The sequence below is a fragment of the Streptomyces marincola genome, assembly GCF_020410765.1.
Classification (GTDB): Bacteria; Actinomycetota; Actinomycetes; order Streptomycetales; family Streptomycetaceae; genus Streptomyces; species Streptomyces marincola.
Genome location: NZ_CP084541.1, coordinates 2302538 through 2360208, shown reverse-complemented (window position 1 = coordinate 2360208; position 57671 = coordinate 2302538). Strand labels below are relative to the sequence as shown.

Here is a 57671-nt window from a genome sequence, read left to right as displayed (position 1 = left end):
CTGCTGCTCCTGCTCTCCCCGCCCGGCTACGGCAAGACGACGCTGATGGAATACCTCGCCGCGCGCCTCGGCATGATCTTCGTCAAGGCCGACGGGCCCGCCCTCGGCCACGGCACCACCTCGCTCGACCCGGCCGCCGCGCCGGACGCCGCCGCCCGCAGGGAGATCGAGAAGATCAACCTCGCGCTCGAACTGGGCACCAACGTGCTGCTGCACCTCGACGACATCCAGCACGTGTCGCCCGAACTCCTCCAGCGGTTCATCCCGCTGTGCGACGCGCAGCGCCGCGTCGACGGCGTCCGCGCCTCCGACGGCGAGCCGGCCACGTTCGACCTGCGCGGCAAGCGGTTCGCGATCTCCATGGCGGGCAACCCGTTCACCGAGTCCGGCAGCCGGTTCCGCCTGCCCGACATGCTGGCCAACCGCGCGGACGTGTGGAACCTCGGCGACATCACCGCCGGGCGCGCCGACCTGTTCGCGCTCAGCCACATCGAGAACGCGCTCACCGCCAACCCGGTGCTCGCCCCGCTCGCCGGACGCGACCGCGCCGACACCGAACTGCTGGTGCGCATGGCCGACGGCGACACCGGGGCCGCCGCCCGGCTCGCGCACCCGTACCCGCCGGCCGAACTCGACGGCATCCTCGCGGTCCTGCGGCACCTGCGGTACGTCCAGCGCACCGTGCTGGCCGTGAACGCCGCCTACATCGCCTCCGCCGGGCAGGACGACGCGACCCGCACCGAGCCGCCGTTCCGCCTCCAGGGCTCCTACCGCGACACCAACGCGCTCGCCGCGCGCGTCGCGCCCGCCATGAACGAGGCCGAACTCGACGCCCTCATCGACGACCACTACACGGCCGAGGCCAGGACCCTGACCGGCGGCGCCGAGGCCGCGCTGCTGAAACTCGCGGAGATCAGGGGCCGCCTGACCCCCGAACGCGCGGACCGCTGGGCGGCGGTCAAACACGCCTGGCGCACGTCCGCGGGCGCGGGCGCGCGGTGAACCCGTCCGCTCTCCGGCGCCGCGCGGACCGCCCCGGCCCGGGCGCGGACCGCTGCCGGTACAGCACCGGCGCGGACGACCGGGCCTGGCTGGCCGGGGTCCTGGCGGCGGTGGGCGTGCCCTACCGCGTCGAGCGCCCCGCTGAACTGGCGCGCGCCACCCGGGACCTGGCCGCGCGGGACGGCGCGGCCTCGGCGCGGCGGCCGTGAGCGGCGGGCCGGGCGGGGGCGCGGCGGTAGAGGCCGGGGCACCTATGTGCCGACGGAAGCCGAAGGGCGGTGTCCGGCGCGCCGAAAACGCGCCACGGGCACCGCCCTTCCGGCCGGAACGGGTCAGCCGCGGATGGCGCTTTCCAGACCGGTGTCGGTCTCCTCCATCGCGTCCGCGGCCGTCTTCAGGAACTGGCCCATGCCCTGGAGACCTTCGAGCACCTTCTTGGCACCCTGCGTGAACTCGCGGTACGACTCGTCGAACGCGCGCGAGGAGCGCGAGGTCACGTAGCCGTCCGACACCAGGCCGTCGATGAAGCTCTGAAGCTCCTCAAGCTTGGCGTCCATGGTCTCGTACTCGGAGATGAGCCGGTCGCCGGCCGTCCGCATTTCGTCATATGTCACATTGATGTCAGACATACGGTTCCCCTCCTCGGTGGAGCGGAGGGCCGTTCCCCCCGCTGGACTGGCGATGGATGACGCGGCCCCGTGTTCGATGGCGGCACCACGATCACCTCAGCCTACGTCCGCCAAGCACACGGCAACACCCCCGGTCAAGAGGGCCTCCACGGCGCCCGGCGACACATAGGACGCCGGGTGGCGGCGGGCGGTTGCACCCCGCTTATGCACCAGTTGTCATGCAGGCGCAAGATGCGATTATGGTCATGTCCAGCGAGCACCTTGCTGTGGCACAACGGGAGGACAAGCGTGCGCCTGACCCTGACAGTCGTCGACCCGGTCGGGGGGCAACGAGCCGACACGGTCGTCGACGCCGCCCCGGAGACCCGCATCGGGGACCTCGCCCCGGAGTTGACCCGGCTGGTCGGCGGCAGGCTCAGTCCGCAGGCCGCCATGGCCGGCGCAGGCGGGATGCCGGGCGGCCCCGCCGACGGCGCGCACCTCTTCGTGAACGGCGACTACCTCGACCCGGCGCTGACCCTGGCGGAAGCGCCGCTGCGCGAGGGATCGGTCGTCAGCCTGCACAACCCCAGCGGCTGCTGGCCCGGTGAGCCGAGCGGCATCGTCGAGTTCCGCGTCGTCGGCGGCCCGGGCGCGGGCGCCGTCCACCGGCTCGGCAGCGGGCGCGTGGAGATCGGCACCGGCGAGCAGGTGCACATCCGCGTCGACGACCCCTCGCTCCCCGAGCACGCCATGACGCTGCGCGTCGCCGCGGACGGCACCTGCAAGGTCACCGTGTACAGCGAGACGCGGCCCACCCTCGACGGCCAGCCGTTCAGCCACACCGAGGGCGACCGCGCCGACTGGAAGCTCGGCAAGCAACTCGCCATCGGCGACACCCTGTTCGAGCTGACCCCCTACTTCCCGCCCGACGCGGCCCTGAAGGCGTCCGAGGACGGCGGCGGCCTCGACTACAACCGGCCGCCGCGCCTGCTGCCGCCGGAGCGGCAGACCGCGTTCACCCTCCCCAAGCCGCCGGGCGACCGCGAACGCCGCCCGCTGCCCTGGCTGATGGCGCTCCTGCCGCTCGTCGGCGCCGTCGCCCTCGCCTACTTCACCGGCCGCTGGCTGTTCCTCGCCATGGCGTTCATGAGCCCGGTGATGCTGCTGTCCAACTACTTCATGGACAAGAAGCGCGGCCGGATCTCCCACGCCAAGAAGGTCGAGGAGTACAACGAGCGCAAGGCCAGGATCGAGAAGGACGCCAGGGACGCCCTCATCGCGGAGCGGTTCGCCCGCCGGCACGCCGCGCCCGACCCGGCCACCGTCCTCACCCAGGCCACGGGACCGCGCACCCGCCTGTGGGAGCGCCGCCGCACCGACGAGGACCACCTGCTCATCCGCGTCGGCACCGCCGAACTCGACTCCGAGGTCGTCCTCACCGACCCCCAGCAGGACGAGCACAAGCGGCAGGTGTTCTGGAAGATCGCGGACGCCCCCGTGACGCTGCCGCTGCGCACCCTCGGCGTCATCGGCTTCGCGGGCCCCGGCGACACCGCGCGCGCACTCGGCCGCTGGGCCGTCAGCCAGATCGCCGTCCTCGAAAGCCCCGTCGACGTCCAGTTCTTCATCCTCACCGACGGCTCGGGGCAGTACAGCTGGGACTGGGCGCGCTGGCTGCCGCACGCGCGGCCCGGCGCGGAACACGAGGTCAACGCGCTGATCGGCAACGACGCCGAGACCGTCGGCGCCCGCGTCGCGGAGCTCACCGCGCTGCTCGACGCCCGCCAGAAGGCCGCCAAGGAAGCGGGATCGCGCGGCGGAACGTTCAAGGACCCCGACATCGTCGTGGTGTTCGACGGCTCCCGCCGCATGCGGTCCCTGCCCGGCGTCATCAGGCTGCTGACCGAGGGCCCCCGGGTCCAGATCCACGCGCTGTGCCTGGACGACGAGGAGCGCTTCCTGCCCGGCGAGTGCCAGGCCGTCGTCGTCGCCGAGCCCAACCCCGACCGCGTCAGCCAGGGCGGCACCCGCAACCCCGGCTACGCCACCGGCTTCCACACCTTCCTCGCCGTCCCGGGCGCGGGGGTGCCCGGCCAGCCCACCGGACCCGCGCCCGCGCAGGCGGCCGACCGGCTGCGCGTCGAGCAGACCGGCGCGTGGCGCATCCGGGGCGTGCGGCCCGACTGGGTGCGGCCCGAGTGGTGCGAACTGCTGGCCCGTTCCCTCGCCCCGGTGCGCGACATCAGCGGCGAGTCCGAGGACGCGGCCCTGCCCTCCGCCAGCCGCCTCCTCGACGTGATCGAGATGGAGCCGCCCACCGCGGGCGCCGTCGCCACCCGCTGGCGCCTGGGCGGCCAGTCCACCGAGGCCGTCATCGGCGAGTCCTACGACGGCGCGTTCGCCATCGACATCCGCCGCGACGGACCGCACGGCCTCATCGCCGGCACCACGGGCTCGGGCAAGTCCGAACTGCTCCAGACCATCGTCGCCTCGCTCGCGGTCGCCAACACCCCCGAGAACATGACGTTCGTCCTCGTCGACTACAAGGGCGGCTCGGCGTTCAAGGACTGCGTCCAGCTGCCGCACACCGTCGGCATGGTCACCGACCTCGACAACCACCTGGTGGAACGCGCCCTGGCCTCCCTCGGCGCCGAACTCACGCGCCGCGAGCACATACTCGCCGGCGTCGGCGCCAAGGACATCGAGGACTACCAGGACCTCATGCGCCGCTCGCCCGGGCGGCTCCAGCCGATGCCCCGACTCCTCATCGTCATCGACGAGTTCGCCTCGATGGTCCGCGAACTCCCCGACTTCGTGAAGGGCCTGGTCAACATCGCGCAGCGCGGCCGGTCCCTCGGCATCCACCTGCTGCTCGCCACCCAGCGCCCCAGCGGCGTCGTCTCGCCCGAGATCCGCGCCAACACCAACCTGCGCATCGCGCTGCGCGTCACCGACGCCAGCGAGTCCTCCGACGTCATCAACGCGCCCGACGCCGGCCTCATCGCCAAGTCCACGCCCGGCCGCGCGTACGTCCGCCTCGGCCACTCCTCCCTGGTGCCCTTCCAGTCCGGCCGCGTCGGCGGGCGCCGCCCCGGCGCCGTCGACCCGGCCGCCCGCATGCCGTGGACCGGCCGCCTCGACTGGAACGACCTCGGCCGCGCCCAGCTCAAGCGCCCGCCGGGCGCCGCGTCCCAGGAGGAGGAGATCACCGACCTCAAGGTCCTGGTCGACGCCGTCATCGAGGCCGACCGGCAGCTCGGCTTCGCCAAGCAGCACAGCCCGTGGCTGCCCGCCCTGCCCGAGCGGGTCCTGCTCCGCGACCTCGAACACCCCGTGCCCGCCGGGCCGCTGCCCGCCGCGCCGTTCGGCGTCGAGGACCTGCCCGAGCAGCAGGCCAGGCGCTCGGTGGCCATCGACTTCAAGACGTTCAGCCACATGATCGTCGGCGGCGCCGCGCGCAGCGGCCGTTCCCAGCTGCTGCGCACCATCGCGGGCTCCCTCGGCTGGATACACTCCGCGGCCGACGTCCACCTCTACGGCATCGACTGCGGCAACGGCGCCCTCAACGCCCTGGTGAAGCTGCCCAACTGCGGCGCGGTCGTCAGCAGGAACCAGACCGAGCGCGTGCGCCGCCTCATCCGGCGGCTGCGCCAGGAACTCGACCGCCGCCAGGAGATGCTGGGGCAGGACGCGCTCGCCGACATCGGCGAGCAGCGCGCCGCCGCCGCCCCCGAGGGGCGGCTGCCGCACATCGTCGTGCTCCTCGACCGGTGGGAGGGCTGGGTCTCCACGCTCGGCGAGATCGACCACGGCGCCCTCACCGACGAACTGTTCGTCGTGCTCCGCGAGGGCGCGAGCGTCGGCATCCACCTGATCATCACGGGCGACAGGTCCGTGCTCTCCGGCCGGATCGCGTCCCTCACGGAGGAGAAGTTCACGCTGCGGCTCTCCGACCGCGCCGACTACTCCAACGTCGGCATGGCGGCCCGCAAGGTGCCGGAGACGATCGTCGACGGCCGCATGTTCCGCAACCAGGTGCTCACCGAGGTGCAGGTGGCCGTCCTCACCGAGGAGCTGTCGGGGCAGGCCCAGGCCGCGGCCCTGACCACCATCGGGGACTGGGCCGCGCAGCGCGACGCCGGACTGCCGCGCGCCAGGCGGCCGTTCCGGGTCGACGTGCTGCCGAGCCGCCTCACGTTCACCGACGCCTGGGGCATGCGCGACCCCGAAACCTCCAACTCGCCGCTGTGGGGCCTGGTCGGCGTCGGCGGCGACGAACTCATGGCCTACGGGCCCGACCTGGCGCAGGGCACCCCCGCGTTCATCGTCGCGGGTCCCGCCAAGTCCGGCCGCTCCACGGTGCTGACGATGCTCGCCAGGTCCTTCCTCGCGCAGGGCGTGCGCGTGGCCATCGCGGCCCCGCGCCCCTCGCCGCTGCGCGACCTGGCGGGCCAGCAGGGCGTGGTCGCCGTGTTCACCTCCGACGACCTGTCCGAGGCGGAGGTGCGCGAGGCGATGAGCACGTCCTCGCCGCAGCAGCCCATCGTGTTCCTCGTCGACGACGGCGAGGACCTGCGCCGCTGCGACGGCGGCGACGAGCTGAAGAACGTCATCACCAAGGGCACGGAGCTGGGCCGCTACCTCGTGCTCGGCGGCGACGAGGGCGACATCTGCGGCGGCTTCTCCGGCTGGCAGGTCGACGCGAAGAAGGCGCGGCGCGGCGTGCTGCTGTCCCCGACCACGCACCGGCACGGCGAGCTGATCGGGGCCAAGCTGCCGCGCAGCGCCGCGAGCGAGCAGCCGACGCCGGGGCGGGCCATCCTGCACCTGGGCGACGGCACCCCGTTCACGGTCACCACCCCCGCCCCCTGACCCCGGCCCGGCGCCGACCCGGCGCCGACCTGACCACGGCCCGGCGCCGGCCGCCCGAGGACGCGACCCCGGGCGGCCGGCGCCGCGGTCGCGGGGGCCGGGCCCGGAGCGGAAATTCGGTGTACCGCCCCTCCCCCCGGGAAGCACAATGGCGGCCATGTCCTTGGCCACTCCCGCACTGCGCACCCCCCGCCTGCGACTGCGCCCCTTCGCCGAGACCGACACGGACACGCTCTTCGCGCTGCACAGCCGCGCCCATGTGATGCGCTACTGGGACTCACCGCCGTGGAGCGAACGGGCCCGCGCCGAGCGCTTCATCGCGACGTGCCGGAAGGTGGCGGACGAGGGCACCGGAGCCCGGGTGGTCATCGAACGCGCCTCCGACGGTGCCTTCGTCGGCTGGTGCGGTCTGACCTCATGGAATCCGGTCCACCGCAGCGCGTCGTTGGGCTACTGCCTCGACGATGCCATGTGGGGCCGCGGCTACGCGACGGAAGCCGCGCACGCCCTGCTGCGGTGGGCGTTCGACACCCTGGACCTGAACCGGGTCCAGGCCGAGGCCGATACGCGCAACGCGGCGTCCGCCCGGGTCCTGGAGAAGGTCGGATTCGTGCGGGAGGGGACGTTGCGCGAGGACTGCGTCGTGAACGGCGAGGTGTCCGACTCGTGGGTGTTCGGGTTGCTCAGGCGGGAGTGGCGGCCGTCGGCCGTGCCGGCCCCGGCCCGCTGAGAATCCCCGCCGTTCATCCCCCCGCCGGCCCGAAGCGCGCGACGGGCCGTGCGCGGCGGCCGCTCGCCACGCGACGACCCGGGCCGCAGGCCCGCCCCTACGCGCCGGTGGGTCCGGGACGATCGGGGCGGTCGCCGGCTGCGTCGGGCCGTGCCGCGTCCCCCGCCCGCGCGGGGCGTCCGGGCGGCGGGGCCGCGAGGGCGCGCAGCGTGTCGCGGGCGTGGGCCAGCTCCGCGAGCCTGGACTCGACCTGGCGCAGCAGACCGGCGACGAGGTCGGCGTCAGGCCCGCTGGGCGCCCGGTCGCTGTCCCGCACCGCGAGGATGTGCCTGATCTCGGCGAGCGTCAGGCCGGCGACCTGCGCGCCGCGTATGAACATCAGCCGGTCGGCGCTCTCCGGCGGGTAGTCGCGGTAGCCGGAAGGCGTGCGCGGCGGTTCCGGCAGCAGCCCGGCCTGCTCGTAGAACCTGACCGTCTTCGTGGTCACCCCGGCCGAGTGGGCGAGCGATCCAATGCGCATGCCTCCAGCATGTGCGCGCGCCCGGCCGGCGGAAAGGGCGCTTATTCGACGGCCGTGAGGAACTGGGTGGCGGCCAGTTCCGCGTACAGCGGGCTGCCGTCGAGGAGTTCCGCGTGCGTGCCGACGGCGAGCACCCGGCCCGCGTCCATCACCACGATGCGGTCGGCCGACGTCACGGTGGACAGCCGGTGCGCCACCACCAGCACCGTGGTCTCGCGCGCGACGGCGGTCACCGTGTCGCGCAGCGCCGCCTCGTTGACCGCGTCGAGCTGCGAGGTCGCCTCGTCGAGCAGCAGGAGCCGTGGGCGCCGCAGGAGCGCGCGGGCGATGGCCACGCGCTGCCGTTCGCCGCCGGACAGCTTGGTGCCGCGGTGGCCTACCAGGGTGTCGAGGCCGTCGGGCAGCCGGGCCACCAGCTCTTCGAGGCGCGTGGTGCGCAGCGCCGCCGCGACCGCGTCGGGGCCCGCGTCCGGCGCGCCGAACAGCAGGTTCTCGCCCAGCGTGCCGGAGAGCACCGGCGCGTCCTGCTCGACGTAGCCGATGGCGGCGCGCAGTTCCGCGACGTCCCAGTCGGCGATGTCGCGGCCGTCGAGCAGCACGCGGCCCGCAGTCGGGTCGTAGAAGCGCTCGATGAGGGAGAACACCGTGGTCTTCCCGGCGCCCGAGGGGCCGACGAACGCGGTCATGCCGCGCGGCGGGACGCTGAACGTCACGCCGTGGTGGATGTAGGGGAGTTCGGAGGTGTAGCGGAAGCGCACGTCATCGAACGCGACCGCCGCGGGGCGTGCGCCCGGCGCGGGAAGGGGCGCGGGCGCCCGTTCCGGCTCGCCCGGCATGGCGTGCACCTCCTGGATGCGGCTGATCGCGGCGGCGCCCACCTGGTACTGCGCGACGGCGCTGACGAGTTGCTGGATGGGCGACATCAGGTAGAAGACGTACAGCAGGAAGGCGACGAGAGCGCCGACGTCGATGGCGCCGGTGGCCACGCGGGCGCCGCCGACCGCGAGCACGGTGATGAACGCGACCTGGGTGGACAGGCCCGCGGTGTTCCCCGCGAGGGCCTGCCACTTGGCGGCGCGGACGCTCTGGCGCCAGGAGTCCTCCGCGGCGGCGTGCACCGCGTCGCGTTCCCGTTCCTCGGCGCCCGAGGCTTTCACGGTGCGCAAAGCGCCGAGCGCGCGCTCCAGGGCGGCTCCCATCCGGCCGACGGACTCCTGTGCGCGCTTGCTGGCCCGGTTGATCGCGGGCACGATGCCGCCGATGACGAGTGCGGCCAGCCCGATGACGCCGACGGTCACCGCGAGCAGCACCGTGTCCACCAGGCCCATCATCACCAGGGTGGCCACGAGGGTCAGGCCGCCGGTGCCGAAGCCGATCAGCGAGTTGGTGGTCATGGCGCGCAGCAGGGTGGTGTCCGAGGTGGCGCGCGCCAGCAGGTCGCCCGGCTCCACGGTGTCCACCGCGGAGATGCGCAGGCGCAGCAGCGTGGCGGTGAGGGAGCGGCGGGCGGTGAGCACCACGGACTCGGCCGTGCGCTGGAGGACGTAGGAGCCGAGGGCGCCGATCCCGGCGTTGGCGATGACGAGCAGGCTCATCAGGAGCAGGGCGCCCGAGATGGAGCGGTCGGCGGACAGGTCCGCGATCAGGTCCTGGGCGACGAGCGGCAGCGACAGCCCGGCGGCGCCGGTGGCGAGCGAGAGCACGGCGCCGGCCGCGAGCGCCTTGCGGTGCGGCCTGACATAGTCCAGCAGGACACGCCAGGCGGCGGGGGGCTGATCCGTGACAAGGGGGGTGAACACGCGTTCACCCTACCCACGCTTGGTCACACGTTCGGATTGCGGAGTGACGTTCCGTCCTGCTTGACTTCGGCCAGCCGTTGTCGCGGTGCTTGCAACTGACACGGGTCCACCGCCGGTTGATGGGTCCGGCCGGGCGCCGTGCGGGTGGGACGGCGCGCGTCGGTGCGATCCTTCCGGCGTGTGCGTGAGCAATTTGTGGGCTGTAGACCCCTTTTGGGTGGGTGCAATGGAAATACCGGCGGCGTTGGCCGTCTGTCTGGTGGTCGGCGCTGTGCCGGCCGGGTCGTTCGCCGCCATGTGGTTGCGGCTGCAACGACGCCACCGACGGCTGGACGTGGAGATGCGGCGCCGCAGTGCGGACGCCGAAGCCGAGGTCGCCGCCCTGCGCGACCGGCTGACCGAAGCCGCGCGCCGGGAACGGCTGTTCGCCGAGGAGGCCGAGCACCTGGTCGGGCACCGGCTGCCCGCCATGGCCAAGGCGCTGCGGCACGCGCACGTGCGGGTGCCGGGCGCCCGCCATCCCGAGTTGCTCGACGCCCCGGGCGGCAAGGCACTTGAGTCCGTGCTCGCCGGGGTGTCTTCGGCCGTTCTGGGGGAGCGCCGCCGGGTGGACGGCGCGGCGCAGGCCGCGATGCGCGGCGCGACGACCAAACTCCAGACCATGTGCTACCAGCTCCAGACGACCGTCGACGACATGCTGCACAAGTACGACGATCCCGACCTGGCCGAGCAACTGGCGGGGCTCGACTACCTGAACGAGCAGGTCCTGCGCCGCCTCCAGGTCACGCGCGTGGTGTGCGGGGCGGGTGCGGGACTCGTGCGCACGAGTTCGCCGCTGCGCGCGCTGGTGATGGGCGCGAGCTCCCGCATCCCCAGCTACGAGCGCGTCCAGATCCTCGACCACCTGCCCGAGCCGGTGGCGGTCGCGGACCGCGCCGCCGAGCCGGTGGCGATCGTCATCGCCGAACTCATGGCCAACGCCGTGCACCACTCGCACGGTTCGCTGCCGGTCGAGGTGTCGCTGCACCAGGCGCACAACGGTGCCGTCGTGGTCATCAACGACGCCGGGATCGGCATGAACGCCGACGAGTTCGGCCGGGCCAGGCGCCTGCTCTCGGGCCGGGAGGAGATCCACCTCGCGGAGCTCGGGGACCCGCCGCGCTCCGGCTTCGCGGCGATCGGCGAGATGTGCCGGCAGTACGGCATCGCCGTCTCGGTCGAACCCTCGCACTACGCCGGGGTCAAGGCCGTGGTGTTCATCCCGAGCGAGCTGATCACGCCGGTGACCGAGGACCTGCCGATCCCCGCCCCCGTGTCGCGCCCCGCGCCCACGGCGGTCCCGCCCACCGTGGCGCCCCACGCGCCGGCGGCCGACCCCGCCGCCGCGGCCGGCGTTCCGGCGCCCTCCGCCGCCGCGGCCCCGGCGCCTCCCGCCCCGGCACGTCCCGGCCCCGCGGCCCCGGCGGCTCCCGCCAAGGCGGCCGGCGACGCGCCGCCCGCCCTCCCGCAGCGCCGCAACCGCCGCGCGCACCCCGCGCCCGCGGCCACCGGCGCCACCGCGTCCGCCACCGGGGCCGTCGCGGTGGGCGGGGTCGCGGGCCGCGCGTTCCGCGACCCGGAGGAGGCCGCCGCGCGGATGGGCGCACTTCAGCGGGGCACCGCGCGGGGACGGGCCGAGGCGCCAGGACCCGTGCCCGAGCACGACACCGAAAGGGATAGCCGATGAACGCCCGAGTCCCCGCCACGAAGCAGAAAGTCGACCTCTCGTTCGTGCTGACGCCGATCCTCCAGGTTCCCGACGTCCAGCACGCCATGGTCATCACCGCGGACGGCTTCTACGAGGCGCACTCCGGCCTCGACACCGAGACGGCGGAGAAGCTGTCCGCCGTGCTGGCCTCCCTGCTCGCCTCGGGGCGCGGCACCAGCCAGACCTACTACGGCGGGGAGACGGTGCTGCGGCAGGTCATGGTCGAGACCTACGACGGGTATGTCTTCGTCATCCCCGCCGCCGAGGGCACGTACCTGGCCGTGTTCACCGGCCCCGGGGTCGCGATGGACAACGTCTCCTACGAAATGCAGAAGCAGGTCCAGACCCTGGGGAAGGCCATGGTCAGCCCGCCCCGGGGCGACGTCGGCCGCGCACCGTCGGGCGACGACGGCCGGTCGGCCTGACCGGCCCGGCGGGCCGGACCGCGCGGCAGGGCGAAGCCCGATCGCCGGGCCGCTCGTTGACCGATGCGTGTGCCTCCGCGCAAGGGAGAATCGATGAACCGGCGGCTGATTCCGCCCTACGTCTGGACTGGCGGCAGAACGCGCCCCAGCCGGAACGTCCTCGACCGGCTCACCGTGCTGCGGTGCGCCATCGAGGAGATCCCGGGCGACGTGACGCCCGCCGGACAGCGGGTGATGGAGATCCTCCAGCAGGGCGCGCTGCCGCTCGCCGAAGTGGCCGCCCATCTGTCCCTGCCCGTCAGCTTCGTCAAGGTCCTCGCCAGCGACCTCTTCGACCAGGGGCTCCTCATCGTGCGGGCGCCCCTCGCGCTCACGACGGGCGAACAGCCCGACAAGCACATCCTCGAAAGGGTGATCCGTGGACTTCGCGCACTCCAGTAGGGGCATCTACCTGCGCAACCCGGACCAGCAACTGGTCAAGGTGATCGTCAGTGGCCCGTTCGGCGTCGGCAAGACCACCATCATCCGCACCCTGTCGGAGATCCCGCCGCTGCGGACGGAGGAGGTGATGACCGCCACCGGCTCGCTTGTCGACCACCTGCACGGGGTCAGGGACAAGACCACCACGACCGTCGGCCTCGACTACGGCCGCATCTCCCTGGGCGACGACCTGGCGCTGTGCCTGTTCGGCACCCCGGGGCAGAAGCGGTTCCACGCCCTGTGGGAGGACCTGACGCGCGGCGCGCTCGGCGCGCTGGTCCTCGCGGACACCCGGCGGATAGGAGATTCCTTCGAGGTGATGGGCATGATCGAGGAGCAGGGCATCGAGTACGCGGTGGCGCTCAACGACTTCCCCGACTCGCCCCACTACCCCGAGGAGGACCTGCGGCAGGCGCTCGACCTGGCCCCGGACACCCCGCTCGTCACCTGCGACGCCCGCGACCGCGGCACGTCGCTGAACGCGCTGCTCGCGCTCGCCGAGCACGTGCTGAAACTCCCCGCCCTGGAGCAGTCGTGACCAACGACCCCATGCAGCCGGTACCGATCTACGGACCGGACTTCGCCGCGGACCCGCACGCCGTCTACGCGAAGCTCCGTTCCTACGGCGCCTGCGCCCCCGTCGAACTGGCCCCCGGGGTCCGGGCGACGCTGGTGACCGGCTACCGGGCCGCGCTCGAAGTGCTGCACGACACCGACACCTACTCCAAGGACCCGCGGGTGTGGCAGCACACCCTGCCGGCCGACAGCCAGTTGCTGCCCATCCTGATGTGGCGCGCCAACGCCCTGTTCAACGACGGCGAGGTGCACGCCCGTTACCGCCGCGCCACCACCGACAGCCTGGCCCTGATCGAGCCGCACGAGCTGCGCGACCTGGTGCACCGCTCCGCCGACGCGCTGATCAGCGGCTTCGCTGACCGCGGCGAGGTCGACCTGATCAGCGAGTACGTGCGGCACCTCCCCCTGCTGATCTTCGGCGGCGTCTTCGGCGTCCCCGAGGAGGCGAGCCCCCGCCTGGTGGCCGGGGCGAACGGCATGTTCGACGCCCACTCGCCCGAGGAGGCGCACCACGCGAACGACGAGTACATCAACCTGCTCGCCGAACTCGTCGCGGCCAAGCGGGAGAGGCCGGGACACGACTTCACCTCGTGGCTGATCGACCACCCGGTCGAGCTGAGCGAGGAGGAGGTGATCGGCCAGCTGGTGACGACCCTCGCCGCCGGCTACGACCCGCTGGTCAACCTGATGGGCAACGCCCTGGCCCGCATGCTGTCCGACCCGCGCTACTACCGGACGGTCTCAAGCGGCGCCCTGACCGTCACCGACGCCATCACCGACGTGCTGTGGAACGACCCGCCCGTGGCCAACTACTCCGCGCACTACCCGCGGCGCGACGTCGACCTGCACGGCACGTGGATCCCGGCCGGCACCCCCGTGCTCGTCTCCTACGCGGCGGCCAACACCGCGCCCTGCGACCTGCCGCCAGGACCGCGTTCCGACTCGGGCGCGCACCTCGCGTTCGCCGCCGGGCCGCACGCCTGCCCCGCGCAGCAGCCCGCCGTGCTCATCGCCACCACGGCGATCGACCGGCTCACGTCCTGGCTGTGCGACATCCGCCTCACCGTGCCCTTCGCCCAACTCACCTGGCGGCCCGGGCCGTTCCACCGCGCCCTCACCGAGCTGCCGGCCACCTTCACGCCGATCGCACCCGATCAGAAGGGGACAAGCCCGTGGACCGTGAGCCGATCGTCCTCGACCCCACCGGAGCGGACGTCCCCGGTGAGGCCGCGCGTCTCCGCGCGGAAGGCCCCGCCGTCCGTGTCCTACTCCCCGGCGGTGTCGGGGCCTGGGCCATCACCAGTCACGCCCTGATAAAACGGCTGCTGACCGACCCGCGCGTGTCCAAGGACGCCCGCAAGCACTGGCCGGAGTTCATCGCCGGCCGCATCCCCGAGACCTGGCCGCTGTACACGTGGGTGGCGGTCAGGAACATGTTCACCGCGCACGGCATGGACCACACCCGGCTGCGCAAGCTGGTCGCCCCGGCGTTCACCGCCCGCCGCACGCGCGCCCTCGCCCCCCGCATCGACGACATCACGCGCGACCTGCTCGACGGCATGGCCGCCCGGCCCGCGGACCAACCGGTCGACCTGCGGGCCGCGTTCGCCCAGCCCCTGCCGATACGGGTCATATGCGAGCTGTACGGGGTGCCCGCGCACCTCCAGCCCGGGATGCTGCGCACGATGGACAGCATCTTCCGCACCTCGGTACCGCCCGAGCGGGCCGCCGCCAACTACCGCCAGCTGTACGAGATACTCACCGAGTTGACCGCGTTCAAACGGGCCAGGCCGGACGACGACCTGGCCACCGCGCTGATCGAAGCCAGGGACGGCGACGACCGGCTCACCGAGCAGGAACTGCTCGACACCCTGCTGCTCGTGCTCTCCGCCGGGCACGAGACCACGGTCAACCTGCTGGCCAACGCCGTCATGGGACTGCTGGCCCACCCCGCGCAGCTCGCGCTGGTCCGCTCCGGCCGCGTCGGCTGGGACGCGGTGATCGAGGAGACGCTGCGCTGGGCCCCCTCGGTGGCCAGCCTCCCGCTGCGCTACGCGACCGAGCCGATAGCACTCGACTCCGGGGTGACCATAGACACCGGCGAGGCGATCCTCGCGGTGTTCGCCGCAGCGGGGACCGACCCCGAGCAACACGGCCCCGACGCCGCCGTGTTCGACGTGACCAGGCCGCCGCGCGACCACCTGGCGTTCGGCCACGGCGTCCACTACTGCCTGGGCGCCCCGCTGGCGCGCATGGAGGCGCGCGCCGCGCTGCCCGCGCTGTTCGAGCGCTTCCCCGCCATGGAGCCGGCCGACCCGGCGCCGCCGCCCATAGAGTCCTTCATCTCCCACGGGCCCGAGGTGCTGCCGGTGCGCCTGGGGCGCGCGCGGCCGCACGCGGCGGAACGGGCGCCCGGCGCCGCGTGAATGGAACGGCGCGCGCGGGGGCAGAATGCCGGAGCCACCGGAAGGGGGCTGAGCACGGGCCGGCGGACCGGCCCGCGCGTCCGGCGGGACTTCGACCTGCTTCGACCTGCCAAGGAGCCGACTCATGTCACCCCGCACCGCACCGCTGCGCGCCCCCGCGCGGCACCCTTTGCTCCGCACCGCGGCGCTGGCCGCGTTCCTCCTGCTCGCCCTGCTGATCCCGCGGCCGGCCCAGTCCGCCGAGCCGGTCCGGATCATGCCGCTCGGCGACTCGATCACCGGTTCCCCCGGCTGCTGGCGCGCCCTGCTGTGGCAGGACCTCCAGGCGGCCGGGCACACCGAGGTCGACTTCGTCGGCACCCAGGCGCCGCAGGGCTGCGGCTTCGCGTACGACGGCGAGCACGAGGGCCACGGCGGCATCCTGGCCACCAACATGGCCGCCCAGAACCAGCTGCCCCCCTGGCTGGCCCAGACCTCGCCCGACATCGTGCTCATGCACCTGGGCACCAACGACGTGTGGAGCAACCGCTCCACCGACGCCGTCCTGGCCGCCTACACCACCCTGGTCGGGCAGATGCGGGCCGAGAACCCGGACGTCACGGTGCTGGCGGCGCAGATCATTCCGATGGCGCCGACCTCGTGCTCCGCGTGCGCGCAACGCGTCGTCGACCTCAACGCGGCCATCCCGGGGTGGGCGGCCGGGCTGAGCACCGAGCGGTCGCCGGTCGTCGTGGTCGACCAGTGGACCGGGTTCTCCACGGCCACCGACACCGGCGACGGCGTTCACCCGAACGACTCGGGCACCAGGAAGATCGCCGACCGCTGGTTCCCCGCGGTCGCGGCCGCGCTGTCCTGAAGCCGGCGGGCGCCGCCGTCCTGAGCCGGCGGGCGCCGGCCAGGACGGCGACCGCGGCCCGTCAGGTCGGCGGCGGCGCGGGCGGTGGCGCGGGCTGGGGGCGCGGCTCGGGATGGTCGGGCCCCGGCGGCGCGGGCGGCACCGGGTCGGGCTCGGGCGGCGGCATCGGCTCGGGCGGCGGCCCCGGCGGCGGCGCGGGCGGCGGGCCCGGCACGGGACCGGGGAGCGGTCCCGGGGTGGGCCCGCCCGGATCGGGCGGCGGCGTGGGCGACGGCGGCACCGGGTCGGGGCCCGGCTGCGGTGTGCTCATGAGCGCTCTCCCCTACGGCGGCTCGGCGATGCGCTGAGATCCTTCCGGGTGCCCCGCCGCGCCGCGCCGAAACCCGCGCCCGCCCCGTTCCCGGTGCGCCCCGACGTCTCACGCGCCCCCGGGCAGCCCGCGGCGGCCGACCGAGTCGAGCAGCCGGCGCGCCGCCACCGCCGCCCCGTCGGCGCGGACCGCGCCGGCCACGGCGCCCGCCCGCGCCCGGACGCCGGGCGCCAGGGCCGCCGCGAGCGCGGCGGACAGGGAGCCGAGGGTCGGCCTCGGGCCGTTGTGCGCCGCGCCGATGCCGAGCTCGGCCACGCGGGCGGCCCAGTAGGGCTGATCCGCGATCTGGGGCACCACCACCTGCGGCGCGCCGGCCCGCGCCGCCGCCGTCGTGGTGCCCGCGCCGCCGTGGTGCACGACGGCGGCGACCCGGGGGAACAGCGCCTGCTGGTTGACCTCGCCGACGGCGAAGCAGTCGTCCGCGTCGTCGACCGGCGCCAACTCGGCCCAGCCGCGCGCGAGAACGACGCGGCGGCCCTGCGCGCGGACCGCTCCGACGGCCACCCGGGCGATGTCCTCGGGGACGTACGAGGCGATGCTGCCGAAGCCCACGTACACCGGTGGCGCCCCCGCGTCCAGGAACGCTTCGAGATCCGCGGGCAGCGGACGCTCGTCGGGCAGCAGCCAGGCCCCGGTCTGCACGAGGTCGAGGTCCGTCATGCCCCGCGAGGGGCACAGCGTCGCGTCCGCCGCGAGCCACGGCCGGGCGGTGAACACGTGGTCGCGTACGTTGTCCACCGGTGGCAGGCCGATCGCCGCCCGGTGGCTGTTGAGCGCGTCGCCGTACAGCGCGTTCACCCGCCGGGCGTCCGCCTCCCACAGCGCGTCGAGGTCGGTCACCTCCGGCGGGGACTGCGTGCCCGGCCTGGCCCCCGGCGGGAAGTGCCGCGACGGCATCCCGTAGAGCTGGAAGCACGCGTACACGTAGGGGATGCCCCGGTGTTCGGCGACGTCCCGCGCGCCGGCCGGCAGCAGGCCCGTGGCCAGCAGCGCGTCACATCCCTCGGCCGCCTCGCCGAGCGTGCCGAACCGCGCGGCGACCAGCTCGGCGGCGTAACGGAACGCGTCGTCCGCCGTGGGCGGCCTCGGCCCCGCGACCATCGGGCGCACCGGCGGGCCGAGCGGGACGAACGGCACGTCGGCCCGCGCGAGCAGCGCCGCGAACTCCTCGTCCGGCGGGACGCACACCCGTGCCTCCGCGCCGAGTTCCCGCAGGCGCACCGCCAGTGCCACCACCGGTTCGACGTCTCCGCGCGATCCCACCGACGTCAACAACACGCGCATGCGGCGTCCTCGTTCCTGTGAATGCCGGGCTGAGCCGCCGATTGTGCGCCACGGCCCGGGCCTTGTGGCAAGCCCCCCGGTGCGCTATACGTTGAGAGTGGCAAGGAGCGAGGTCTCCTTGCCTTTCGCATGCGGGAGTCGCGCACGGGCTCCGTTCCGGCGCCCGCCCGTGCCGCGGCGGCTCGCGCGCCGGGCACCCGCGCCCCGCCCCCTCGCGCCGGCCGGCTACCGGCGCGCCGGTGCGTCCCCCGGCATCCGCCACCACCAGGCCAGGGCCGGCAGCGGCAGCGGCCGGTCGTCCGGCGCGGACGGCCGGCCGCTGAGCCGGACCCGCCCCGGGGGCGGGGCCCCGCCGCGCCGGTAGCCGTCCGGGCGCACCGACCAGTCGAGGTGGCCCCGCACCCACGTGGACAGGCCCGCGAGGTAACGGCGCACCGGCTCGGGCGCGCCCGGCTCGACGCGGGCCCGCACGGTCTGGAACCGCTGCATGACGCGGTCCCGCCCGGCCACCGCGCGCAGCAGCGCCTGCGCCGGCGGGCAGCCGTACTCGCGCGCGGTCAGGTCCACCAGGTCCCGCCGGCCGCCGGGGCGGGACACGCCCCTGGCGCGGGCGACGATGTCGCCGTCCCACGCGACGAGCGTCGCGCACATCTCCGTCAGCGCCCTGATCTCCGGGCGCAGCGCCTGGGCGGTCGGCAGTTCGTACCCCTCGACGACATCGAGCAGCGCGACGCACGCGGGCGCCGCGCCGGAGTGCAGGTGGTGGACCGCCCAGTCGTTCAGCGAGGGGGCGGCGCCGGTGCGCCGGTGGGCTCCCTCCCAGACCAGGCCGGCCAGGTAGTGACCGGTCGCCGCGATCCAGCGGTCGAGCTGCACCGGCGTGGCCAACGCCTCGACGCGCAGCCGCAGTTCGCGCAGCGCCCGCGCCCACGGGTCGCCGCCGGGGTCGGCCCACGGGGCGTCGAGCACGCGCCGCAGGCGGCAGCTCGCGGTGGCGAGCCCGGGCCACGAGCGGTGCGCGGCCGTTCCCGCGGCGGCCAGGTCGTCGAAGGCGAACAGCCACATGCGGTAGTCGGCCACCAGCCGGACGCCCTCGCTCGACCCGCGCGGCAGCACCCGGGCCGCCAACTCGCCCGCGCGCGCCCCCGCGAGCCTGGCCCGGCCCGCCTCGTCGGCGAACAGCCCCCAGGCGGCGAGCCACGCGCGGCACTCGGCCTCGATCCGCTCGGCCTGGGGGTGCACCGCGGGGGCGATCGGGCAGTAGAGCACGGGCGGGTCGGTGACGGGCGCGTCGGTACCGGTCTCGCGCACGCGGGTCTCCTCTCGGCAGCCCTCCGCAGTCCCCGCGGTCCCGCCGGCTGACTGGCTGACTGCTTCGTGCCCCGCGCCCGTGCGCGCGCACACCCCGTGCGCCCGGCGCGTGGTGGTGCGACGACCGGACAGCGCGCGCGGCGGCGCGGCTGGGTGCCCCTGCTGAGCACGCCGGCGCTCGTGCGGTCTCCGCGCGCGACCTCGCAGGCCTCGGTCGAGGCCCGGCCGCGAGCGTCCACTTCGCCGACGCCCTGCAACCGCGCAAGCCGGGCTTCGATCGCGTGCAGGTGAGGGACCGCATCGGCCTGGCCGCCGCCCTGCTGGACGAAGATGATGCCGAACGCGGTGCCGCCGGGGCCCACCAAGCCCTGGACGCCGCCGCCCGCATCGACTCCGTCCTGGTGGCCGCCCGTCTCAACACCCTGCTGGACGCCACCCGGCCCTATGACACCGCCGCCGTCCAGGACGTCCGTACCAGAGCACGGGACTTCGCCGCCACTCACCCGGAGACCTCAACGGCCCGAGACCATCGAGGACATGGCCAAGCACCGCCGTCCCGGACCCGCGAACCAGCCCCCCGCGTGCCGTCCCGCGCGTGGATGCCGCCGACCCGCTGTCCGCCTACGACAAACGGCGCCGCCCCCCGATGGACACCTACCGCCGCCACCGGCCCATCCACGGCGGTGCCGGCCACCTCCGGCCCGACGAGCCCCGGGTCTTGGAGGAGTGGAACGCGTTCGCCTACCGGATCACCGGTACGACGCCGGACCTCGCCACGGCCCAGGCATGGACGAACGAACTGCGGGTCGAGGACGGTCCGGCATAGGCCGGGCCCACCCTCGGGCAGTGTCAACTGCCCTGGTAGGTGGGCAGGGTGAGGGCATGGCCTTTTCCTGGGCCACTCCACCGTGGCAGCGGAACCGCTGACCGGCGAACTGCCGGGCCCCCGCGATCCTTCCGGCGTGGTCTTCACCGTGGCGTCCAACACGACGAGCGCTGGCCACCTGCGCACCCACCACCGTCATGCCATTCGAACGAGTTACCCGGTCAATTGAGGGACGGGGTAATTAGCTCGTGCGTGAGAACTCGGCATGTGCGATGACAATTTCGATATGACAATCGTACATTGCTTGGGGAAATAGGGTTCAGAAACGGGCGAACGTCCGCAACCGTTACCGCGGCTGTGGCCCGGAGTCGGGCGCGAAATGCCTGGTCCGTGCGGTGGTCGGGCCGCTTTCCGGGTGTGCCGCGCACCCCCGGTCCACCGCTGGTGAACAGCCGTCAGGACCACGTTGCACCGCACTTGGGGGGCGGCGATAATGACGGCGACAAGGCTGTCCATAGGCCAGGCGAAAATCGGATGCGCGCGTTCGAAACCCCACACGTCCCGCACTTGGAGTGCCATGGCGCCCCTCTCCGCAAATTTTCCACTCGTCATCGGTGTGAGCCCCTTCGGGGAGTCTGACGCCCGGCTCGTGGCCGCCGTCTGCCGGGCCGGCGGCCTCGGCGTTCTGGACCTGGGGCCCGGCGGCCGGCGGGCGGCCGAGGAGCTGTTCCGGCTGCGCTCCTGGGCGGTGGCGCCCTTCGGGGTCCGGGTGTCCGCCGGCTGCGCCCTCCTGCCCGAGGACGTCGGAGACGCCCCCGACCTCACCGTCGTACTCGGCCACGGCGCCCCCTGGCGCCCCGCCGACCTCCCGGCGCACTGGCGCGTCCTCGCCGAGGTGACCTCGGCGGCGGAGGCCGAGGCCGCCGTCGCCGCCGGCGCGCACGGCCTGATCGCCCGCGGCAGCGAAGCCGGCGGGCGCGTCGGCACGTTGAGCACCTTCGTGCTCCTCCAGCAACTGCTCGCCGACGGCCCGCCCGGCCGTCCCGTGTGGGCCTGCGGCGGCATCGGGCCGCACACGGCCGCCGCCGCGCTCGCCGGGGGAGCCGTGGGCGTCGTCCTCGACACGCAGCTCGCGCTCCTCGCGGAGTCCTCGCTGCCCGAGCGCACCGCCGCCGCGCTGCGCCGGCTCGACGGCACCGAGACCGTCGTCACCGAGGAGGGGCACCGCGTGCTGCGCCGCCCCGGCGCCGCCGACGGCGCGGAACGCCCGCTGCCCGTGGGCCAGGACGGCTACCTGGCCGCCGAGTTCGCCCGGCGCTTCGGCACCGCGGCCCGCGCCGTCGCGGGCGTCGGCGCCGCCGTCGCCGCCGCGTTCCAGGACGACGCGCCCGCCCGCGCCCTGGCCCCCGGCTCCCCGATGAGCCGCGCGCTCGGCACCCGGCTGCCCCTCGCCCAGGGCCCCATGACGCGGGTGAGCGACCGCCCCGGGTTCGCCGCCGACATCGCGGACGCGGGCGGCCTGCCGTTCCTCGCGCTCGCGCTCGCCACGGGCGAGCAGACCGGTGAGCTGCTGACGGCGACCGCCGCCGTGCTCGGCAGCCGCCCCTGGGGGGTCGGGCTGCTCGGCTTCGCGGACGAGGAGCTGCGCGCCGCGCAGCTCGCGGCGGTGCGCGAGCACCGGCCGAGCCACGCCGTCATCGCCGGCGGCAGGCCCGCGCAGGCCGCCGCGCTCGAAGCCGCGGGGATCAGGACGTTCCTGCACGTCCCCACGCCCGGGCTGCTGCGGCAGTTCCTCGACGCGGGCAGCCGCAGGTTCGTCTTCGAGGGCTCCGAGTGCGGCGGCCACGTCGGTCCGCTCAGCAGCTTCGCGCTGTGGGAGGCGCAGGCCGCCGTTCTCGAAGCCTTCCTGGACGGCGAGGCGGCCGGGGGCCGCGAGCGGCGCGAGGGCGCGCGGGACGGCGGGCCCGGCATCGAGGTGCTGTTCGCCGGCGGCATCCACGACGAGCGTTCCGCGGCCATGGTCGCCGCGCTCGCCGCCCCCCTCACCGCGCGCGGCGCCGCGGTCGGCGTCCTGATGGGCACCGCCTACCTGTTCACGGAGCAGGCCGTCGCGCGCGGCGCCATCGGCCCCGTCTTCCAGCGGCAGGTCGTCACCGCGGGCTCCACCGCGCTCCTGACCACCGCGCCCGGGCACGCCACGCGGTGCGTCACCAGCCCGTTCACCGGCGAGTTCGACGCGGCCAGGCACGCGCTCAAGGCCGCGGGCGTGCCCGACCGCGACGCCTGGCCCGAGCTGGAGAAGCTGAACCTGGGCCGGCTGCGCATCGCGAGCAAGGGCGTCGAGCGCGTCGGTGACGACCTGGTCGGCACCACGGAGGAACGGCAGCTGGCCGCCGGGATGTTCATGGCCGGCGATGTCGCCGTGCTCAGGTCGGCCACCACGACCGTCCACGACCTGCACCACGCCGTCGGCCCCGGCGCGGCGGGGCACTTCGCGGCGCGCGCCGCCGAGCTGCGCGCCCGGCTGGGCCCCGCGCCCGCCGCGCCGCCCGCGCCGCTCGACATCGCCGTCGTCGGCATGTCCTGCATGTTCCCCGACGCCGCCGACCTGGGCACCTTCTGGGCGAACGTGCTCGGCGGCCACGACTCCATCACCGAGGTGCCCGGCGAACGCTGGGACACCGCCGTCCACTACCGGCCACCGGGCGGTGAACGCGGCGGCGGGGACGGCGGGACGGCGACGAGTCCGTCCAAGTGGGGCGGCTTCCTGCCGCGTATACCCTTCGACCCGCTGGCGTACGGCATCCCGCCCGCGGCGCTCGGCAGCATCGAGCCCGTCCAGCTGCTGGCCCTCGAAGCGGCCCGCGGCGCCCTCGCGGACGCCGGGTACGACCGGCGCCCGTTCGACCGCTCCCGCACCTCCGTCGTCTTCGGCGCCGAATCCGGCAGCGACCTGTCCCAGGCCACGGCCCTGCGCGCCGTCCTCCCCGCCTACCTGGCCGAGCTGCCGCCCGGACTCGTCGAGCAGCTGCCCGCCCTCACCGAGGACTCCTTCCCCGGCATGCTGGCCAACGTCATCGCGGGCCGCATCGCCAACCGCCTCGACCTCGGCGGCGCCAACTACACGGTCGACGCCGCCTGCGCCTCCTCGCTCGCGGCCGTCGACGCCGCCTGCAAGGAACTGGCCGCGGGCACCAGCGACGTGGTGCTGTGCGGGGGCGCCGACCTGCACAACGGCATCAACGACTACCTCATGTTCGCCTCCGTCGGCGCGCTCTCGCCCACCGGCCGCTCCCGCACGTTCGACGCCGAGGCGGACGGGATCGCGCTCGGTGAGGGCGTCGCCTGCGTCGTGCTCAAACGGCTCGCGGACGCCGAGCGCGACGGCGACCGCGTCTACGCCGTCATCGAGGGCGTCGGCGCGTCGAGCGACGGCCGCGCCCGCGGACTGATCGCGCCCAGGCCCGAGGGGCAGCGCGCCGCGCTGCGCCGCGCCTACCGCGCCGCGGGCGTCTCGCCGGCCGACGTCGGGCTGATCGAGGCGCACGGCACCGGGACCGTGGTCGGCGACAGGACCGAACTGGCGGTGCTGACCGAGGAGTTCACCGAGGCCGGGGCCGAGCCCGGGCGTTGTGCGCTCGGCTCGGTCAAGTCGCAGATCGGGCACACCAAGTGCACGGCCGGGCTCGCCGGGCTGATCAAGGCCGTGCTCGCCCTGCACACCGGCACCCTGCCGCCCACCGGCAACCTGACCCGGCCCAACCCGGCCTGGGACCCGGCGAGCAGCCCGTTCGCCTTCCACACCGCCCCGCGCCCGTGGCCGCTGCCCGCCGCCCGGCGGCGGGCCGGGGTCAGCGCGTTCGGCTTCGGCGGCACGAACTTCCACGCCGTGCTGCGCGGGCACGACGCGCCCCCGCCCCCGCACGGCCGCGCCGTGTGGCCGGCCGAGCTGTTCACGTTCCGCGGCGCCGACCACGCCGCCGCGGCCCGCGAGGCCGAACGGCTGCTCGCCGCCGCCGAGGGCGGCGCCGCGTCGCTCGCGCGCCTGGCGTACGAGAACGCGCGGCGCTCCGACGCGGCGGCGGGCCCCGTGCGCGTCGCCGTCGTCGCGAGCGGCACGGACGAGCTCGCCGTCCTGCTGCGCAAGGCGCTGGCCGGCGGCCGCGACCCGGTGGCGGGCGTCCACATCGCGGACGCGGCCGGGGGGCCGTCAGGAGGCCCGGGGAAGGTCGCGTTCCTCTTCCCCGGTCAGGGCAGCCAGCGGCCGGGGATGTTCGCCGAGCTGTTCCTCGCCTTCCCCGAGACGCAGGACCACCTGGCGCTGGTGCCGGGGCTCGCGGACGTGCTGTTCCCGCCGGCCGCGTTCGACGAGGAGACGGCGGAACGGCAGCGGGCCGCCGTCACCGACACGCGCGTCGCGCAGCCGGCGCTCGGCGCGGCGGGACTGGCCGCGTTCGACCTGCTGACCCGCGCGGGCGTGCGGCCCGACCTCGCGGCAGGCCACTCCTACGGGGAGCTCGTGGCCCTGTGCGCGGCCGGGGCGCTCGGCCCCGAGGCGCTGCTCCGGCTCAGCTCCCTGCGGGCCGAGGCGCTGCTCGCGGCGGCGGGCGAAGACCCGGGGGCCATGGCCGCCGTGCCGGCCCCGGCCGCCGACGTGGAACCGCTGCTCGCCGCGGCGGCCGAGGAGAGCGGCGGCCGGGTCGTGGTGGCCAACCGCAACGCGCCGGCCCAGACCGTGATCTCCGGGGACACCGCGGCCGTCGCCGCGGCCGTGGCACGGCTGCGCGCCGCCGGTCTTCGGCCGAGGCCGCTGCCCGTGGCCTGCGCGTTCCACAGTCCGCTGACGGCCGGCGCGGGCGCCGCGTTCGCGGATGCGCTCGCGGAACACCGGGTGCGCGCGCCCGAGTTCCCTGTCCTGGCCAACCGGACGGCCGCGCCCTACCCGGCCGACGGGGACGGGGTCCGTGCGGAGCTGGCCGCCCAACTGGGCGCGCCGGTGCGGTTCGTCGACCAGATCGAGGCCATGTACGCGGCCGGCGCGCGCGTGTTCGTCGAGGCCGGTCCCGGCGCGGTGCTCACCGGTCTGGTGCGCGCGATCCTCGGCGACCGGCCGCACCGCGCCGTCGCCGTCGAGGCGCGTCCTGGCGCCGGCCTGCGCGGGTTCCTCACGGCCCTCGCGGAACTGGCCGTCGCCGGGGTCGAGGTGCGCACCGGCTGGCTCAGCAGGGGCAGGGAGGGCGCGCCCCCGCCCGAGCGCGCCCCGGGCTGGACCGTGGACGGCCACCTGGTGCGCACCGCGGACGGCGAGCCGGTGGCGGGCGGCCTGCGGCCCGCGCGCCGCCTGCCGCCCGCCCCGGCCGCCGCCGCGGGCGGCGGGGGCGAACGGGACGCCGTGGTCGCGCAGTTCCTGGCGACCAGCAGGGAACTGGTCGCGGCGCAGCGCGACGTGCTGCTCTCCTACTTCGGCGGCGCGCCGGCCGCCGGCCCGGTCCCCGGCCACGCGGCGCCCCCGCCGCCGGAGGCGGCGGCGGGGACGTGGCCCGCGGCGGTGGCGGAGCGGCCGGGCGCACCGGCCGTTCCCGCGGGGTCCGCGGGCGGGGCGGCCGGGCGCGGGCCGTCGGCGGAGCCGTTCGAGACCCCCGCGGCCTCCGGGACTTCCGGGACTTCCGGAGCTTCCGGGACTTCCGGGACGGCGTCGGCCGCGGGCGCGCTCGACACGGTGCTCGCGGTCATCAGCGAACGCACCGGCTATCCCGTCGACATGCTCGACCCCGACCTCGACCTTGAGGCCGACCTCAGCATCGACTCCATCAAACGCACAGAGATCGCGGGCGAGTTGGCGACCCGGCTCGGGGGCCCCGGCACGGCGCCGCTCACCGACGCCGAGGTGGACGAGCTCTCCGGCGCGCGCACGGCGGCGGCCATCGCCGGCTGGCTGGACGCGCGTTCCGGCGCCGCGCCCGTGCCCGCCCAGCGCTCCGCGCCCCCGCGGGCCGCGCCCACCGGGGGCGTTGCGGGCGCGCCCGCCGCGCCGGAGCGTGGCCCGGCCGCCTCGAAGACGGGTGTTCCGGCCGACGCGGCCACCGCACGCCCCGCCGGGGCGCCGGCCGCGCCCGCGCCGCGGGACGGCGCCGGGGCGGTGGACGGGACGCCCGCGGGAGAGGCGCCGAAGCGGCTCGTGCCGCGCCGGGTGCCGCTCGGCGCCCAGCCCGAGCCGCAGGACCTGGCCGGGCGGCGCTTCGCGCTCCTCGGCGGCGGCCGGCTCGCGGACGCCGTCGCCGCCGCGCTCGCCGCCCGGGGCGCGCAGGCGCTGCCCCGGGACGCGGGGCACCTGCTGACCGCGGCCGAGGGGCCGCTCGACGGCGTGCTGCTGCTCGCGCCGCTGGCGGAGGCGGCGGAACCGGTGCTGCCCGGCGCGTTCCCCGTGCTCGCGGCGGCCCTGCGGGCCGACCCGGCCCGGCTGCTGTGCGTGCGCCCGGCGGCGGGCGCGAGCTCAGGCTCGGGCGCGGGCTCGGGGCTCGACGGGTTCTTCCGCACCGTCGCCAGGGAGTACCCGGACGTCCTGGCCCGCGTCGTCGGCGTCGACCCGGCGGCCCCCGCAGAGGAGACCGCGGCGCTGCTGCTCGGCGAGCTGTCCGGCGCCGACCGCGAGCCGGTCGTGGAGCACACGGCCGGGGCGCGGTACGGGTTCGCCCTCGCGGCGGCCCCACTCGGGCCGCCGCCGGGCGGGGCCCCCGACGGCGCGGCGCTCGGGCTCGACCGCGAGTCGGTCGTGCTGCTCGCGGGCGGTGCCCGCGGCATCACGGCCCACATCGCGTGCGCGCTCGCCGCCGCGACGGGCTGCCGCGTCGAACTGCTCGGCCGCACGTCCCAGGCGGCGGGCCCTGAGGCGCCCGACACCGCGGGCGCCGCGGACCGGGCGGCGCTGCGCGCCGCGCTGGCCGCGCGCGGCGGCAGGAGCCCGGCCGCCATCGAGCGGGAGGCGGGGCTGCTGCTCGCGCAGCGCGAGGTCGCGGCGACCCTCGCGCAGCTCGACGCGCTCGGCAGCGAGGCCCGTTACCGGTGCGCCGACCTGCGGGACGCGGAGTCGGTGCGCCAGGCGGTGAAGGCCGCGCACACCCGGTACGGCCGGCTGGACGGCGTGCTGTGCGCGGCCGGGATCATCGAGGACCGGCTGATCGCGCAGAAGACGCCCGAGTCGTTCAACCGGGTGTTCTCGACCAAGGTCGACGGCGCGCGGACCCTCCTGGACGCGGTGGCGGAACTGCCGCGGGGGCCGCGGTTCGCGGTGCTGTTCGGCAGCGTCTCCGCCGTCCTCGGCAACCGCGGGCAGTGCGACTACGCCGCGGCGAACGACGCGCTCGAAGGGGTCGCCGCGGCCTGGGCGGCGCGCACCGGCCGGCGCGCGCTGACCGTGCACTGGGGACCGTGGGCGCCCACGGGCACCCACCCCGGGATGGTCACGCCGGAGCTGAGCCGCGACTACGTCAGGCGCGGGGTCGGTCTCATCGACCCGGACGCGGGCGCGCGGGCCCTGCTCGACGAGCTGGCCAGGGGCGACGGGTCGGAACTCAGCGTCGTGTACACGTCGGCCGACGGGTGGGGCGCGTGACGGCGGCGGGGGACGCGTTCCCCGGGGTCGCGATCGTGGGCATGGCCGCGCTGCTGCCCGGCGCGCCGGGGCTCGACGCCTACTGGCGCAACCTGGTGGCCGGTGCCGACTGCATCACCGACCTGCCGGGGCACCGGATCGACCCGGCCTACTACCCGGACCCGGTGTACTGCCGGCGCGGGGGGTTCGTTGACGAGTTCGCGGAGGTGGAGGCGGCCAGGTTCGGCATCATGCCGAACGCCGTTCCTGGCACCGAGCCCGACCAGCTGATCGCGCTCTCGGTGGCCGCCGACGCGCTCGACGACGCGGGCGGGGCGGCGCGGCTGCCGGACCGCGACCGCGTCGGCGTGGTGCTGGGGCGCGGCGGCTACCTGTCGCCCGGCCTGGCGCGCCTCGACCAGCGGGTGCGCACCGCCCACCAGCTCACCCGCACGCTCGGTGAGCTGGTCCCCGGCCTGAACGAGGAGCAACTGGCCCGCGTGCGTGAGGCGTTCACCCGGCGGCTCGGGCCGCAGGAGCCCGAGCACGCGATCGGCCTCGTGCCCAACCTCGCCGCCTCCCGGCTGGCGAGCCGCCTGGACCTGCGCGGCCCGGTGTACACGGTGGACGCGGCCTGCGCGTCCGCGCTGGTCGCGGTCGACCAGGCGGTGTCCGCGCTGGCCTCGGGCACCTGCGACGTGATGCTGGCCGGGGGCACGCACCACTGCCACGACATCACGCTGTGGAGCGTGTTCGCGCAGCTCAGGGCGCTGTCGCCGAGCCAGCGCAGCCGCCCGTTCCACGCGGGCGCGGACGGGCTCCTCATCGGTGAGGGCACCGGGATCGTGGTCCTCAAGCGGCTCGTCGACGCGCGGCGCGACGGTGACCGGGTGTACGCCGTGATCAGGGGAACGGGCGTCGCGGGGGACGGCCGGGCCGGCGGTCTGGTGAGCCCCGACTCCGGCGGTCAGGCGCGCGCCGTGCGGAACGCCTGGCGCGCGGCCGGCCTCGATCCGCGCGCCCCCGGCGCGTTGGGGCTCATCGAGGCGCACGGCACCGGCACGCCCGCCGGGGACGCGTCCGAACTCGCGACTCTGGCCGAGGTGTTCGGCCCCCCGGAGCGACCCGGGGCGCAGGAGGGGCCCGTGATCGGCTCGGTGAAGTCGATGATCGGCCACACCATGCCCGCGGCCGGGGCGGCGGGGCTGATCAAGGCCGCCCTCGCCGTGTACCACGCGACGCTGCTGCCGACGCTGCACTGCGACGAGCCGCATCCGGGCCTGGCGCGCACGGTGTTCAGGCCGCTGGCCGCCGCCGCGCCCTGGCCGGGCGGCCCGCGGCGCGCGGCGGTGAACGCGTTCGGCTTCGGCGGGATCAACGCGCACGTCGTGATCGAGCAGGCCCCCGAGGCGCGCGCGGTGTCCCGCGCGGCGCCTCCCGCCGGGGGCGCCCGGGCGGACGCCGGGGGCGCGGCCCGGGAAGGGGCGCCCCCGGCGCCGGGCGGGCGGCGCCCGGCCGCCGTGCGCGAGCCGGAGCGCGTGCTGCGGCTCGCCGCCGCGGGGCCTGCCGCGCTCGCGGCCCTGCTCGACGCGGACGACGCCGCGGTGCGCGCGCTGCCGGCCGAACCGGCCGACGCGCCGGCCGCCGGCGGCGCGTGCAGGCTCGGCGTGGTCGAGCCCACCGCGAAGCGCCTCGCGCTGGCCCGCCGCGCGGTCGCGCGCGGCCGGGCCTGGCGCGGCCGGGACGATGTGTGGTTCAGTCCTCGGCCGCTGCTCGCCGGGCCGCGGCCCGGACTGCTGGCGTTCGTCTTCCCCGGCCTTGAGGCCGAGTTCGAGCCGCGCGGGCTCGACGAGGTGGCCGGGGCGTTCGGGCTCCCGCTGCCCGAGTGGGCCACCGCGGACGCGGGCGACACGGTGCGGCGGGGGCTCGGCGTGCTGTCGGTCGCGGGCGTGCTCGAAGGGGCGCTGCGCCGGATGGGCGTGGCGCCGGACGGCGTGGCAGGGCACAGCGTGGGCGAGTGGTCCGCGATGGTCGCGGGCGGGCTGTACTCGCGGGAACGCTCCGACCGGATGCTCGCGACGTTCGACCCCGACTCGCTGACCGTGCCGGGGCTGGTGTTCGCGGCGCTCGGCACCTCGGCCGACCGGGTGGCCGAGGCGCTCTGCGGGCGCGCCGACATCGTGCTCAGCCACGACAACTCGCCCCGGCAGACGATGGTCTGCGGCCCGGAGCCGGCCGTGGAGGAGCTGGTGCGGTGGTTCCGCGCGCGCCGGGTGCTGGGGCGGGTGCTGCCGTTCACGTCGGCGTTCCACACCCCCATGCTCGCGCCGCACCTCGCGCCGCTCGCGGAGAACGCGGACCGCCTTGAGGTGCTGCCCGCGACGCTGCCGGTCTGGTCGGCGACCACGGCCGCGCCGTTCCCCGACGACCCGGCGGGGGTGCGGCGGCTGTTCCTGCGGCACCTGCTCGAACCGGTGCGGTTCCGGCCGATGATCGAGGCGATGCACGACGCGGGGTACCGGGTGTTCGTCCAGCCGGGCACGGGCCAGCTGACCTCGTTGATCGACGACACGCTCGCGGAGCGCGAGCACCTGGCCGTGGCCGCCAACACTCCGCACCGCGGCGGCCTCGACCAGCTGCGGCGGGTCGCGCTCGCCCTGTGGACGGAGGGCGCCCGGGTCGAGGACCCGGCGGCCGGGACGGCCGCGCCGCGTGCCGCCGCCGCGCCCGCGCGGGCCCCCGGCGGGGCCGCCGCGCGCCCGCCGGGCGGCGGGCCCGTGCGGCTGTCGCTCGGCGAGCCGCTGGTGTCGCTGCCCGCGGCGGAACGGGCCGCGCTCGGCGCCCTGCTGCGGGCCGCGCCAGGCCCCGGGAGCGCACCGGCGCCCGTGCCCGTGCCCGCCGGCGCGCACGCCTCGGGTCCGCACGCCTCCGGCGCGCACTCCGCCGCGAGCGACCCGCTGGCCGGGCTGCGCGGGCTCGCGCGCCGGGTGCCGGCCGCGGCCGGGCTCGCCGCGCTGCTCGCAGAGACGGCGGACGCCGCCGCTGGCGTCCTGACCGCCGCCGCGCCGCCGAGGCCGCCGGAGCCGGTCCGCAGCACGCTGCGCATCTCCACCCGCGCCATGCCCTACCTGCTCGACCACTGCTTCTACGCGCAGCCGCCCGGCTGGCCCGACCTCGCGGACCGGCGGCCCGTGGTACCGGCGACCACCATCGTCCAGCACATGGTGGACGCGGTGGAGCGCGCGGCGCCCGGCCTGCGCGCCACGGCGCTGCACGGAGTGCGGTTCGAGCAGTGGGCGGACGCGCTGCCCGAGACCACCGCCGAGATCACCGTCACCCCCGGCGCGGACGGCGCGTACGCCGTCGCGTTCGGCCCCTACGCGCGCGCCCGCGTGACCGTGGCGCCCGGCCATCCCGCGCCGCCCGCCGCCTGGCCGCCGCCGGAACCCGGCACGGAACGGCCCTGCGCGCACGGCCCGGCCGACCTGTACGCGGACCGGTGGATGTTCCACGGCCCGGCGTTCCAGGGCGTGACCGGCATGACCGGTCTTGGGGAGCGGCACATCCGCGGCACGATCACCGCGCCCGCCGCACCGGGCGCGTTGCTCGACAACGTCGGGCAGCTCCTCGGCTACTGGCTGATGGCGACCAGGCCGGGCCGGGCGATCGTGTTCCCGGTGGCGATGGACGGCATCCGCTTCCACGGCCCGCCGCCGGCGGCCGGCACGCGCGTGGAGTGCGCGGTGCGCGTCACCGGGCTGAGCGACACGGACGTCACGGCCGACGTTCAGCTGACTGTGGGCGGCCGGGTGTGGGCCGAGATCGCGGGCTGGCGCGACCGCAGGTTCGACGGCCCGCTGTCGCTGCGTTCCGGCGGCTACCCGGAACGCCGGCCGCTGTCCCGCCCGCGGCCGGGCGGCTGGTGGCTGATGACGGACCAGTGGGCCGACCTGGCGTCGCGCGAGCTGGTGATGGGCACCCAGCTGGCCGGCGAGGAGCGGGCCGCCTACGCGGCGCGGCCGGCGCGGGGGCGGCGGGCGTGGCTGCTCGGCAGGCTCGCGGCCAAGGACGCGGTGCGCGGATGGCTGTGGGAGCACGGCGAGGGCGATGTGTTCCCCGCCGAGATCGGCATCCGCAACGACGCGTCGGGGCGGCCGTTCGCCGTCGGCAGGCACGGCCGCGCGCTGCCGCCGCTCGGCCTGTCGCTCGCGCACCGCAAGGACGTGGCCGTCGCGCTCGTCAGGCCCGGCGGCGGGGCCGGCGGGCCGTGGCCCGGCATCGACGTCGAGGTGGTCTCGGACGACACGCTGCGGGCCGCCGCCGTCGCGCTCGGCCCCGAGGAACGCGCACTGCTCGACGCCCGCGCCGCCGACGGGAGCGGCGCGGACGGGCGCGGGGCGGAAGCGGAGTGGTTCGCGCGCTTCTGGGCGGCCAAGGAGGCGGCGGCCAAGGCCGAGGGCACCGGCCTCCGCGGCCGGCCGCGCGACTTCGCGGTCGTCGGGGCCGCGCCCGGCGAACTCGCCGTGCGGACCGGCGACCGCACCCACCGGGTGCGCTGCACCCGCATCACGCACGCGGCACGGGCGTACGTCGTCGCCTGGACCGCACCCAACGAGCACGAGGAGAGCAGCGAGTGAGCGTCGTACAGCCGGCCGTGACCCGGGAGGCGGTGCTGGCAACGGTCGCCGGGATGATCGCGTCGATTCTCGGCGACGAGGAGACCGGCGGGACCGGGGAGGGCGGGGAGGGCGGGGGACCTGGCCTCGACATCGGGATGGACACCAGCCTGGGCGACGACCTGATGCTGGAGAGCATCGACATGGTGGCGCTCTCCGAGCGCCTTGAGGAGCGGTACGGCGAGCGGGTCAACTTCGCGGAGATGATCGCGGGCATGGAGCTCGACGAGCTGATCGAGCTGACCGTGGGCCGCCTCGTGGACCACGTCGTGCTCAGCCTCGCCCCGGCAGCGGAGCGCTGACCGGTGGCGATGGTCGAGGCCAACGGCGTGACCCTGAACGTCGTCAGGCTCCCGCCCCGGCAGGCACGGACCGGCGAGGGCCCGGCCCCGGTGGTCGTGTTCCTGCACGGCGCGTTCATCGACAGCCTGGCCAGCTTCTACTTCACGCTCGGGCCCGCGTTCGCCGCCCAGGGCTGCGAGGTCGTCATGTACGACCTGCGGGGGCACGGCCGCAGCGAGCGGCCCCCGTCCGGCTACACGGTGCAGGACTTCGGCGAGGACCTGCGGGCCCTGCTGAACCGGCTCGGCGTGACCCGGCCCGTCCACCTCGTGGGGAACTCGTTCGGCGGGACCGTCGCGCTCGACTACGCGCTGCGGTGGCCGGGCCGCACGGCGTCCGTGCTGGTCATCGAGTCGGGGCCGGCGACCGAGCAGTGGGCGTCGACGATGCGCGAGGCGCTGCGCGCCACGGCGGGCGACCAGCTCGACGCGGGCTCGCTCTCGCGGTTCGTGCGGATGTACGGCACGGTCTCATCGACGCTGAGCGGGGCGCGGCACGAGGCGCGCATCGAACGCCTCGGGCGGTCGGCGGGCCGCCTGATCGGCGCCACCACGATCCGCGAGGACATCACGGCGGGCCGGCCGGTGACGGAGGAGGAGATCCGTTCCGTCGACTGCCCGGTGCTGCTGGTCAACGGCAGCCACGGGCTGGTCGGCAGGCAGTCGCGCTGGCTGGCCTCGGTGCTGCCGCGGGCGCGGATCGCCGAGGTCGAGGGCATGAAGCACTCCGTGCTCGTCGAGGCGCCCGACGCGGTGGGGCGGCTCGCGCTCGACTGGGTCAAGGAGCACGCGTGAGCCGGTTCCTGTTCGTCGTGCCGCCCCTGGTCGGGCACGTGAACCCGGCCGCCGCGGTCGCGGCCGAGCTGGCGGCCAGGGGGCACTCGATCGCCTGGGCGGGGGACCCTGGCCTGCTGGCGCGGCTCCTGCCGGACGCGGCCCTGGCGCGGGTGTTCGGCTGCGCGCTGCCGACCTCGTGGGAGGCGCGGCCCGAGGGGCTGCGCGGGGTCGCGGCGCTGAAGTTCCTGTGGGAACGGTGGTTCGGGCCGCTGGCCGAGGCGATGGCCCCCGGGGTCGCGTCAGCGGCGGAACGCTTCCGGCCCGACGTTCTGGTGGCCGACCAGCAGACGGTCGCGGGCCCGCTGGTCGCGGAGCGGGCGGGCCTGCCGTTCGTGACGCTTGCGAGCACGTCGGCGGAGCTGACGGGCGCGGTGGGGCTGCCGAAGGTCGACGCGTGGGTCGGGGAGCTCCTGGCCGGGCTGCGCCGCCGCCTCGGTGCCCCGGGGACCGGTGGCGACCCGCGGTTCTCGCCGCTGCTCACGGTGGTGTTCTCGACGCCGGAACTGGCCGGTCCCGTGCCGGACGGCAAGGGGCCGCTGGCGTTCGTCGGACCGGCGCTCGGGGCGCGCCCCGCCGATCCCGGCTTCCCGTGGGAGTGGGTCGCGCGCCACCGGGAGCGCCCCCTGGTGCTGGTGACCCTCGGCACGGCGAACACCTCGGCCGGCGCCCGGTTCCTGCACGAGTGCGTGGCGGCGGTGCGGGAACGGGCGGGCCGGGTGCGGGCCGTCGTCGCGGACCCGGGCGGCGTGCTGGAGGGCGCCGGCCCCGGCGGCCTGCCGGAAGGTGCCGGCGGTGCGGCGGGGGAGGCGGCGGGGGACGTGCTGGTGCGGCCGGTCGTGCCGCAGCTCGCGCTGCTCGCCGAGGCGGCGGCTGTGGTCTGCCACGCCGGGCACAACACGGTGGCCGAGGCGCTGTGGCACGGGGTGCCGCTGGTGGTGGCACCGATCAGGGACGACCAGCCGGTGATCGCCGGGCAGGTGACGGACGCGGGGGCCGGGGTGCGGGTGAGGTTCGGGCGCGGTGGCCGGGAGGCGATCGGCGGCGCGCTCGACGCGGTGCTCACCGAGCCGGGGTACGCGGCGGCGGCCCGCGGGGTGGGGGCCGCGTTCAGGGCCGCGGGCGGCGCGCGCGCGGCGGCGGACCGGCTGGAGAAGCTCGCGGCCGGCGGATGAGCCGCGCCGTGTCGGGACGGAAGTGAGGAGCACGGATTGATGTCGACGCCGAGCGCGACGCGGGCCGCCGCGGCCCGCGGCCGGTACCTGGCCGACCTGGCGGCCGGGCCCGGCCGGTTCCTGATGCCCCGCAGTCCCGACTGCCCGTGGTGCGGCTCGCAGCGGCTGGAGTGCCGCGTCAGGACCAGGGACTGGGCCCAGGGGAAGCCGGGCGAATTCACGCTTGACCGGTGCGGGGCCTGCGGGCACGTGTTCCAGAACCCGCGGCTGAACGAGGCCGGGCTCGCGTTCTACTACCGCGACTTCTACGACGGCCTGGGCGCGGAGACGACCGGCCGCATGTTCCAGGGCGGGGGCAGCGTGCGGCGCTTCCGGTCCAGCGTGGCGGCCCTGACCGCGCACGCGGTACCGCTCACGTGGCTGGACGTGGGAACGGCGTACGGGCACTTCCCCGCTGCGGCGCGGGGGCTGCTGCCGGAGACGGAGTTCGACGGCCTCGACATGGGCGAGGCCGTGCTGGACGCGGAGCGGGCCGGGCGCGTGGCGCACGCGTTCCGCGGCTTCCTGGCGGAGCTGGCCCCGACCGAACTGGCCGGGCGCTATGACGTGGTGAGCATGTTCCACTACCTGGAGCACACGCGGGACCCGCGGCGCGAGCTGGCCGCGGCGCGCACGGCGCTGCGCCCCGGCGGGCACCTGCTGATCGAGGTGCCCGACCCCGAGTCGCTGTTCGGGCGCCTGCTCGGCCGGTACTGGCTGCCGTGGTTCCAGCCGCAGCACCTCCACTTCGTTCCGTGGTCGAACATGCGGGCGGAGCTGTCCCGCACCGGGTTCACGGTGCTGGACGTGCGGCGCGGGCACGCGCACGTGCCCGCCGACCTGGTCGCGGCCTGCTGGTTCCTGCTGACCCGCGTGCTGCCGCGCGAGGACATGCCCTGGGACGAGCGCCCGCCGGGGCGGGTGGCGCGCCTGGTGCGCGGGGGCGGGGTGCTGGCCGCGGTGCCCGCGCTGGTCGCGGCCTACGGCATGGACCGGTTGTTCGCGCCGCTCGCGCGGCGCACGGCGTGGGCGAACGCCTACCGCGTGATCGCGCGGCGCGAGGACTGAACGCGCCCGCCCCCGCACCGGGCTCGGTGCGGGGGCGGGCGGGGAACCGTGCCTCGGGGGCCGGTCAGAGCTGCACGTTCTGCTTGTCCAGGAACTGCACGGGGTCGATGGCGGAGCCGAAGTCCGCGCTGGTGCGGATCTCGAAGTGCAGGTGGGGGCCACTGCTGTTACCGCTGTTGCCGGAGAGGCCGATCTCGTCGTTGGTCGAGACCTCCTCGCCCACCTCCACGTCCACCTCGGAGAGGTGCGCGTACTGCGTGTAGGTGTCGTCGTCGTGCTTGATCACGATGGCGTTGCCGTAGGCGGGGCCGTCGCCGGCGCCGTTGCCGCCGGCCTTGACGACGGTGCCGCTGTGGGCGGCGTTCACCGGGGTGCCGACGTCGACGGCGAAGTCCTGGCCGCTGTGGCTGCTGGCCCAGCGGTCACCGCTGTTGCCGTAGGTGGCGGTCAGCGCGTAGTCCTCCTCGATCGGCGCGACCCAGGACTTCTCCAGGGCCGCGGCCTTCTCGCCCGCGGCACGCTGGGCGTCCGCCTGCGCGCCGGCGGCATCGGCCAGCTGCGTGGCGGCCGTGGGCGCGAAGACCTCGGGGGACTCGCCGCCGCCGTCGCCCGCCGCCAGGGAGGCGCCGGTCACGGCCACCGAGGCGCACAGACCGGCTGCTATGGCGGCACCGGCGCGGGAGCGGGGACGCAGGTTCTGCACGGCGCGGAGCGTGGTGGTGTTCGGCATGGGGAGACTCCCTCGCGAAGTCGGGATATCCGCTGGAACGGCCTGACACGTTCATTGATAAGCGGCGGCGCGAGGGGATTCAAGAGAGCTTGTTACGGCCCCGGGTAGGAGAAAGGGAAAGGTCGGTGGAAGGGGAATAGAAGCCCTTTTCCGCGGCCGGGGTGCGGGATATTCAGCGGGGTCGCAGGTCCCGCCGTCTTCCCGTGGCGACCTGCGCGAACGTGGAGTGCATGGACATGGCTCCGCCGTCCGCCATGGTGGCGGGAGCCTTTCTTCCCGGGCGCTCGGGACGAAAGTCCCGGGACGTTTGTCATGGCGCTCCTACTATCGGGCCCAGGAGGCTTCCCTTTCGCTGTGACGAGGGCCACTTCCGTCTTTGCCGCGGCGCCCGGAAAGGCGGGGAGCCGGGGCGCGGAGCCCTTCGGGCGGTGGGTGCGGGCGGCGCGCGGCGGGGGCGGGTGCGCTCACGTTCTGCACGTGCACAGACGCGAAGTGCCACGGAGTGGGGCGGCCCTACTCGTGGACGGGACGGATCGCATCGCTCCGCTTCGTGATATGCAAGAAGCAAACAGCAACGGCGGTTTCTTTCCCTGGAGGGGAGCGGAGTTGCAGCAGACGAGGGCCCGCAGGACGCGCCGGGCGATTCTGGACGCGGCGGCCGAGATCTTCGGCAGGCAGGGGTACGACGGAACGGCCCTCTCGGACATCCTGGAAGCCGCGGGCGTCACCAAGGGCGCCCTGTACTTCCACTTCACCTCCAAGCAGCAGGTCGCCGAGGTGCTGCTCGAAGAGGAGGCCGCCCAGTGGGCGCGGCTGGCCGCGACGGCGGGGGAGAGCGACGCCGCCGGGCTCCAGGGCCTGATCGATTTCTCGTTCGCGGTGGCGCGTCTGCTGCACACCAGTCCCACCGCCCACGCGGGGGTCAGGCTGCGCCGGGAGGTCGGCACGTTCGACGGCCCCTGGGGCGCGCCGGAGCGGGCCTGCGGCGATGTCGTGCGCGCCCTGCTCCGCCAGGCGCGCGCGGACGGCGAGCTGCGGCCCGGTGTGGACGGCGACGCCGCCGCGGACGCCGTCGTGGCCGCGGTGCTCGGGGCCGAGCTGCTGGCCGAACGCATCGCCGGCGGGCCCGGTCTCGAACAGCGGCTCGCCTCGATCTGGCTGATCCTGCTGCCCTCGCTCGCGGCCGACGCGCGTCCCGGCGCCTACCGGGTCCCGTCGGCCGGCTGCCAGCCCCTGAACGCCGACCCGGACCCGCCGCGGGTGCCGGGACCGGCGGACGGGCCCGGCGGCCCGGGGCCGCGGGTGCGCACGGCCGCCGAGTGACCCGGCCGCCCGGCTGCGCGCCGCGACGCTTCCGCGCCGGGACGCTTTCGAACGCTTCCGCGCCCGAACGTTCTCGCGCCTGAACGCTTCCGCTTCTGAACGCCTCCGTGCCCGCACGCCTGCCGTACGCGCACGTTTCCTTGCCCGAACGTCTCCGCGCCGGTCCGGGAGCCTTCGCGAGTGGCGTCGCTACAGTACGCACCAAACGGTTTGTTTCGGATGTGACCGACTCGCCCACGGCAGGGCCCTGTCCAGCAAGCGACACCTCCGGGCCATGGCGTGCCGCGGCTCACCACCAGGAGGTTCGTTTGGCCACCCAGCAGCGGGCGCTGCGCACCCGGCGTCGTGTGATCGAGGCCGCCGCCGCCGTCTTCGACGCACACGGGTACGCCTCGGCCAGCATCACGGACATCCTCCACACCGCCGGCGTCACCAAGGGCGCCCTGTACTTCCACTTCGACTCCAAGGAAGCGCTCGCCCGCAGCGTCGTGGCCGAGCGGCGCCGCTCCGTGATCGTCACCGACACGGGCCTGCACACCCAGACCGTCATCGACTTCACGCACGGCGTGGCCCGTTCGTTCCCGACCGACACGCTGCTGCGGGCCGGTGTGCGGCTGACCGTCGAGCGGGGCATGCTCGGCGAGGCCGACCCGCAGGGCATGTACCACTGGTGGACGGAGCTGTGCCGCACCCACCTCGCGCTCGCGGGCGAGCGCGGGGAGCTGCGGCCGGACGCCGACCCGGACGACCTGGCCTGCATGGTCGTCGGCTCGTTCATCGGGGTGCAGTTGCTGTCCGCGGTGCTCAGCGACCGCGCCGACCTCGTGGAACGGCTCACCGGCTGGTGGCAGGTCGTGCTGCCGGGCATGGTGGGGGAGCCCGTGCTGCCGAGGCTGCGCCCCGACGGCAGCCGCGACGTGATCGAGCGGGTCAACCGGCCCGCGCGGGCCGGGAGTCGGCAGGAGGCGGCGCGCTGACCGGCGCGCACAGCCGCCGGCGGGGGCCGTGCCCGCCGCGCGCCATCGGCCGATCGGCCGATGCGCCTTCGAGCGCGATGGGCGATGTGCGCGAACGTCCCGCCGCGGCACGCTCGTTCGCATGGCAATCATCGAAGTCAGCGGCCTGCGCAAGGCGTACGCGGGCAAGAAGGCCGTCGACGGCGTGTCCTTCGACATCGGGGAGGGGGAGATCTTCGGAATCCTCGGCCCCAACGGCGCGGGCAAGACCACCACGGTCGAGTGCGTCGCGGGCCTGCGGCGCCCCGACGCGGGCAGCGTCCGCGTCGCCGGGTACGACCCCGCCGCCGACCGCGACTCCGTCACCCGCGTCCTGGGCGTCCAGCTCCAGGAGAGCGAACTCCAGCCCAAGATCACGGTCAGCGAGGCGTTCGCACTGTACGCCGCCTGCTACCCGGACCCCGCCGACTGGCGCCCCCTCGCCGAACGCCTCGGGCTCACCGACAAGCTCCGCACCCGGTTCGCCAAGCTCTCCGGCGGCCAGAAGCAGCGCCTGTCCATCGCGCTCGCCCTGGTCGGCAAGCCCGCCGTCGTCATCCTCGACGAACTGACCACAGGGCTGGACCCGCGCGCCCGCCGCGACACCTGGCGGCTCATCCAGGACGTCCGCGACAGCGGGGTCACCGTGCTGCTGGTCACGCACTTCATGGAGGAGGCGCAGCGCCTGTGCGACCGGATAGCCCTGATCGACAAGGGCCGGATCACCGCGCTCGACACGCCGGCCGGGCTGATCGGGCGCACCGCGGGCGGCACGGCGATCTCGTTCGTCCCCTCGGCCCCGCTGGCGGCGGGACTGCTGGCGGAGCTGCCCTCGGTCGCGTCGGTGACGCACGAGAACGACCGGATCGTGGTCCACGGTACGGACGAGACGGTCAACGGCGTGCTCTCGCTGCTCGCCGGGCGGGGGATCACCGCCCACCAGCTCCGCGTCACGGAGGCGACTCTGGACGACGCCTACCTCGACCTGACGGGACAGGACGCATGACCGCGACAGCCCCCATCCGCACGACGCCCGTCAAGGGCAGCGCCGCCGCCGTGCTCAAGGCCGAGGCCCGCCTGACCCTGCGCGAGCCCGCCACCCTGTTCTGGGTGCTGGCCTTCCCCACGCTCCTGCTGGGCGTCCTGGGCGCCATCCCGGCCAACCGGGAGCATGCGGCCGACCTGGGCGGGCTGCGCGTCATCGACCTCTACGTCCCCGTCGCGATCCTGCTCGCCGTGCTCGTGGCGGGCCTCCAGGCCATGCCGCCCGTCCTCACCGGCTACCGCGAACGCGGCATCCTGCGCCGCATGTCCACGACCCCCGTGCGGCCCGGCTCCCTCATCGGCGCGCAGATCGCCCTGCACGCCACGGCCGTCGCGGTCTCCGCGGTGCTGGCCCTCGCGGTGGGCCGGATCGTGTTCGACGTGGCCCTGCCCCGCCAGCTCCCCGGATACCTGGTGGCGCTCGTCCTGGTCACGCTGGCCTCCCTGGCGCTCGGCGCCACCATCTCCGCCGTCTGCCGCACCACCAAGGTCACCCAGGCGGTGGGTTCCGCCGTGTTCTTCCCGGCGATGTTCGCCTCCGGCGTCTGGCTGCCGGTCGCGGCCATGCCCGACGTCCTCCAGCGCATCGTGGCCCTCACCCCGCTCGGCGCCGCCGCACGGGCCCTGGACGAGGCCGCCGCGGGACAATGGCCGGACTGGACACATCTGGGTGTCACGGCGCTGTGGGCGGTGCTGCTGATCGCCGCGGCCCGCCGCTGGTTCACGTGGGAGTAGCCCGATCATGACGACAACGGTCGAGGAGCGCTGGGCGTGGTTCTTCCGGTACGGGCCGTACGCCCTGCTCGGCCTGGCCACGCCCCTCGCGGCCGTGGCCGCCCCCCTGGTGATGACCAGGGGGGAGATGTACGCGGCGGGGGCGCTGCTCCTCGCCGCGCTGGCCCTCCAGGTGTGGTGGGCCCGGGCCATGCCGCGGTCGCCCGCGGCGCCGGCCGGGCCCCCGGTGCTTCCCGGGGGGACCCCGGCCGGTCGCGGCTACTTCGTGCTGCGCACGGTCCTCGCGTTCGCACTGACCTGGCTCAACCCGTTCTTCGCCCTCTACGCGTGCCTCGGCTACTGCGACGCCGGGCACCTGCTGCCGCCGCGTGCCGTCCGGGCCGGGCTCCTGGTGACCGCCGCCGCCCTCGCGGGCTCCCAGTCCGGGGGCCTGCCGCCGGACTCGCTGACGCAATGGGTCGTGTTCGGCGTGCTGTTCGGCTTCAACGCGGCGCTGGCGATCGGCCTCAACCACCTCGCCGCCAAGGAGGAGGAGAGGTCGCAGGAGCGGGCGAGGACCATCGCCGCCCTGGAGCGGGCCCTCGCGGAGAACGGCGCCCTGCACGCCCAACTGGTCCACCAGGCCAGGGAGGCGGGCGTCGCCGACGAGCGGCGCCGCCTGGCCGCGGAGATCCACGACACCATCGCCCAGGGCCTGGCCGGCATCATCGCCCAGCTCCAGGTGGTCTCCTCGACCGACGACCCGGGCCTGGCCCGCGAGCACCTGGACCGCGCCCAGGCGCTGGCCCGCCGTTCACTCGGGGAGGCCCGCCGCTCGGTCCGCAACCTCTCCCCGGCGGCGCTGGAGCACGACACGCTCCCCGACGCGCTGAAGAGGACCGTCGGCGAGTGGTCGGAACGCACCGGCGTCGCGGCCGGGTTCACCGTGACCGGCACCGAGGAGCCGCTGCACGGCGAGGTCGCCGCCACCCTCCTGCGCATCGCGCAGGAGGCGCTGGCCAACACCGGCCGCCACGCCCGCGCCGCCCGCGCGGGGGTCACCCTCTCCTACATGGAGGACGAGGTCACCCTGGACATCCGCGACGACGGCCGCGGCTTCTCGCCCGGCGCGGTGGCGCCGCGCAGCGGCAGCGGCGGCTTCGGCCTCGACGGGATGCGGGCCCGCGCCGAACGGATCGCCGGCACCGTCGCCGTCGAGTCGGAGCCGGGACAGGGCACCGCGATCAGCGCCCGCGTACCGTTGGTGCGCCATGGCTGACCGCACCATCACGCTGCTGATCGTCGACGACCACCCCGTCGTCAGGGACGGCCTGCGCGGCATGTTCGCCTCCGACCCCGGATTCGACGTCCTCGGGGAGGCCGCGGGCGGGGCCGAGGGCGTCGAACTCGCCCGGCGCCTCGACCCGGACGTCGTCCTGATGGACCTGCGCATGCCCGCCGGCGGCGGCGTCGAGGCGATCGCGGAACTCACCCGGCGCGGCGCCCGGGCCAGGGTCCTCGTCCTCACCACGTACGACACGGACTCCGACACCATTCCCGCGATCGAGGCGGGCGCCACCGGCTACCTGCTCAAGGACGCGCCGCGCGACGAGCTGTTCACGGCGGTCCGCGCCGCCGCGGAGGGGCGCACCGTCCTGTCGCCCGCCGTCGCGTCCCGCCTCGTCGGCGCCGTCAGGAACCCCGGCGCCCCTCCCGCGGCCGACACGCTCTCGGCGCGCGAGCGCGAAGTGCTCGCGCTGGTGGCCAAGGGCACCGCGAACCGCGAGATCGCCAGGGAACTCTTCATCAGCGAGGCGACGGTCAAAACCCATCTGACCCACGTGTACCGGAAGTTGGGCGTCAACGACCGGGCGGCCGCGGTGGCCGCGGCGTACGACCGCGGCATCCTGGGCTGAGCGCCCCCGCGCCGGTCGCGGCAGGTCGCGGCCGTGCACCCCTGCCGAAGTCCCCCGCCGCGACCGGGAACAGGGGTTCGAGACGGGTAGGGGTTCGCGAGCCTTGTGAGCCGCGACGGCTTGGGAATAGGTTGCGGACCTGCGTCGCCAACCCGGAGGACCGGATGCCCATCGGGAACGTGCTCATCACCGGAGGTTCCACCGGCATCGGCCGGGCCTGTGTGGAACGTTTCGCCCGCGAGGCCGGCACCACCGTGTGGTTCACCTACCGGCGCGGCCGGGACCGCGCGGAGCAACTGGTGGCAGGACTGGCCGAGGAGGGCCACGAGGACGTGGCCGCCTTCCCGCTCGACCAGGGCGACTGGGACTCCCACCAGCGGCTGCTCGACCTGCTCCCCGGCCCCGTCGACGTCCTCGTCAACAACGCGGCCGTCGGCTCGAAGACCGTCGACAAGTACGCGGAAGGACCCGCCCACGCGCGGGCCTCCGCGTTCTTCCAGATCAACGCCGTCGGCCCGCTGTGGCTGATCGAGCAGCTGCTGCCCGGCATGAAGGAACGCGGCCGGGGCAAGATCGTCAACGTCGCCAGCGTGGGCGGCGGCATCGGCCAGTTCCCCGGCTTCCACCCGGCCGACGGCATGAGCAAGGCCGCGCTCGCCTACCTCACCCGGCACCTCGCCGCCGACCTCGTGCACAGCCCCGTGCACGTCTTCGCGCTGTGCCCGGGCGCGGTGGAGACCGAGATGTTCGAGGCGAGCACGCTGCGGCCCCTCGGCCCTGAGCGGCGCGCCGCGTTCACCGCCTCGCTGCCCGGCGGCCGGCTGATCAGGCCGGAGGAGATCGCGGAACTCGCCCGCTGGCTCGCCGGAGAGCACTCCGCCCCGCTGCACGGCGCCGTCATCGACGCCTCCATGGGCCTCGGCGTCCACCCGGGACTGCTCACCGCCCGCGCCGGCGGCACCGCCGACAGCGCCGACACCGCCTCGGAGCCCACGTTATGATTTCCCGTCAGGTCGCACGCCTGACCGCCGACACCCCCGCCATCGCCGACGCCCACTTCCGGGCCGAGGCCGAGCCGTTCGACCCCGACGCGCGCCCCGACGGCTACCTCAACCTGGGCACCGCGGAGAACCGGCTGCTGTGGGACCTGGTGGGCCCCCGCCTCGCCGCGCTGCCCGCGCCCACCGAACGCACCAGCCGCTACGCCCCCCTGCACGGCACGCCGGAACTGCGCGAACGCGTCGCCGCGCTGCTCTCGGGCACCTGCCGCGCCCCGCTCGCGGCCGACGAGTTCGTGGTGATCAGCGGCGCGACGGGCGCCCTCGACGCGATCGCCACCGCGCTGTGCGACCCGGGCGAGGCCATCGTGGTGCCCGCGCCCTACTACGGCGCGTTCGACACCGACCTCGGCGGCCGGTCCGGCGCCCGGCTCGTCCCGGCCCCGCTCGCCGCGGCCGACGGCTTCAGGCTGACCGCCGAGGCCGTCGACCGCGCGCTCGTCGGGGCCCGCCGCGCGGGCGCGGTCGTGCGGGCCGTCGCGCTCTCCTCGCCGTCCAACCCGGTCGGCGAGGTCCACCCGCCGGGCGTGCTCGCGGACCTGCTGGAGGTCGCACGCGCCCACGACGTCGACCTGATCGCGGACGAGATCTACGCGCACGCGGTGTTCGGGGACCGCCCGTTCACCAGTGCGCTCGACCCGTCCGTCAACCGGCACTGGGCCGAACGCACCCACCTGGTCTGGGGGTTCGCCAAGGACTTCGCCCTGCCCGGGCTGAAGACCGGCGTGCTGCACACGCGCAGCCGCGAGGTGCTCGCCGCCGCCCGGGCCCTGGCGTACTTCGCGCCGGTCTCCACCGCCACCCAGGAGGTCTTCACCGGGCTGCTCGACGACCGGGACTGGGTCGCGGGCTTCCTCGCCGAGGGCAGGCGCCGCCTCGCCGGGAGCCACCGGCACGTCGCCGGCCTGCTCGACGAGCACGGCCTGCCCCGGGCGCCCGCCGGGGCCGGCTTCTCCGTGTGGCTCGACCTCGGCGCCTGGCTGCCGGGCCCGGGGGCGCCCGGCGGTCCCGCGTCCGCGAACGGTCCCGCGTCCGCGAACGGCCGGTCGCTCGCGGACGGCTTCGCCGCCGAGGAGCGCCTGTGGCGCGAACTCCTCGACGTGCGCCGGGTCAGCATCCTGCCCGGCGCCGCCTTCCACTCACCGGCACCCGGCTGGTTCCGGCTGTGCCACACCGTCGAAGCGCCGCTCGTCACCGAGGCCGTCCGGCGCATCGCCGCCCACGTGAAGGGAGACCGCCCGTGACCACAGCTCCGGGCCCACTCGACCGCTGGTACGAGGCCGCGGGCGTCCGCGGCGGCGTCCGGCGCGTGTTCCACGCCGAAACGGAGGCGGGCCGGGTCTTCTTCCCCGAAGCCCTCGTGCCGCACCTCGACCACCCCGAGGTGCGCGCGCTGCCGCCGCACGCCGTGCGCGAGTTGACCGTCCGCCACCTCTACCAGTTCCTGCACGCCACCACCCACCTGGAGACGCGCGTCGTCAACGGCGCGGCCGAGCCCGTCGCCAACGGCCGCGCCGGCATGGACTTCCCCACCGGGCTGCGCATGGACGCGTTCAAGGTGTACTGCGACGAGGGCTACCACGCCCTCTACAGCCTCGACCTGGCCGACCAGATCGCGCGCGTCACCGGCATCCCCGTGCCCGACGTCGACTACGGCGGCTTCGTCACCGCGCTCCAGGCCGCGGGGCAGGCCCTGCTGCCCGATGATCCGCTGCTGGCCGGGCAGTTGCAGGCCGTCGTGTTCGAGACGCTGATCACCGCCGTGCTCAACGAGGTCCCGCAGGACCCGTGCGTCGTCAGCACCGTCCGCGACCTCATGCGCGACCACGCCCGCGACGAGGGCCGCCACCACCGCTTCTTCTCCGCCTTCTTCCTTGAGTTATGGGCGCGGCTCGACCGGCACAGACGCATCGCGGCCGGTCGCGCGCTGCCCGCGATGATCCGTGCCGCCCTCGACTGGGACCTGGGCCCGGTGCACACCTCCCTGCGGCTCGCGGGTCTCGACGAGGAACGCAGCCGCGCCGTGCTCGCCGACGCCTACGGCGAGAGCGCGGTGACCGCGCGCATCAGGACCGTCTCCCGGGCCACCGTCCGACTGGCCGCGCAGGCCGGGGCGTTCGACCTGCCGGGCGTGCCCGAGGCGTTCGCCGCCCACGGGCTGAGCGAGCCGGAGGGCGGCGATGACTGAGACCGCCGACGTGCGCGACGAGGCCGCCGGCCGGGCGGCCGGCCCCGACCCGGGCCTCACCTACGCGCGTTACCTGCGCATCCCGGAACTCCTCTCCCTCCAGACCCCCTCCGCCGCCCGCGTGCACGACGAGCGGCTGTTCATCACCGTCCACCAGACGCAGGAGCTGTGGTTCGCCCAGCTGCTCGCCGAACTCGACGACGCCCGCGACCTGATGCTCGACGGGGAACCGCGGCGGGCCCGCCTCCGCCTCGCCCGCTGCCTGGAGATCGGCCGCACCCTCATCGACGGGCTCCGTCCGCTGCGCACGATGCCGGCCGGCGAGTTCCTCGCGTTCCGCGGCCGGCTCGGCACGGCGAGCGGCGCGCAGTCCGCGCAGTACCGCGAGATCGAGGTGGTCTCCGGGGCGGCGTGGGCCGACCGTGAGGCGCTGCCCGAGGGCCTGAGCGACGCGGAGGCCGCGCGGCTGCGCCGCAGGCACGCCGAGCCGAACCTGTGGGACGGCTTCCTCTCCGTGCTGCGCAAGGGCGGGTTCGGCGTCGCGACGCCGGCCGGCCGCCGGGCCGCGCTGGAGCGCATCGCGGGCCGCCCCGACGCCCCTGACCCGGTGGGCGCCGCGCCCGGCCCCGGCGCCCTGCCGCGCCTCGGTGACGTGCTCGGCGAGCTGGCCGAACTCGCCACCGCGCTGCTCGACTACGACACCATGTGGGCCGAGTGGCGAACCGCGCACATCCTCCTGGTCGAACGCCAGATCGGCGCCAGGTCCGGCACCGGAGGCAGCTCCGGCGCCCCGTACCTGCGCATGGGCGTGGGCCGCCGGTTCTTCCCCGAGCTGTGGGATGCGGTGGCGCCGGGGCCGCTGGCCGCCGTGCCCTGACGGAACGGGCCGCCGCCCCGGCCGCGCGCCCGGCGGTCAGCCCCCGCGCCCGGCGGGCGGCACGAGCCCGCCGGGACCGGCCAGGGCGGCGGTCACCAGGGGCCACGCGGCGCTGAGCGGGTCGATGAGCTCGAAGTGCCCGGCCCCCGGCACCCGCACCAGCCGCGTGGCCGGGTGGGCGGCGGCGTAGGAGTCACCGACCCGCGGGGGCACCCGGATGTCCTCGGTGCCGTGCAGCAGCACCACGGGCGCCGCCGGAGCGGGCAGCCGCACCGGGTCGAGGGCGGCGGCGCCGTCCGGGGGGCCGCCCAGGAAGTCCCCGACCGCGCCGTCGTCGAGCCCGAGCCGGTGGGCCAGCCGCAGATCGGCCACCGGCGCGAGGGCCAGCGTTCCCGCCAGGCGCGGCGGCGGGTGCGCCGCGGCTGCCCACAGGGCCAGGTGGCCGCCGGCCGAGTGCCCGGCGAGGAGCAGCGAGCCGTCGAACGGCGCGCCCGCCGCCGCGAGTTCGCCCGGCAGCCGGGCCAGCGCGGTCAGCAGGTCGGCCGTGGTCGCCTCCGGGGCGCCCGGCTGCCTCCGGTACTCGACCGACAGGGTGGTCCAGCCGGCGTCGCGCAGCGCCGCCGCCATCGGGCGGGTGTGCGTCCGGTCGTACGCGGGCCGCCAGAACCCGCCGTGCACCAGCACCACCAGCGGGCGTTCGGCGGCCCCGGGGCCGCCGGGCCACGCGTCGGCGACATGGTCGGGGCCCTCCCCGTAGCGCAGCGTCAACGGGGGCGGCGGCGCCTGCCTGCCCAGCACGGAACGGTCTTCCCCCACCACGGCCTCCCGGATCGCGTCGCGCGCACCACTCTAGGCGCAGCAGGTGCCCAACGCCCCTATCGCGCACGGTGGTTCAGCTCCCGCCGCGACTCGCGGCACCCGGCGCGGCGGGGCCGCGACGCGCCCGCCACCCGGGCGGCCCAGCAGAAGTCGTCGCGGGGGCCCCGGGCGGCGACGATCGAAAAACATCCAGGGCGACCGGAACACGACCGGCATACGAACGCGAACGCGAGGAACCCGGACCGTCCGGAATCCCCCGGTCCACACGGCCACGCCACGAGTGAGTGACGGAGACGATGACCGCGTACGGCTACCACGCCTCGCACGAGCAGTTCCCGCCCGCCGAACTTCTGACCCTGCTGCGCGCCGCCCAGGACGCCGGTTTCGCCACCGGCATGTGCTCCGACCACTTCGCGCCCTGGAGCGCGCGCCAGGGCCACTCGGGCCACGCCTGGGCGTGGCTCGGGGCGGCGCTGGCGAGCACCGCGCTGCCGATGGGGGTGGTCACGTCGCCGGGGCAGCGCTACCACCCGGCCGTGCTCGCCCAGGCCGCGGGCACCCTGGCGCAGCTGTACCCGGGGCGGCTGTGGCTGGCCCTGGGCACCGGGCAGGCCCTCAACGAGCACATCACCGGCGACCCGTGGCCGCCCAAGGAGGTCAGGGCGCGCCGCCTCGCCGAGTGCGTGGGCGTGCTGCGGGCGCTGTTCGCCGGGGAGACCGTCTCGCACGACGGGCTGGTGCGCGTGGACCGGGCGCGGCTGTGGTCGCTGCCCGCCCGGCCGCCGGTGCTGCTGGCCGCGGCCGTCACCCCGGCCACCGCCGCGTGGGCGGCGGGCTGGGCCGACGGGCTGATCACGATCAACCAGCCGGAGGAGGCGCAACGCCGCACCCTCGCCGCCTACCGGGACGCGGGCGGGCGCGGCCCGGCCGTGCTCCAGGCGCACCTGTCGTGGGCGCCCTCGCGCGAGGCCGCGCTGCACGCGGCGTGGGACCAGTGGCGCGAGGCGGTCCTCGGCAGCGACGTGGGCTGGGAGCTGCCGCTGCCCGAGCACTTCGAGCAGGCGGCCCGGCTGATGGACCCCCACCACCTGGAGCCGTTCGTCCACGTGTCGCACGACCTGGGCGAGCACGCGGCGTGGCTGGCCCGGCAGTCCGAGGCCGGGTTCGACGAGGTGATGCTGCACCACGTGGGCACCGACCAGTCGCGCTTCATCGAGGCGTTCGGGGCCGGTGTGCTGCCGGAGCTGAACGCGTGACCGGCGCCGCGGGAGCCCACCCGCCGCTCGGTGACCTGGCGTTCCTGTCCGACTGCCGGACCTCGGCGCTGATCGGCCCGGACGCGTCCGTGGTGTGGCTGTGCGCGCCGCGCTTCGACTCGCCCAGCGTGTTCGCCCGGCTGCTCGACCGCGCCGGGGGCGGCGCCTGGGAGACGGAGGTCGAGGGCGCCGGGCCGCCCGAGCAGGAGTACGCCGGCGACACGCTGGTCCTGCGCGGCCGGTGGACGACGCCGACGGGCAGCGCCGTCGCGCACGACTTCCTCGCCGCCCGGCCGCCCGAGGGCGACGACGTGCGGGGGCTGGTCCCCGAGGGCATGCTGGTCAGGCTGCTGACGTGCGAACGCGGCCGGGTCCTGGTGCGGCACCGGCTCGACGCGCGGCCCGACTACGCGCGGCGCCCGGCGCGGTGGGCCGCGGCGAGCGCCGGCGGCGCGCGCGAGGAGACCGCGGGCCTGTGGCTCGAAACGGCCGCGGAAGGCGCCGTGGACACGCCCGTGCCGCGCGTCGGGGCGGACGGGTCGCTGACCGTGGAGACGCCGCTGCCCGAGGGGGCCACGCTCGCCGTCGCCCTCGGCCACGAGGGCGCGCGGCCAGGGCCGCTGACGGTGGCCGGGGCGCGCGGCCTGCTCGACCGCACGCTCGCGGCCTGGCACGCGTGGGCCGACCGCGACCCCTACGGCGGCCGGCACGGCAGCGCGCAGGTGCGGCGGTCCGCGCTCGTGCTGCGCGGGCTGATGTCGAGCGACACGGGCGCGCTGATCGCGGCGCCCACGACCTCGCTGCCCGAGTGGCCGGGCGGCACGCGGAACTGGGACTACCGCTACCTGTGGCACCGCGACGCGGCCCTCGTCGTGCTGGTGCTGATGCGGCTGGGGCACCGCGCCGAGGCGGGCCGCTACCTGCGGGTCCTGCTGCGGCACTGCCGCGCGACGCGGGGCGTCCTGAGCCCGATGCTCGACCTCGACGGGGGCGGCGGCATCCCCGAGACCGAACTCGGCCACCTGGAGGGCTACCGGGGATCGCGCCCGGTGCGCATCGGCAACGACGCCGAGGAGCAGCGGCAACTCGACGTGTACGGGCAGGTGCTGGACGCGGCCCTGGTCTACCAGCAGGTCACGAAGGGGACCCGGCGGGCGCTCGACGCGGAGGAGCTGGCCGCGCTGTTCGGCGTGGTCGACGTCGCCTGCCGGTCCTGGCGCGAGCCGGACGACGGCATCTGGGAGGTGCGCGCCGCCCCGAGGCACTGGACCAGTTCGAAGCTGTACCTGTGGGTGTGCCTGGACCGGGGCATCCGGCTCGCCGAACTCGCCGGGGCCGCGCCGCCGGGAGCCGCCGCCTGGCGCGCGGAACGCGACGCGCTGCGCGAGGACATCCTGACCCGGGGACTCGACGAGAGCAGCGGCGCGTTCGTCCAGTCCTACGGCGCGCGCACCACGGACGCCTCGCTGCTGCGGATGCCGCTGCTCGGCTTCCTGCCGGGCGACGACCCGCGCGTGCTCGCGACGATCGAACGGGTCGAGGCCGAACTCGGCGAGGACGGCTGGCTGGTGCACCGCTACGACCCGGTGGCCACGCGGGACGGGATCGAGGGGCCGGAGGGCGGCTTCCTGCTCTGCTCGTTCGACATGGTGTCGGCCCTGGTGCTCGCGGGCCGGCACGAGCAGGCGCGGCGCCGCTTCGAGGCGCTGTGCGCGCGGGCCGGCCGGTTCGGGCTGTTCGCCGAGGAGATGACGGCCGACGGCACGATGCTGGGCAACTACCCGCAGGCGTTCACGCACCTGGGGCTGATCGAGGCGGCCATGAACCTGGACGCCGCGCAGGACCGGGAGGCGCTGCACGCCTGGGCCGGGCGGTCCGCCGGCTGACCGCTGGGCCCGGGCGTGCGGCAGGGCGCGGCCGTCAGTCCTCGCCCGGCGCGGTGAAAAGCTCCTCGTCGTCTGAACCGGTCACGCGCACCGCCATGTTCCGCTCCATCATGCGCAGCGCCGCCCGCGCCAGGTCGGAGTGGATGTGGGCGACGGCGTCCTCGGCCACGGTGATGTCCAGGCGCCTGATGTGCGCGTCGAGCGCGGAGTAGAGTACGCACTGCTCGGTGACCTGGCCGGTCAGGACGATGTGCCGGACGCCGTGCTGCGAGAGCAGGAACTCCAGCGGCGTCTCGTAGAACACCGAGTGGCGCGCCTTCACGACGAACATGGAGTCGCCGTCCGGCCTGACCGGCTCGACCAGGTCGCCGTGCGGCCCGTGCAGCGCGGCGTCGAGCAGCTCGTCGTGCTGGGAGCGCCAGCGGCCGAAGTTGTCGTTCACGTAGATCACGTCCACGCCCTCCGCCCGGGCGCGCCCGATCGCACGGCGAAGCCCTGGCAGGGCGGCGCGGACGGAGGGCACCAGCAGGCCGGCGTCGGCGTGCCGGTAGGTGTTGATCATGTCGATGACGATGAGAGCTGTCCGGTTCACGCTGAATTATCACTCGCGGGCGGGCGCGGCGCATCCGCCCGCGCGGCGTCCGCCCGCGGGGCTTCAGCGGGCCATCAGCTCCGCGCGCAGCTCGGCGGGCAGCTTCTCGGTGGCCATGCGCAGCGTGACGCGGGGAACGGCGGGACCGTGCGCGCGCAGGAAGCCCACGAGCCGGTCCCGGTCCACCTTGCCCACCTCGCGCAGCCCGGTGCCCACGGACTTGTGGATCAGCTCCTCCTCGTCCCCGAGGAGGGTTTCGGCGAGGACCAGGGCGTCGTCGATGTCGCCCTGCCGGATGAGCCAGAAGGCCGCCGTGATGGCGGTGCGCCGCTCCCAGATGTTCGCGGAGCGCGCGAGCGCGTGCAGCGGGTCGCGCGGCTTGTCGAGCAGGTACCAGCCGATCACGCGCGGGGCCGCCCGGTCGACGAGGTCCCAGTTGTCGATGCGGTCGTGGCGGCGCAGGTACAGCTCGTAGAGCTCCCGGCGCTCGGCATCGGTGATCCGCTTGCGGCGCGCCTTGAAGTCGAGGACGCTGACCGCCCCCACGCGCGCCTCGTAGTAGGGGGATTCGAGCAGCCGCTCGACCTCGTCCAGGGGCATGCCGGTGTACTCCGCCGCGGTGTCGAACGTGTGCCGCATCCGGACGCCGATGACCTCCGTGTCGCCCCCGCCCTTGTAGTAGGTGCCGATCTTCGCCCGTTCCGCGTCGGACTGGAACGTCCTGAGCCTCGCGACGAACGACTCCGCCGTCAGGTCCACGCCCTGCCTCCCCGATCTCCCCGTGCCAGGACCCGCCCGCCTGGCCGGGGGCGGGCAACTCCCCTCCACCGTAAGGCGGGCCGCCGAGCGGCCGGGCGCGCCCCCTGCCGTGGGAACGCCGCGGACTCGGGTAGCGTGGGCCCCTCGGAGGTCACGGGATGTCGAGGGAGCCGGTCCCGGTCGGGGACGACCAGCTGAGCACGGAGCAGGCGGTCCGCGCCATGCTGCTCGCGCTGCCGCGCCTGGTGTCCCGGGCCAAGCGCACCCCCATGCCCGAGCGGCTGCGGTCCCTGCACCTCGCGCCGCGCCACCTCTCGCTGCTGTCCTTCCTGCTGTTCGACGGGCCCACCCCCGTGCGGGACCTCGCCGCGGGACTCGAAGTGGCGCCCACCACCGTGAGCCTGATGGTCAGCGACCTGGAGCGGCAGGGCGTCGTGCGGCGGCACGCCGACCCAGAGGACCGCAGGCGCACCATCGTGGCCCTCACCGGGGACCCCGAGACCCGCGAGGCCATCGACGCCTGGCTGGCGGCGGGCGCGCGGGCCTGGCGCAAGGTGTTCGACGGCCTGACGCCGGGCGAGCGCGCGACGTTCGTCCGCGCGATCCAGGCGTACGAGGCCGAGGTCGCCGCCGCGCGGGCCGACTAGCCCCTCGCGGCCGGGGCGTGCCGGTCGGGCCGGGGGCAGGCTCCCCTACCCGGCGAGATCGCGGAACAGGCCCTCCATGTCCTGTTCGCCCTCCCGGGTCTGGGCGCCCTCGGCCAGCCCGGCGCCCATGAGCTGTGCGGTGGCCGGGCGGAACATGAGTGAGGCCCAGGCGTCGTTCTCCCGCGCCAGGCCATCAGCGAGGTCGCGGGGCACGACGGCGTGCTTGGCCGCCGCGACGACGCCGTCGGGCAGGGCGGCGATGTTGCGGGCGAGGCGGTCGACGAACGCGTCGAGCCGGTCGGCGGGGAGGGCCCGGTTGATCCAGCCGTACCGCTCGGCGGTCTCGGCGTCCATCAGGTCGGCGCCGAGCACGATCTCCAGGGCGCGGTTGCGGCCGACGCGCTCGGTGAGGTACTGCGTGGCGCCTCCGCCGGGGACGATGCCCATGAGGGCTTCGATCTGGCCGAGCCCGGCCGTGCCGATGGCCGCGAACGCCATGTCCGCGGCCACGACGAACTCGGCTCCGCCGCCGCGCGCCTTGCCCGCGAGCTTGACGATGGTCACCTGAGGCTGGCGGCGCAGCTGCTCCCCGACGGCCTGGAAGACGTTGACGCCGTCCGGCAGGTCGGCCATGAGCCCGGCGAGGGCGTCGGGGGTGGCGGTCATGTCGACGTGAGCGAGGAAGAAGTCCGGGTCCGCGCTGTCCCACACGATCACGCGGACGGTGTCGTCGCCGGCCAGCGCGGTGAGCAGGCGCCGCAGGTCGGTCATGACCGCGACGTCGAGGAGGTTGATCGGCGGGTTGTCGATCGTGACGTGCGCGACTCCGTCCTTCCGGCTGACCCGCAAGGTCGGGTAGGCAGCGTGGCCCATACCGTTTCTCCTAGGTATCTGACAGGATTCTGGTTCCTGTTGCATACCTACAGTGAAACCGTCTCCGACCTGCGTCAATAACGCACTTCAGGCACCCCAGGGATCGTGGAGGATACCGCCATGGCCGCTTCAGATGCCGTCTACCGGGCCGCCGCCGGGCACGACGTGGTGTTCAGGGCCGACTGCCCGAGCCGGCCCATCCTCGATCAGATCGCCGACAAGTGGTCGATGATGGTGATGGCGGTCCTGGTCGAGCCGCGCCGGTTCAACGAGATCAAGCGCCGCCTCGACGGCATCACGCAACGCGTCCTCACGCAGACCCTGCGCCGGCTCGAACGCAACGGAATGGTCGAGCGCCGGGTGCTGCCGACCTCGCCGGTCGGCGTCGAATACTCGCTGACGCCCCTCGGTGAGTCCCTGCGCGAGCCGTTCGCCCACCTCTACGACTGGACCGTCGCGCACGCCTCCGAGATCCAGGCGCGCCAGCGCGCCTACGACCGGCGGGCCCCGCGCTGACGCGCCACGACCGTGCGGCCGAGGGCCGTTCAGTGGCGGGCGGCGAAGAGTTCGCCGCCCACGGCGGAGCGGTCGTCGGGCACGCCGGTCAGGGTGACGGCGGCGTCCGCCCTGACGTGCTCGCCGAGGGCGAGGGCGAGGGCGTCCGTGAGGGCGGTGGCCAGCCGGCTCGCGGCGTCCGGCACCTGTTCGAACAGCCCGGCGCGGCTGTGCAGGTGCACCGCGGGTCCTGGGGCGGTGCCGAGCCTGCCGCCCACCGCGAACCGCGCGGTCGGGACGCCGTTCAGGGCGATGACCACCAGGGGGCGGGCCCAGTCGCCGTAGACGGAGACGACGGCGTCGGTGAGGCCACCGACCAGCCGTTCCTCGACGGTCCCGTCCAGCAGCTCCTCGGCGAGGGTGACAGTGCAGTGCGGCATACTCTCTCCTGTTGCTCTGTAAGCAAACTAGCTTTGAGGTGAAACATAATGGCTCTCCCGCCGTCCGTCCACCCGGGGCCCGGTGACGACGGTGATCTCGAAGTCGCCATCCGCACGCTGCTGCTGGTCATGCCGCGCGCCATCGGACGGATCAAGCGCATGGAGGTCCCCGAGGAGTTGCGGGGCATGGCGCTCGCCCCGCGCCACCTGTCCCTGCTGTCGCTGCTGCTCCTCGACGGCCCGATGACGGTCCGTGAACTCGCCGACCGGCTTGAGGTGGCACCGACGACCGCGAGCCTGCTCGTCGGCGAACTCAGCAGGAAGGGCGTCCTGGACCGGCGCGAGGACGAGGGCGACCGGCGGCGGCGCATCGTCAGCGTGCCCGAGGGGAAGCGGCCGGTGCTCGAACGCTGGCTCTCCCCGGGCGCGCGTGCGTGGCGCACCGCGCTCGCCCCGCTGGAGCCGGCCGAACGGGCCGCCGTCATCAAGGCGTTCACCGCCTGGGAGGCCGCGCTCGCCGCGGCGGGCGAGGACTGAGCCCGCGTTCGGGGCGCATGCGGCGAACGTGCCGGGCGCGACGGCGGGTGAGGGGGCGCGCGGCCGATTGTTCACCTCTTCGCGTCCGAAAGCGGATGGCATGGAGGCGAGGGCCGGGGGTACGCGCGCTTCAGAAGGGTCCGCGGTCGTGTTGCGGAAGTCGAGGAAGGAGAGCGGCGATGCTGATGGCCCACCCGGCGGTGCTACAGAATCTGATCGAGCAGTACGAGGCCCTGCACGCCCTGCACGCCGAGCAGGGCAGCGAGGAGGCCAGGCGGCGCATGGACGATGTCGCCTACACGCTGTGCGTGTCCACCGGGACCAGGGACATCGACGCGGCTCTCATCGCCGCCCGCAACCGGCTGCCAGGAGCGCGCCCGTTCGACGACTCGGCCGTCGGCTCCTCACCCGCGGCCTGACGGCCCCCCCGGCCGCCCGCGCCCCCACGGCGGGCGGCCGTCGCCGTGCCGCGGGCCTACGGCTTCACGCCGAGGCCGCACACGGCGTCCACCGGCTGCTCGGTCTCGAAGACGGGGTGCTCGGGGCGCCAGCGTTCGATCGTCACGACGCCGGGTTCGAGCAGGTCCAGGCCGTCGAAGAACGCCGCCACCTCGGCCGGACCGCGCAGCGTGTAGTCCCCGGCGAGGCGGGCGTTGTAGCCGTCGGTGGCCGCGTTGAGGGTGGCGTTGGTGTTGGTCCCGTCGCTCACGGCCAGGTAGCTGCCGGACGGCAGCGGGTCGAGCACGCGGCGGACGATGTCGGCGGGTTCGTCCTCGTCGGGGATGTGGCCGAGGATGCCGAGCATGGTCACGGCCACGGGCCGGGAGAAGTCGAGGAACTCCGCCGCCTGTTCGAGCACGCGCCCGGGGTCGCGCACGTCCGCGTCGATGTACGCGGTCGCGCCCTGGGGGGTGCTGGTGAGCAGGGCCCGGGCGTGGGCGAGGACCAGCGGATCGTTGTCGACGTAGACGATCCGGGCGTCCGGGGCCACGCGCTGGGCGACCTCGTGCGTGTTGTCCACGGTCGGCAGGCCGGTGCCCAGGTCGAGGAACTGCCGTATGCCGGCCGCGCCGGCGAGGTGTCTGACCGCGCGGGCCAGGAACATCCGCTGGTACTGCGCCGTGCGCACGATGCCCGGATAGACGCGGGTGATCTGCTCGCCCGCCTCCTTGTCCGAGGCGTACCAGTCCTTGCCGCCGAGCCAGAAGTTCCACACCCGGGCCGAGTGTGCCTTCGAGTTGTCGATGTCCATGCGCCGGTCCTCCGCCTGCCGTCCGCCTGTTCGTGGTCGAGCGGCAGCGTAGCCACCCGCCGCCGGGCGGCTCCCCCCGGCGGCGGGTGCGTACCCGGCGGGTCAGCCCGCGTAGTCCTCCGGCGTGACCTCGGCGTCCTCAAGCGCCTCCCGCATCGTCGCGCCCTGGCCCCGGCCGGGCTCGTCGCGGCCGGGGGCGCGCCGCCGCTCGCCCCGCTCCGGCTCGGTGAGGGTCTCGTCGGTGGTCGGCGTCTTCGGCCGGTTCTCCTCGGGCACGGTCATGCCGGTTCTCCTCCCGCGGTGTCGGTCGTCGGGTGCCGGAGCGGACCCGCGCGGCCCGGTCCGGCCCGGGTGCCGCGGCGGCCCTCGGGGCGCGCGAGGCATCCGGACGGGCCGCGTACCCGCGGCGGCGGGGGCGCAATCCCGCCGCGACCGGACATCGGGTGCCCGTTGTGCGCACTTCGCCCGATTCGCGGGCCCGCGTCGGGGTACTGCGTCACGCGGGAGGCGCGCGAGGGCCCGGCGGGCCGTCCGGCGGGTGCGGGAGGCGTCCGGCGGGCACGCGGCGCGTCGGGAAGAGTCCGGAAGCGAGGACATGTGATGCGCGAAGCCGCGGACGGCGGGGCCGCGCCGGTCAGCGTCGTGATCGCCACCCGCGACCGGCGAGCGGAACTGCTGCACACGCTGGAACGGCTGACCGCCCTGCCGGAACGGCCGCCGGTCATCGTGGTGGACAACGGGTCGCGGGACGGCACCGCGACCGCCGTCGCGCGCCGTTTCCCCGACGCGCTCCTCGTTCCGCTGCCGCGCAACCTCGGCGCGCCCGCGCGCAACATCGGGGTGCGCCTCGCCCGCACGCCCTACGTCGCGTTCAGCGACGACGACTCGTGGTGGGCGCCGGGCGCGCTGGCCAGGGCGGCCGGCATCCTCGACGGCCACCCGCGGCTCGGGCTGCTCGCCGGCCGGGTCCGCCTCGGCCGCGGCGGGCCGGTGGACGCCGTCTCGCGCAAGATGGCCTCGGCGCCGATCGGGCACCCGCCCGGCCTGCCGGGGCCCGCGATCGTGGGCTTCCCGGCCTGCGCCGCGGTGGTCAGGAAGGACGCGTTCCTCGCCGCCGGGGGGTTCGACGAACTGCTGTTCTTCGGTGGCGAGGAGACCCTGCTCGCCGTCGACCTGGCCGCGGACGGCTGGGACACGGCGTACACGGCGGACGTCGAGGCGCACCACCGGCCCTCGGAGAGCCGGGGCGACCCGGGCGGGCGCTGGGCCCTGCACCGCCGCAACGACCTGCTGGTCTGCTGGATGCGCCTGCCGCTCGGCTCGGCCGCCCGCAGGACGGCCGCGCTCGCCGCGCACAGCACGCACAACCGCGCGGCGGCGCGCGCGCTGTGCGCGCTGCTTGCGCGCCTGCCGCGCGCTCTCAGGCGCCGACGCCGCGCGCCGCGCGAGGTGGTGCGGCGGCTGCGCGTTCTCGGCGAACTGCGCTGACGGTGCGCGGCGGGCGCTGTGAACGGCGCGGCGAGCGCGGTGTGCGCCGGCGGCTCCGCGGGCGGGTCAGCGGGGTGTCGTCCGGCGGACGGGGGTCACCGGCGCGAGCCAGACCCCGGTGATCGCGTCGATGAGCCCGGTGGCGTACTCCTCCCAGGTCGACCTGGGGGTGGGGGCGCCGTCCGCGAGCGCGCGTTCCCGTTCCGCGAGCATGTGGACGAGC

49 protein-coding genes (2 of these 49 running past the window's edge) are annotated in these 57671 nt (G+C 75.4%); 34 read left to right on the top strand and 15 right to left on the bottom strand.

Annotated features, from left to right (window positions below):
* A protein-coding gene (locus LC193_RS09835) for a DNA repair ATPase (protein WP_226078534.1) crosses the window boundary here: on the top strand, positions 1-1002 show its end. 3726 nt of this gene lie to the left of the window's left edge; 1002 of the gene's 4728 nt are visible here — the last part of the coding sequence; its start codon lies beyond the left edge, outside the window; the stop codon is at positions 1000-1002.
* Positions 999-1211: a hypothetical protein gene (locus LC193_RS09830; protein WP_226073387.1), complete on the top strand. Its 213-nt coding sequence runs from the start codon at positions 999-1001 to the stop codon at positions 1209-1211. The genes LC193_RS09835 and LC193_RS09830 overlap by 4 nt, the downstream gene beginning before the upstream one ends.
* A gap of 123 nt (positions 1212-1334) precedes the next feature.
* Here the strand turns inward: LC193_RS09830 and LC193_RS09825 are convergent, their stop codons facing one another.
* Positions 1335-1631, bottom strand: coding sequence for a WXG100 family type VII secretion target (locus LC193_RS09825; protein WP_226073386.1), 297 nt, complete (start codon positions 1629-1631; stop codon positions 1335-1337).
* Between the two features lie 288 nt (positions 1632-1919).
* Here LC193_RS09825 and LC193_RS09820 point away from each other — a divergent pair, with 288 nt between their 5' ends.
* Positions 1920-6485, top strand: a complete 4566-nt coding sequence (locus tag LC193_RS09820) for an FtsK/SpoIIIE domain-containing protein (protein ID WP_226073385.1) — start codon at positions 1920-1922, stop codon at positions 6483-6485.
* Between the two features lie 157 nt (positions 6486-6642).
* Positions 6643-7215 (top strand): GNAT family N-acetyltransferase, encoded by a 573-nt coding sequence (locus LC193_RS09815; RefSeq protein ID WP_226073384.1) that lies wholly within the window; start codon positions 6643-6645, stop codon positions 7213-7215.
* Between the two features lie 97 nt (positions 7216-7312).
* Here the strand turns inward: LC193_RS09815 and LC193_RS09810 are convergent, their stop codons facing one another.
* Positions 7313-7735, bottom strand: coding sequence for a heavy metal-responsive transcriptional regulator (locus LC193_RS09810; RefSeq protein ID WP_226073383.1), 423 nt, complete (start codon positions 7733-7735; stop codon positions 7313-7315).
* Positions 7736-7776: 41 nt separating this feature from the next.
* Positions 7777-9534, bottom strand: a complete 1758-nt coding sequence (locus LC193_RS09805) for an ABC transporter ATP-binding protein (RefSeq protein WP_226073381.1) — start codon at positions 9532-9534, stop codon at positions 7777-7779.
* Between the two features lie 226 nt (positions 9535-9760).
* On the opposite strand from LC193_RS09805, the gene LC193_RS09800 reads away from it, so the two are divergent.
* The 6 genes from LC193_RS09800 to LC193_RS09775 all read left to right on the top strand — a co-directional run bounded on the left by LC193_RS09800 (position 9761) and on the right by LC193_RS09775 (position 16044).
* Positions 9761-11260, top strand: coding sequence for a histidine kinase (locus tag LC193_RS09800; RefSeq protein WP_226073379.1), 1500 nt, complete (start codon positions 9761-9763; stop codon positions 11258-11260).
* The gene (locus LC193_RS09795; RefSeq protein ID WP_226073377.1) at positions 11257-11706 is read left to right on the top strand and encodes a roadblock/LC7 domain-containing protein; all 450 of its coding nucleotides are present in this window, start codon (positions 11257-11259) and stop codon (positions 11704-11706) included. Before LC193_RS09800 ends, LC193_RS09795 begins: the two co-directional genes overlap by 4 nt.
* A gap of 93 nt (positions 11707-11799) precedes the next feature.
* Positions 11800-12147 (top strand): DUF742 domain-containing protein, encoded by a 348-nt coding sequence (locus LC193_RS09790; RefSeq protein ID WP_226073375.1) that lies wholly within the window; start codon positions 11800-11802, stop codon positions 12145-12147.
* Positions 12125-12724 carry a GTP-binding protein gene (locus LC193_RS09785; protein ID WP_226073373.1) on the top strand — a complete coding sequence of 200 codons (600 nt, stop codon included), beginning with the start codon at positions 12125-12127 and terminating at the stop codon, positions 12722-12724. Before LC193_RS09790 ends, LC193_RS09785 begins: the two co-directional genes overlap by 23 nt.
* A 1210-nt stretch (positions 12725-13934) precedes the next feature.
* On the top strand, positions 13935-15188 hold the full coding sequence (locus LC193_RS09780; protein ID WP_226073372.1) for a cytochrome P450 family protein: 1254 nt from the start codon (positions 13935-13937) through the stop codon (positions 15186-15188).
* Positions 15189-15312: 124 nt separating this feature from the next.
* Positions 15313-16044, top strand: a complete 732-nt coding sequence (locus LC193_RS09775; RefSeq protein ID WP_318842140.1) for an SGNH/GDSL hydrolase family protein — start codon at positions 15313-15315, stop codon at positions 16042-16044.
* A gap of 61 nt (positions 16045-16105) precedes the next feature.
* Here LC193_RS09775 and LC193_RS09770 read toward each other — a convergent pair whose 3' ends face one another.
* From LC193_RS09770 to LC193_RS09760, 3 genes are all read right to left on the bottom strand, one after another.
* On the bottom strand, positions 16106-16354 hold the full coding sequence (locus LC193_RS09770; protein ID WP_226073370.1) for a hypothetical protein: 249 nt from the start codon (positions 16352-16354) through the stop codon (positions 16106-16108).
* A gap of 108 nt (positions 16355-16462) precedes the next feature.
* Positions 16463-17698: a glycosyltransferase gene (locus LC193_RS09765; protein WP_226073368.1), complete on the bottom strand. Its 1236-nt coding sequence runs from the start codon at positions 17696-17698 to the stop codon at positions 16463-16465.
* 225 nt (positions 17699-17923) lie between these two features.
* Entirely contained in the window at positions 17924-19009 is a 1086-nt protein-coding gene (locus tag LC193_RS09760; protein ID WP_226073366.1) for a terpene synthase family protein, read from the bottom strand.
* Between the two features lie 595 nt (positions 19010-19604).
* Between LC193_RS09760 and LC193_RS09755 the strand changes: the two genes are divergently transcribed.
* From LC193_RS09755 to LC193_RS09725, 7 genes are all read left to right on the top strand, one after another.
* Complete coding sequence (locus tag LC193_RS09755; RefSeq protein ID WP_226073364.1) at positions 19605-19835, top strand: DUF6087 family protein; 231 nt, start codon at positions 19605-19607, stop codon at positions 19833-19835.
* 577 nt (positions 19836-20412) lie between these two features.
* A complete protein-coding gene (locus LC193_RS09750; protein ID WP_226073362.1) occupies positions 20413-27447 on the top strand; it encodes a type I polyketide synthase in 7035 nt (2344 codons plus the stop codon).
* A 41-nt stretch (positions 27448-27488) separates the two neighbouring features.
* Positions 27489-32063, top strand: a complete 4575-nt coding sequence (locus tag LC193_RS09745; protein WP_226078533.1) for a type I polyketide synthase — start codon at positions 27489-27491, stop codon at positions 32061-32063.
* Positions 32060-32404, top strand: a complete 345-nt coding sequence (locus tag LC193_RS09740) for a phosphopantetheine-binding protein (protein ID WP_318842139.1) — start codon at positions 32060-32062, stop codon at positions 32402-32404. Before LC193_RS09745 ends, LC193_RS09740 begins: the two co-directional genes overlap by 4 nt.
* 9 nt (positions 32405-32413) lie before the next feature.
* The gene (locus LC193_RS09735; protein ID WP_226078531.1) at positions 32414-33238 is read left to right on the top strand and encodes an alpha/beta fold hydrolase; all 825 of its coding nucleotides are present in this window, start codon (positions 32414-32416) and stop codon (positions 33236-33238) included.
* Positions 33235-34452 carry a glycosyltransferase gene (locus tag LC193_RS09730; protein WP_226073360.1) on the top strand — a complete coding sequence of 406 codons (1218 nt, stop codon included), beginning with the start codon at positions 33235-33237 and terminating at the stop codon, positions 34450-34452. The genes LC193_RS09735 and LC193_RS09730 overlap by 4 nt, the downstream gene beginning before the upstream one ends.
* A gap of 39 nt (positions 34453-34491) precedes the next feature.
* Positions 34492-35559, top strand: a complete 1068-nt coding sequence (locus LC193_RS09725; RefSeq protein WP_226073358.1) for a class I SAM-dependent methyltransferase — start codon at positions 34492-34494, stop codon at positions 35557-35559.
* Between the two features lie 64 nt (positions 35560-35623).
* Here the strand turns inward: LC193_RS09725 and LC193_RS09720 are convergent, their stop codons facing one another.
* Positions 35624-36289, bottom strand: coding sequence for a M23 family metallopeptidase (locus LC193_RS09720; protein WP_226073356.1), 666 nt, complete (start codon positions 36287-36289; stop codon positions 35624-35626).
* 606 nt (positions 36290-36895) lie between these two features.
* Between LC193_RS09720 and LC193_RS09715 the strand changes: the two genes are divergently transcribed.
* The 10 genes from LC193_RS09715 to LC193_RS09670 all read left to right on the top strand — a co-directional run bounded on the left by LC193_RS09715 (position 36896) and on the right by LC193_RS09670 (position 46404).
* Positions 36896-37612, top strand: coding sequence for a ScbR family autoregulator-binding transcription factor (locus LC193_RS09715; protein ID WP_226073354.1), 717 nt, complete (start codon positions 36896-36898; stop codon positions 37610-37612).
* 308 nt (positions 37613-37920) lie between these two features.
* Complete coding sequence (locus LC193_RS09710) at positions 37921-38589, top strand: ScbR family autoregulator-binding transcription factor (RefSeq protein ID WP_226073352.1); 669 nt, start codon at positions 37921-37923, stop codon at positions 38587-38589.
* Between the two features lie 121 nt (positions 38590-38710).
* Entirely contained in the window at positions 38711-39613 is a 903-nt protein-coding gene (locus tag LC193_RS09705) for an ABC transporter ATP-binding protein (RefSeq protein ID WP_226073350.1), read from the top strand.
* Positions 39610-40386 carry an ABC transporter permease gene (locus LC193_RS09700; RefSeq protein WP_226073348.1) on the top strand — a complete coding sequence of 259 codons (777 nt, stop codon included), beginning with the start codon at positions 39610-39612 and terminating at the stop codon, positions 40384-40386. The genes LC193_RS09705 and LC193_RS09700 overlap by 4 nt, the downstream gene beginning before the upstream one ends.
* A 7-nt stretch (positions 40387-40393) precedes the next feature.
* On the top strand, positions 40394-41644 hold the full coding sequence (locus tag LC193_RS09695) for a sensor histidine kinase (RefSeq protein ID WP_226073346.1): 1251 nt from the start codon (positions 40394-40396) through the stop codon (positions 41642-41644).
* On the top strand, positions 41637-42281 hold the full coding sequence (locus tag LC193_RS09690) for a response regulator (RefSeq protein WP_226073345.1): 645 nt from the start codon (positions 41637-41639) through the stop codon (positions 42279-42281). The genes LC193_RS09695 and LC193_RS09690 overlap by 8 nt, the downstream gene beginning before the upstream one ends.
* Before the next feature lie 164 nt (positions 42282-42445).
* A complete protein-coding gene (locus tag LC193_RS09685) occupies positions 42446-43282 on the top strand; it encodes an SDR family NAD(P)-dependent oxidoreductase (RefSeq protein ID WP_226073344.1) in 837 nt (278 codons plus the stop codon).
* Positions 43279-44583, top strand: coding sequence for an aminotransferase class I/II-fold pyridoxal phosphate-dependent enzyme (locus tag LC193_RS09680; RefSeq protein ID WP_226073343.1), 1305 nt, complete (start codon positions 43279-43281; stop codon positions 44581-44583). Before LC193_RS09685 ends, LC193_RS09680 begins: the two co-directional genes overlap by 4 nt.
* On the top strand, positions 44580-45527 hold the full coding sequence (locus tag LC193_RS09675) for a diiron oxygenase (protein ID WP_226073340.1): 948 nt from the start codon (positions 44580-44582) through the stop codon (positions 45525-45527). The genes LC193_RS09680 and LC193_RS09675 overlap by 4 nt, the downstream gene beginning before the upstream one ends.
* Positions 45520-46404 (top strand): tryptophan 2,3-dioxygenase family protein, encoded by an 885-nt coding sequence (locus LC193_RS09670; RefSeq protein ID WP_226073338.1) that lies wholly within the window; start codon positions 45520-45522, stop codon positions 46402-46404. Before LC193_RS09675 ends, LC193_RS09670 begins: the two co-directional genes overlap by 8 nt.
* A gap of 36 nt (positions 46405-46440) precedes the next feature.
* On the opposite strand, the gene LC193_RS09665 is transcribed toward LC193_RS09670, so the two are convergent.
* Positions 46441-47220 carry an alpha/beta hydrolase gene (locus tag LC193_RS09665; RefSeq protein WP_226073337.1) on the bottom strand — a complete coding sequence of 260 codons (780 nt, stop codon included), beginning with the start codon at positions 47218-47220 and terminating at the stop codon, positions 46441-46443.
* Positions 47221-47507: 287 nt separating this feature from the next.
* Here LC193_RS09665 and LC193_RS09660 point away from each other — a divergent pair, with 287 nt between their 5' ends.
* Together LC193_RS09660 and LC193_RS09655 are read left to right on the top strand one after the other, a co-directional pair.
* Positions 47508-48479, top strand: coding sequence for a TIGR03885 family FMN-dependent LLM class oxidoreductase (locus tag LC193_RS09660; RefSeq protein WP_226073336.1), 972 nt, complete (start codon positions 47508-47510; stop codon positions 48477-48479).
* Positions 48476-50365: a glycoside hydrolase family 15 protein gene (locus LC193_RS09655; RefSeq protein ID WP_226073335.1), complete on the top strand. Its 1890-nt coding sequence runs from the start codon at positions 48476-48478 to the stop codon at positions 50363-50365. Before LC193_RS09660 ends, LC193_RS09655 begins: the two co-directional genes overlap by 4 nt.
* A gap of 34 nt (positions 50366-50399) precedes the next feature.
* Here LC193_RS09655 and LC193_RS09650 read toward each other — a convergent pair whose 3' ends face one another.
* Both LC193_RS09650 and LC193_RS09645 read right to left on the bottom strand, forming a co-directional pair.
* A complete protein-coding gene (locus LC193_RS09650) occupies positions 50400-50957 on the bottom strand; it encodes a cysteine hydrolase family protein (protein WP_226073334.1) in 558 nt (185 codons plus the stop codon).
* A gap of 63 nt (positions 50958-51020) precedes the next feature.
* Positions 51021-51716, bottom strand: coding sequence for a DNA alkylation repair protein (locus LC193_RS09645; protein WP_226073333.1), 696 nt, complete (start codon positions 51714-51716; stop codon positions 51021-51023).
* Positions 51717-51874: 158 nt separating this feature from the next.
* On the opposite strand from LC193_RS09645, the gene LC193_RS09640 reads away from it, so the two are divergent.
* Positions 51875-52363, top strand: a complete 489-nt coding sequence (locus LC193_RS09640; RefSeq protein WP_226073332.1) for a MarR family winged helix-turn-helix transcriptional regulator — start codon at positions 51875-51877, stop codon at positions 52361-52363.
* A gap of 45 nt (positions 52364-52408) precedes the next feature.
* Here LC193_RS09640 and LC193_RS09635 read toward each other — a convergent pair whose 3' ends face one another.
* The gene (locus tag LC193_RS09635; RefSeq protein WP_226073330.1) at positions 52409-53236 is read right to left on the bottom strand and encodes an enoyl-CoA hydratase/isomerase family protein; all 828 of its coding nucleotides are present in this window, start codon (positions 53234-53236) and stop codon (positions 52409-52411) included.
* Positions 53237-53356: 120 nt separating this feature from the next.
* On the opposite strand from LC193_RS09635, the gene LC193_RS09630 reads away from it, so the two are divergent.
* Positions 53357-53752, top strand: coding sequence for a winged helix-turn-helix transcriptional regulator (locus LC193_RS09630; RefSeq protein ID WP_226073328.1), 396 nt, complete (start codon positions 53357-53359; stop codon positions 53750-53752).
* Between the two features lie 29 nt (positions 53753-53781).
* Here the strand turns inward: LC193_RS09630 and LC193_RS09625 are convergent, their stop codons facing one another.
* Positions 53782-54171, bottom strand: coding sequence for a tautomerase family protein (locus LC193_RS09625; RefSeq protein WP_226073326.1), 390 nt, complete (start codon positions 54169-54171; stop codon positions 53782-53784).
* A gap of 48 nt (positions 54172-54219) precedes the next feature.
* Here LC193_RS09625 and LC193_RS09620 point away from each other — a divergent pair, with 48 nt between their 5' ends.
* Both LC193_RS09620 and LC193_RS09615 read left to right on the top strand, forming a co-directional pair.
* Positions 54220-54708, top strand: coding sequence for a MarR family transcriptional regulator (locus LC193_RS09620; protein ID WP_226073325.1), 489 nt, complete (start codon positions 54220-54222; stop codon positions 54706-54708).
* 179 nt (positions 54709-54887) lie between these two features.
* Positions 54888-55127, top strand: a complete 240-nt coding sequence (locus LC193_RS09615) for a DUF5133 domain-containing protein (protein ID WP_226073324.1) — start codon at positions 54888-54890, stop codon at positions 55125-55127.
* A gap of 56 nt (positions 55128-55183) precedes the next feature.
* Here the strand turns inward: LC193_RS09615 and LC193_RS09610 are convergent, their stop codons facing one another.
* Positions 55184-55960 carry an SAM-dependent methyltransferase gene (locus LC193_RS09610; protein WP_226073323.1) on the bottom strand — a complete coding sequence of 259 codons (777 nt, stop codon included), beginning with the start codon at positions 55958-55960 and terminating at the stop codon, positions 55184-55186.
* A 102-nt stretch (positions 55961-56062) separates the two neighbouring features.
* On the bottom strand, positions 56063-56242 hold the full coding sequence (locus tag LC193_RS09605) for a hypothetical protein (RefSeq protein WP_226073322.1): 180 nt from the start codon (positions 56240-56242) through the stop codon (positions 56063-56065).
* 318 nt (positions 56243-56560) lie between these two features.
* On the opposite strand from LC193_RS09605, the gene LC193_RS09600 reads away from it, so the two are divergent.
* Positions 56561-57448 (top strand): glycosyltransferase family 2 protein, encoded by an 888-nt coding sequence (locus LC193_RS09600; protein ID WP_226073321.1) that lies wholly within the window; start codon positions 56561-56563, stop codon positions 57446-57448.
* A gap of 66 nt (positions 57449-57514) precedes the next feature.
* Here LC193_RS09600 and LC193_RS09595 read toward each other — a convergent pair whose 3' ends face one another.
* Positions 57515-57671, bottom strand: partial view of a TetR/AcrR family transcriptional regulator gene (locus LC193_RS09595; protein WP_404819381.1) — the end only. It continues 515 nt past the right edge of the window; 157 of the gene's 672 nt are visible here — the last part of the coding sequence; its start codon lies off the right edge, out of view; its stop codon occupies positions 57515-57517.

Excerpts from the sequence above, each read along its gene's own strand:
- LC193_RS09720 (WP_226073356.1), bottom strand. The coding sequence starts at position 36,289 with ATGCCGAACACCACCACGCTCCGCGCCGTGCAGAACCTGCGTCCCCGC.
- LC193_RS09640 (WP_226073332.1), top strand. The coding sequence starts at position 51,875 with ATGTCGAGGGAGCCGGTCCCGGTCGGGGACGACCAGCTGAGCACGGAG.
- LC193_RS09815 (WP_226073384.1), top strand. The coding sequence starts at position 6,643 with ATGTCCTTGGCCACTCCCGCACTGCGCACCCCCCGCCTGCGACTGCGC.
- LC193_RS09695 (WP_226073346.1), top strand. The coding sequence starts at position 40,394 with ATGACGACAACGGTCGAGGAGCGCTGGGCGTGGTTCTTCCGGTACGGG.
- LC193_RS09725 (WP_226073358.1), top strand. The coding sequence starts at position 34,492 with ATGTCGACGCCGAGCGCGACGCGGGCCGCCGCGGCCCGCGGCCGGTAC.
- LC193_RS09700 (WP_226073348.1), top strand. The coding sequence starts at position 39,610 with ATGACCGCGACAGCCCCCATCCGCACGACGCCCGTCAAGGGCAGCGCC.
- LC193_RS09685 (WP_226073344.1), top strand. The coding sequence starts at position 42,446 with ATGCCCATCGGGAACGTGCTCATCACCGGAGGTTCCACCGGCATCGGC.
- LC193_RS09810 (WP_226073383.1), bottom strand. The coding sequence starts at position 7,735 with ATGCGCATTGGATCGCTCGCCCACTCGGCCGGGGTGACCACGAAGACG.
- LC193_RS09620 (WP_226073325.1), top strand. The coding sequence starts at position 54,220 with ATGGCTCTCCCGCCGTCCGTCCACCCGGGGCCCGGTGACGACGGTGAT.
- LC193_RS09670 (WP_226073338.1), top strand. The coding sequence starts at position 45,520 with ATGACTGAGACCGCCGACGTGCGCGACGAGGCCGCCGGCCGGGCGGCC.
- LC193_RS09800 (WP_226073379.1), top strand. The coding sequence starts at position 9,761 with ATGGAAATACCGGCGGCGTTGGCCGTCTGTCTGGTGGTCGGCGCTGTG.
- LC193_RS09825 (WP_226073386.1), bottom strand. The coding sequence starts at position 1,631 with ATGTCTGACATCAATGTGACATATGACGAAATGCGGACGGCCGGCGAC.
- LC193_RS09705 (WP_226073350.1), top strand. The coding sequence starts at position 38,711 with ATGGCAATCATCGAAGTCAGCGGCCTGCGCAAGGCGTACGCGGGCAAG.
- LC193_RS09775 (WP_318842140.1), top strand. The coding sequence starts at position 15,313 with ATGTCACCCCGCACCGCACCGCTGCGCGCCCCCGCGCGGCACCCTTTG.
- LC193_RS09625 (WP_226073326.1), bottom strand. The coding sequence starts at position 54,171 with ATGCCGCACTGCACTGTCACCCTCGCCGAGGAGCTGCTGGACGGGACC.
- LC193_RS09735 (WP_226078531.1), top strand. The coding sequence starts at position 32,414 with ATGGTCGAGGCCAACGGCGTGACCCTGAACGTCGTCAGGCTCCCGCCC.
- LC193_RS09615 (WP_226073324.1), top strand. The coding sequence starts at position 54,888 with ATGCTGATGGCCCACCCGGCGGTGCTACAGAATCTGATCGAGCAGTAC.
- LC193_RS09790 (WP_226073375.1), top strand. The coding sequence starts at position 11,800 with ATGAACCGGCGGCTGATTCCGCCCTACGTCTGGACTGGCGGCAGAACG.
- LC193_RS09770 (WP_226073370.1), bottom strand. The coding sequence starts at position 16,354 with ATGAGCACACCGCAGCCGGGCCCCGACCCGGTGCCGCCGTCGCCCACG.
- LC193_RS09600 (WP_226073321.1), top strand. The coding sequence starts at position 56,561 with ATGCGCGAAGCCGCGGACGGCGGGGCCGCGCCGGTCAGCGTCGTGATC.
- LC193_RS09765 (WP_226073368.1), bottom strand. The coding sequence starts at position 17,698 with ATGCGCGTGTTGTTGACGTCGGTGGGATCGCGCGGAGACGTCGAACCG.
- LC193_RS09690 (WP_226073345.1), top strand. The coding sequence starts at position 41,637 with ATGGCTGACCGCACCATCACGCTGCTGATCGTCGACGACCACCCCGTC.
- LC193_RS09745 (WP_226078533.1), top strand. The coding sequence starts at position 27,489 with ATGGCCGCGCTGCTGCCCGGCGCGCCGGGGCTCGACGCCTACTGGCGC.
- LC193_RS09635 (WP_226073330.1), bottom strand. The coding sequence starts at position 53,236 with ATGGGCCACGCTGCCTACCCGACCTTGCGGGTCAGCCGGAAGGACGGA.
- LC193_RS09795 (WP_226073377.1), top strand. The coding sequence starts at position 11,257 with ATGAACGCCCGAGTCCCCGCCACGAAGCAGAAAGTCGACCTCTCGTTC.
- LC193_RS09605 (WP_226073322.1), bottom strand. The coding sequence starts at position 56,242 with ATGACCGTGCCCGAGGAGAACCGGCCGAAGACGCCGACCACCGACGAG.
- LC193_RS09680 (WP_226073343.1), top strand. The coding sequence starts at position 43,279 with ATGATTTCCCGTCAGGTCGCACGCCTGACCGCCGACACCCCCGCCATC.
- LC193_RS09630 (WP_226073328.1), top strand. The coding sequence starts at position 53,357 with ATGGCCGCTTCAGATGCCGTCTACCGGGCCGCCGCCGGGCACGACGTG.
- LC193_RS09750 (WP_226073362.1), top strand. The coding sequence starts at position 20,413 with ATGGCGCCCCTCTCCGCAAATTTTCCACTCGTCATCGGTGTGAGCCCC.
- LC193_RS09610 (WP_226073323.1), bottom strand. The coding sequence starts at position 55,960 with ATGGACATCGACAACTCGAAGGCACACTCGGCCCGGGTGTGGAACTTC.